Annotated in this window: 57 protein-coding genes and 1 pseudogene (2 of these 58 running past the window's edge); 35 read left to right on the top strand and 23 right to left on the bottom strand. The window is 66.5% G+C overall.

The window, feature by feature from the left end; translation table 11 throughout:
- Positions 1-85, bottom strand: partial view of an SDR family NAD(P)-dependent oxidoreductase gene (locus BST47_RS15795; protein ID WP_083126448.1) — the start only. It extends 620 nt beyond the left edge of the window; only the first 85 of its 705 coding nucleotides appear in the window; it begins with the start codon at positions 83-85; the stop codon falls past the left edge of the window.
- A gap of 113 nt (positions 86-198) precedes the next feature.
- Between BST47_RS15795 and BST47_RS15790 the strand changes: the two genes are divergently transcribed.
- A complete protein-coding gene (locus BST47_RS15790) occupies positions 199-1,131 on the top strand; it encodes a LysR family transcriptional regulator (protein ID WP_083126447.1) in 933 nt (310 codons plus the stop codon).
- A gap of 31 nt (positions 1,132-1,162) precedes the next feature.
- Here the strand turns inward: BST47_RS15790 and BST47_RS15785 are convergent, their stop codons facing one another.
- Together BST47_RS15785 and BST47_RS15780 are read right to left on the bottom strand one after the other, a co-directional pair.
- Entirely contained in the window at positions 1,163-2,953 is a 1,791-nt protein-coding gene (locus BST47_RS15785; RefSeq protein ID WP_083126446.1) for a thiamine pyrophosphate-requiring protein, read from the bottom strand.
- Between the two features lie 58 nt (positions 2,954-3,011).
- Complete coding sequence (locus BST47_RS15780) at positions 3,012-4,043, bottom strand: fused (3R)-hydroxyacyl-ACP dehydratase subunits HadA/HadB (RefSeq protein ID WP_083126445.1); 1,032 nt, start codon at positions 4,041-4,043, stop codon at positions 3,012-3,014.
- Positions 4,044-4,163: 120 nt separating this feature from the next.
- Between BST47_RS15780 and BST47_RS15775 the strand changes: the two genes are divergently transcribed.
- The gene (locus tag BST47_RS15775; RefSeq protein ID WP_165799797.1) at positions 4,164-5,357 is read left to right on the top strand and encodes a phytanoyl-CoA dioxygenase family protein; all 1,194 of its coding nucleotides are present in this window, start codon (positions 4,164-4,166) and stop codon (positions 5,355-5,357) included.
- Positions 5,358-5,366: 9 nt separating this feature from the next.
- Here the strand turns inward: BST47_RS15775 and BST47_RS15770 are convergent, their stop codons facing one another.
- The 3 genes from BST47_RS15770 to BST47_RS30715 all read right to left on the bottom strand — a co-directional run bounded on the left by BST47_RS15770 (position 5,367) and on the right by BST47_RS30715 (position 6,851).
- Entirely contained in the window at positions 5,367-5,981 is a 615-nt protein-coding gene (locus BST47_RS15770) for a TenA family protein (protein ID WP_083126443.1), read from the bottom strand.
- Positions 5,978-6,535 carry a TenA family protein gene (locus tag BST47_RS15765; protein ID WP_083126442.1) on the bottom strand — a complete coding sequence of 186 codons (558 nt, stop codon included), beginning with the start codon at positions 6,533-6,535 and terminating at the stop codon, positions 5,978-5,980. Before BST47_RS15765 ends, BST47_RS15770 begins: the two co-directional genes overlap by 4 nt.
- Positions 6,536-6,707: 172 nt before the next feature.
- Positions 6,708-6,851 (bottom strand): hypothetical protein, encoded by a 144-nt coding sequence (locus tag BST47_RS30715; RefSeq protein ID WP_165799796.1) that lies wholly within the window; start codon positions 6,849-6,851, stop codon positions 6,708-6,710.
- 45 nt (positions 6,852-6,896) lie between these two features.
- On the opposite strand from BST47_RS30715, the gene BST47_RS15760 reads away from it, so the two are divergent.
- Together BST47_RS15760 and BST47_RS15755 are read left to right on the top strand one after the other, a co-directional pair.
- Entirely contained in the window at positions 6,897-8,027 is a 1,131-nt protein-coding gene (locus tag BST47_RS15760; protein ID WP_083126441.1) for a ferredoxin reductase, read from the top strand.
- Positions 8,028-8,044: 17 nt separating this feature from the next.
- Positions 8,045-9,283 carry a fatty acid desaturase family protein gene (locus tag BST47_RS15755; protein ID WP_083126440.1) on the top strand — a complete coding sequence of 413 codons (1,239 nt, stop codon included), beginning with the start codon at positions 8,045-8,047 and terminating at the stop codon, positions 9,281-9,283.
- Here BST47_RS15755 and cynS read toward each other — a convergent pair.
- Together cynS and BST47_RS15745 are read right to left on the bottom strand one after the other, a co-directional pair.
- On the bottom strand, positions 9,280-9,735 hold the full coding sequence (gene cynS, locus BST47_RS15750) for a cyanase (protein ID WP_083126439.1): 456 nt from the start codon (positions 9,733-9,735) through the stop codon (positions 9,280-9,282). The genes BST47_RS15755 and cynS overlap by 4 nt on opposite strands.
- Positions 9,732-10,586, bottom strand: coding sequence for a formate/nitrite transporter family protein (locus BST47_RS15745; RefSeq protein ID WP_083126438.1), 855 nt, complete (start codon positions 10,584-10,586; stop codon positions 9,732-9,734). Before BST47_RS15745 ends, cynS begins: the two co-directional genes overlap by 4 nt.
- Positions 10,587-10,791: 205 nt before the next feature.
- Between BST47_RS15745 and BST47_RS15740 the strand changes: the two genes are divergently transcribed.
- Complete coding sequence (locus tag BST47_RS15740) at positions 10,792-11,988, top strand: metallophosphoesterase (RefSeq protein ID WP_083126437.1); 1,197 nt, start codon at positions 10,792-10,794, stop codon at positions 11,986-11,988.
- A 26-nt stretch (positions 11,989-12,014) separates the two neighbouring features.
- Here BST47_RS15740 and BST47_RS15735 read toward each other — a convergent pair whose 3' ends face one another.
- Positions 12,015-12,788 (bottom strand): enoyl-CoA hydratase/isomerase family protein, encoded by a 774-nt coding sequence (locus tag BST47_RS15735; protein ID WP_083126436.1) that lies wholly within the window; start codon positions 12,786-12,788, stop codon positions 12,015-12,017.
- A 35-nt stretch (positions 12,789-12,823) separates the two neighbouring features.
- On the opposite strand from BST47_RS15735, the gene BST47_RS15730 reads away from it, so the two are divergent.
- Both BST47_RS15730 and BST47_RS15725 read left to right on the top strand, forming a co-directional pair.
- Entirely contained in the window at positions 12,824-14,293 is a 1,470-nt protein-coding gene (locus BST47_RS15730) for an amidase (protein ID WP_083126435.1), read from the top strand.
- Complete coding sequence (locus BST47_RS15725) at positions 14,266-14,892, top strand: COG4315 family predicted lipoprotein (RefSeq protein WP_083126434.1); 627 nt, start codon at positions 14,266-14,268, stop codon at positions 14,890-14,892. Before BST47_RS15730 ends, BST47_RS15725 begins: the two co-directional genes overlap by 28 nt.
- A 4-nt stretch (positions 14,893-14,896) precedes the next feature.
- Here the strand turns inward: BST47_RS15725 and BST47_RS15720 are convergent, their stop codons facing one another.
- Positions 14,897-15,322: a pyridoxamine 5'-phosphate oxidase family protein gene (locus BST47_RS15720; protein WP_083126433.1), complete on the bottom strand. Its 426-nt coding sequence runs from the start codon at positions 15,320-15,322 to the stop codon at positions 14,897-14,899.
- Positions 15,323-15,490: 168 nt separating this feature from the next.
- Between BST47_RS15720 and BST47_RS15715 the strand changes: the two genes are divergently transcribed.
- The 8 genes from BST47_RS15715 (at position 15,491) to BST47_RS15680 (ending at position 21,708) form a co-directional block, all read left to right on the top strand.
- Positions 15,491-16,342 carry an acyl-CoA thioesterase gene (locus BST47_RS15715; RefSeq protein ID WP_234809725.1) on the top strand — a complete coding sequence of 284 codons (852 nt, stop codon included), beginning with the start codon at positions 15,491-15,493 and terminating at the stop codon, positions 16,340-16,342.
- A 31-nt stretch (positions 16,343-16,373) separates the two neighbouring features.
- Positions 16,374-16,739 (top strand): nuclear transport factor 2 family protein, encoded by a 366-nt coding sequence (locus tag BST47_RS15710; protein WP_083126431.1) that lies wholly within the window; start codon positions 16,374-16,376, stop codon positions 16,737-16,739.
- 63 nt (positions 16,740-16,802) lie between these two features.
- Positions 16,803-17,804, top strand: a complete 1,002-nt coding sequence (locus BST47_RS15705; protein ID WP_083126430.1) for an AAA family ATPase — start codon at positions 16,803-16,805, stop codon at positions 17,802-17,804.
- A gap of 3 nt (positions 17,805-17,807) precedes the next feature.
- Positions 17,808-18,680 carry a DUF58 domain-containing protein gene (locus BST47_RS15700; RefSeq protein ID WP_083126429.1) on the top strand — a complete coding sequence of 291 codons (873 nt, stop codon included), beginning with the start codon at positions 17,808-17,810 and terminating at the stop codon, positions 18,678-18,680.
- Entirely contained in the window at positions 18,670-19,143 is a 474-nt protein-coding gene (locus tag BST47_RS15695; protein WP_083126428.1) for a hypothetical protein, read from the top strand. Before BST47_RS15700 ends, BST47_RS15695 begins: the two co-directional genes overlap by 11 nt.
- Complete coding sequence (locus BST47_RS15690; RefSeq protein WP_083126427.1) at positions 19,134-20,099, top strand: hypothetical protein; 966 nt, start codon at positions 19,134-19,136, stop codon at positions 20,097-20,099. The genes BST47_RS15695 and BST47_RS15690 overlap by 10 nt, the downstream gene beginning before the upstream one ends.
- Complete coding sequence (locus BST47_RS15685) at positions 20,096-21,028, top strand: vWA domain-containing protein (RefSeq protein WP_083126544.1); 933 nt, start codon at positions 20,096-20,098, stop codon at positions 21,026-21,028. The genes BST47_RS15690 and BST47_RS15685 overlap by 4 nt, the downstream gene beginning before the upstream one ends.
- Positions 21,025-21,708 carry a hypothetical protein gene (locus tag BST47_RS15680; RefSeq protein ID WP_107528977.1) on the top strand — a complete coding sequence of 228 codons (684 nt, stop codon included), beginning with the start codon at positions 21,025-21,027 and terminating at the stop codon, positions 21,706-21,708. Before BST47_RS15685 ends, BST47_RS15680 begins: the two co-directional genes overlap by 4 nt.
- A gap of 4 nt (positions 21,709-21,712) precedes the next feature.
- Here the strand turns inward: BST47_RS15680 and BST47_RS15675 are convergent, their stop codons facing one another.
- Positions 21,713-21,988: a hypothetical protein gene (locus BST47_RS15675; protein ID WP_083126542.1), complete on the bottom strand. Its 276-nt coding sequence runs from the start codon at positions 21,986-21,988 to the stop codon at positions 21,713-21,715.
- Between the two features lie 140 nt (positions 21,989-22,128).
- Between BST47_RS15675 and BST47_RS15670 the strand changes: the two genes are divergently transcribed.
- Positions 22,129-22,968: an SDR family oxidoreductase gene (locus BST47_RS15670; protein ID WP_083126426.1), complete on the top strand. Its 840-nt coding sequence runs from the start codon at positions 22,129-22,131 to the stop codon at positions 22,966-22,968.
- Positions 22,969-22,980: 12 nt separating this feature from the next.
- Here the strand turns inward: BST47_RS15670 and BST47_RS15665 are convergent.
- A pseudogene (locus BST47_RS15665) lies at positions 22,981-23,812 on the bottom strand (LLM class F420-dependent oxidoreductase).
- A gap of 118 nt (positions 23,813-23,930) precedes the next feature.
- Here BST47_RS15665 and BST47_RS15660 point away from each other — a divergent pair.
- Positions 23,931-24,584 carry a class I SAM-dependent methyltransferase gene (locus tag BST47_RS15660; protein ID WP_083126425.1) on the top strand — a complete coding sequence of 218 codons (654 nt, stop codon included), beginning with the start codon at positions 23,931-23,933 and terminating at the stop codon, positions 24,582-24,584.
- On the opposite strand, the gene BST47_RS15655 is transcribed toward BST47_RS15660, so the two are convergent.
- Positions 24,563-25,243, bottom strand: a complete 681-nt coding sequence (locus BST47_RS15655) for a helix-turn-helix domain-containing protein (RefSeq protein WP_083126424.1) — start codon at positions 25,241-25,243, stop codon at positions 24,563-24,565. The genes BST47_RS15660 and BST47_RS15655 overlap by 22 nt on opposite strands.
- Positions 25,244-25,284: 41 nt before the next feature.
- Positions 25,285-26,061: a glycoside hydrolase family 16 protein gene (locus tag BST47_RS15650; RefSeq protein ID WP_083126541.1), complete on the bottom strand. Its 777-nt coding sequence runs from the start codon at positions 26,059-26,061 to the stop codon at positions 25,285-25,287.
- Positions 26,062-26,168: 107 nt separating this feature from the next.
- Here BST47_RS15650 and BST47_RS15645 point away from each other — a divergent pair, with 107 nt between their 5' ends.
- The 3 genes from BST47_RS15645 to BST47_RS15635 all read left to right on the top strand — a co-directional run bounded on the left by BST47_RS15645 (position 26,169) and on the right by BST47_RS15635 (position 29,486).
- The gene (locus BST47_RS15645; RefSeq protein WP_083126423.1) at positions 26,169-27,536 is read left to right on the top strand and encodes an MFS transporter; all 1,368 of its coding nucleotides are present in this window, start codon (positions 26,169-26,171) and stop codon (positions 27,534-27,536) included.
- Positions 27,533-28,129 (top strand): HD family phosphohydrolase, encoded by a 597-nt coding sequence (locus BST47_RS15640; RefSeq protein ID WP_083126540.1) that lies wholly within the window; start codon positions 27,533-27,535, stop codon positions 28,127-28,129. The genes BST47_RS15645 and BST47_RS15640 overlap by 4 nt, the downstream gene beginning before the upstream one ends.
- Positions 28,130-28,193: 64 nt before the next feature.
- Positions 28,194-29,486: an HNH endonuclease signature motif containing protein gene (locus BST47_RS15635; protein ID WP_083126422.1), complete on the top strand. Its 1,293-nt coding sequence runs from the start codon at positions 28,194-28,196 to the stop codon at positions 29,484-29,486.
- 133 nt (positions 29,487-29,619) lie between these two features.
- On the opposite strand, the gene BST47_RS15630 is transcribed toward BST47_RS15635, so the two are convergent.
- From BST47_RS15630 to BST47_RS15615, 4 genes are read right to left on the bottom strand one after another with little or no spacing between them, the layout of a single operon-like run.
- Positions 29,620-32,121 carry a DEAD/DEAH box helicase gene (locus BST47_RS15630; RefSeq protein ID WP_083126421.1) on the bottom strand — a complete coding sequence of 834 codons (2,502 nt, stop codon included), beginning with the start codon at positions 32,119-32,121 and terminating at the stop codon, positions 29,620-29,622.
- Positions 32,122-32,152: 31 nt separating this feature from the next.
- Complete coding sequence (locus BST47_RS15625; protein ID WP_083126539.1) at positions 32,153-32,956, bottom strand: class I SAM-dependent methyltransferase; 804 nt, start codon at positions 32,954-32,956, stop codon at positions 32,153-32,155.
- Positions 32,957-32,998: 42 nt separating this feature from the next.
- Positions 32,999-34,252, bottom strand: coding sequence for an MFS transporter (locus BST47_RS15620; RefSeq protein ID WP_083126420.1), 1,254 nt, complete (start codon positions 34,250-34,252; stop codon positions 32,999-33,001).
- On the bottom strand, positions 34,249-34,713 hold the full coding sequence (locus BST47_RS15615; RefSeq protein ID WP_083126419.1) for a MarR family winged helix-turn-helix transcriptional regulator: 465 nt from the start codon (positions 34,711-34,713) through the stop codon (positions 34,249-34,251). The genes BST47_RS15620 and BST47_RS15615 overlap by 4 nt, the downstream gene beginning before the upstream one ends.
- A gap of 29 nt (positions 34,714-34,742) precedes the next feature.
- Here BST47_RS15615 and BST47_RS15610 point away from each other — a divergent pair, with 29 nt between their 5' ends.
- On the top strand, positions 34,743-35,462 hold the full coding sequence (locus BST47_RS15610) for an NUDIX hydrolase (protein ID WP_083126418.1): 720 nt from the start codon (positions 34,743-34,745) through the stop codon (positions 35,460-35,462).
- A gap of 2 nt (positions 35,463-35,464) precedes the next feature.
- On the opposite strand, the gene helR is transcribed toward BST47_RS15610, so the two are convergent.
- The gene (gene helR, locus BST47_RS15605; protein WP_207568616.1) at positions 35,465-37,633 is read right to left on the bottom strand and encodes an RNA polymerase recycling motor ATPase HelR; all 2,169 of its coding nucleotides are present in this window, start codon (positions 37,631-37,633) and stop codon (positions 35,465-35,467) included.
- An 88-nt stretch (positions 37,634-37,721) separates the two neighbouring features.
- On the opposite strand from helR, the gene BST47_RS15600 reads away from it, so the two are divergent.
- From BST47_RS15600 to BST47_RS15570, 7 genes are all read left to right on the top strand, one after another.
- Positions 37,722-38,906 carry a metallophosphoesterase gene (locus tag BST47_RS15600; protein WP_083126417.1) on the top strand — a complete coding sequence of 395 codons (1,185 nt, stop codon included), beginning with the start codon at positions 37,722-37,724 and terminating at the stop codon, positions 38,904-38,906.
- A 67-nt stretch (positions 38,907-38,973) separates the two neighbouring features.
- The gene (locus BST47_RS15595) at positions 38,974-39,930 is read left to right on the top strand and encodes an oxygenase MpaB family protein (protein WP_083126416.1); all 957 of its coding nucleotides are present in this window, start codon (positions 38,974-38,976) and stop codon (positions 39,928-39,930) included.
- A gap of 13 nt (positions 39,931-39,943) precedes the next feature.
- Positions 39,944-40,525: a TetR/AcrR family transcriptional regulator gene (locus BST47_RS15590; RefSeq protein ID WP_083126415.1), complete on the top strand. Its 582-nt coding sequence runs from the start codon at positions 39,944-39,946 to the stop codon at positions 40,523-40,525.
- Between the two features lie 72 nt (positions 40,526-40,597).
- Positions 40,598-41,353, top strand: a complete 756-nt coding sequence (locus tag BST47_RS15585; RefSeq protein ID WP_083126414.1) for an SDR family oxidoreductase — start codon at positions 40,598-40,600, stop codon at positions 41,351-41,353.
- Positions 41,354-41,355: 2 nt separating this feature from the next.
- The gene (locus BST47_RS15580; protein ID WP_083126413.1) at positions 41,356-42,021 is read left to right on the top strand and encodes a nitroreductase; all 666 of its coding nucleotides are present in this window, start codon (positions 41,356-41,358) and stop codon (positions 42,019-42,021) included.
- Between the two features lie 86 nt (positions 42,022-42,107).
- Positions 42,108-42,560 (top strand): carboxymuconolactone decarboxylase family protein, encoded by a 453-nt coding sequence (locus BST47_RS15575; RefSeq protein WP_083126412.1) that lies wholly within the window; start codon positions 42,108-42,110, stop codon positions 42,558-42,560.
- A 113-nt stretch (positions 42,561-42,673) separates the two neighbouring features.
- Positions 42,674-43,282 carry a sigma-70 family RNA polymerase sigma factor gene (locus BST47_RS15570; RefSeq protein ID WP_083126411.1) on the top strand — a complete coding sequence of 203 codons (609 nt, stop codon included), beginning with the start codon at positions 42,674-42,676 and terminating at the stop codon, positions 43,280-43,282.
- Position 43,283: 1 nt separating this feature from the next.
- On the opposite strand, the gene BST47_RS15565 is transcribed toward BST47_RS15570, so the two are convergent.
- On the bottom strand, positions 43,284-44,759 hold the full coding sequence (locus tag BST47_RS15565; RefSeq protein ID WP_083126410.1) for a protein adenylyltransferase SelO: 1,476 nt from the start codon (positions 44,757-44,759) through the stop codon (positions 43,284-43,286).
- 122 nt (positions 44,760-44,881) lie between these two features.
- Here BST47_RS15565 and BST47_RS15560 point away from each other — a divergent pair, with 122 nt between their 5' ends.
- From BST47_RS15560 to BST47_RS15540, 5 genes are read left to right on the top strand one after another with little or no spacing between them, the layout of a single operon-like run.
- Entirely contained in the window at positions 44,882-45,772 is an 891-nt protein-coding gene (locus BST47_RS15560) for a mycobacterial-type methylenetetrahydrofolate reductase (RefSeq protein ID WP_083126409.1), read from the top strand.
- 3 nt (positions 45,773-45,775) lie between these two features.
- Positions 45,776-49,672, top strand: a complete 3,897-nt coding sequence (hrpA, locus tag BST47_RS15555; protein ID WP_083126408.1) for an ATP-dependent RNA helicase HrpA — start codon at positions 45,776-45,778, stop codon at positions 49,670-49,672.
- Between the two features lie 18 nt (positions 49,673-49,690).
- Complete coding sequence (locus BST47_RS15550) at positions 49,691-50,485, top strand: glutaminyl-peptide cyclotransferase (protein ID WP_083126407.1); 795 nt, start codon at positions 49,691-49,693, stop codon at positions 50,483-50,485.
- A 29-nt stretch (positions 50,486-50,514) separates the two neighbouring features.
- Positions 50,515-50,937, top strand: coding sequence for a PPOX class F420-dependent oxidoreductase (locus BST47_RS15545; RefSeq protein WP_083126406.1), 423 nt, complete (start codon positions 50,515-50,517; stop codon positions 50,935-50,937).
- Positions 50,938-50,980: 43 nt separating this feature from the next.
- Positions 50,981-52,099 carry an FAD-dependent oxidoreductase gene (locus BST47_RS15540; protein WP_083126405.1) on the top strand — a complete coding sequence of 373 codons (1,119 nt, stop codon included), beginning with the start codon at positions 50,981-50,983 and terminating at the stop codon, positions 52,097-52,099.
- Here BST47_RS15540 and lipE read toward each other — a convergent pair whose 3' ends face one another.
- The 3 genes from lipE to BST47_RS15525 all read right to left on the bottom strand — a co-directional run bounded on the left by lipE (position 52,100) and on the right by BST47_RS15525 (position 54,442).
- A complete protein-coding gene (lipE, locus tag BST47_RS15535; protein ID WP_083126404.1) occupies positions 52,100-53,335 on the bottom strand; it encodes a lipase LipE in 1,236 nt (411 codons plus the stop codon).
- Entirely contained in the window at positions 53,332-53,940 is a 609-nt protein-coding gene (locus BST47_RS15530; protein WP_083126403.1) for an Rv1352/Rv1906c domain-containing protein, read from the bottom strand. The genes lipE and BST47_RS15530 overlap by 4 nt, the downstream gene beginning before the upstream one ends.
- Positions 53,941-54,043: 103 nt before the next feature.
- The gene (locus tag BST47_RS15525) at positions 54,044-54,442 is read right to left on the bottom strand and encodes a heme-binding protein (protein WP_083126402.1); all 399 of its coding nucleotides are present in this window, start codon (positions 54,440-54,442) and stop codon (positions 54,044-54,046) included.
- 539 nt (positions 54,443-54,981) lie between these two features.
- On the opposite strand from BST47_RS15525, the gene BST47_RS15520 reads away from it, so the two are divergent.
- Positions 54,982-55,389 (top strand): VOC family protein, encoded by a 408-nt coding sequence (locus tag BST47_RS15520; protein WP_083126401.1) that lies wholly within the window; start codon positions 54,982-54,984, stop codon positions 55,387-55,389.
- A 2-nt stretch (positions 55,390-55,391) separates the two neighbouring features.
- Positions 55,392-56,042, top strand: partial view of a rhomboid family intramembrane serine protease gene (locus BST47_RS15515; RefSeq protein ID WP_083126400.1) — the 5' portion only. Its footprint extends 183 nt past the window's final position; only the first 651 of its 834 coding nucleotides appear in the window; the start codon lies at positions 55,392-55,394; the stop codon falls past the right edge of the window.

The raw sequence follows: 56,042 nt of genomic DNA, 5'->3' as shown, positions 1-56,042 counted from the left end.
CCAGTTTCCGGTAGCCCTGAACCAGTCCGGCGCCGATCCCCTGGGAGGCGCCGGTGATGACGGCCACCCGTGTCGAAGTGTTCATCGCTGTTCCTTTCCTTGTCATGTCGGCTCAACATGCCGAGATTGGGTGGCGATGCCAGGCGGACGAGACCAATCACCTCCCTGCTGGGAGGCTGGGGCTATTAGGCTGACCCGATGGAGCTGCGGCAGCTGCGCTACTTCGTCGCCGTCGCCGAGGAACTGAACTTTGGCCGGGCGGCCGGCCGTCTGCGCATCGCGGGTCCGTCGCTGTCTCAACAGATCAAGGCCCTGGAAAAAGATCTCAAGGTGACCCTCTTCGAAAGGGACCGGAGATCGGTCGTTCTCACACCGGCGGGCGCGGCATTGCTTCCGGATGCGCGGGCGTTGGTCAGCGATGCCGACGAATTGCGCAGGCGAGCAATGGGTCTCGGAGTGTCGCAGCCCGTCCGCGTCGGCTACGTGAACTGGTGCCCGGTCGACTGGGCGCAGCGTGCGGCAGGAGTGGCCGAGCTGCGGGTGGACACCTGGGTGATGCCGTCGCACGCCCAGGCGGCACGGGTCGCGGAGGGCAGCCTCGACCTCGCGATCTGTTGGGTCCAGAACAGCGACCTCGAAAAGCTGTCGCTCGACGCGCGACTCCTCGGGGTCGACCGGCTCTATGCGCTCGCCGCCGGTTCCGACGAGTCGCCCGTCGAAGCCGGTGACACCGTGGTGCTCGTCGACTCCGATGCCGCCAGCTGGTCGTCGTGGAATCGCTATGGAGAACAGTTCGCCTCCGCGACCGGCGCCCGTGTCATGCGCACCGACGACGGCGGCGTCACCGGGCCGACGCTCTTCGAGCATGTGCGAGGGTTGCGCCGCGCCGTCCTGAACAATCCCAAAGGCCAGGACGAAACACTGCCAAAAGATCTGGTGCGTCGACCGGTGGTTAACCCGTCACCGTTGTGGACGTGGTCACTGGTGTGGCGGCGGGGTGAGGACAATCCCGCGATTCACGCACTGATCGACGAATTCACCAGGGGCGTTGGCGACTTCGGACTCGGTGACGCATCCGTGTGGTTGCCTGCCGACGATCCGCATCAGGCCCTCGACGAGAGCAGCGGCTGACACCACCACCGCGAACACCGCGAGCCAGTGATCAGCCTCGGTGCGGCACGAACTCCTGTGCCTTGGTTTTCAGACCCTGGGCCATCAGATGCCATCGCGCCGGGTCACCCTTGAGGATCGACTCGACGAGGTCCCTGGCCTGTTCGTAGGTGGCGTGGGGCGGAATGGGAGGCATCTCGGGATCGCAACGGATGTCGAGAACAGTCGGTTCGTCCGCTGCCAACGCTTCATCCCATGCTGGACCGATCGCGTCGTCGGTGTCGACCGCGATGGCTTTCAGCCCCATGCTGCGGGCCACGTCGGCGTAGGACAGATCAGGAAGTGACTGTGACTCTTCGAATTTCGGCGCACCGCCCATGGCGCGCAACTCCCACGTGACCTGGTTGAGGTCGTTGTTGTGGAAGACGCAGACGATCAGGCGCTGATCCGACCACAGTTCGCGATACCGCCGAATCGTCAACAGTTCGGCCAGCCCGTTCATCTGCATCGCGCCGTCGCCGACCATCGCGATCACCGGTCGATCCGGATGGGCGAACTTGGCGCCGATCGCGTACGGCACTCCGGGGCCCATGGTGGCCAGCGTGCCGGACAGCGAACCGCGCATACCGTCGCGGAACTTCAGGCAGCGCGCATACCAGTTCGTCGACGAACCCGAATCGGCGGTGACGATGGCGTTCGACGGCAGGCGCTCGGACAGCTCCCACGCGATGCGCATCGGATTCGTCGGTTTGGCAGACAGATTCGCCTGCCGCTGCACGGTTTCCCACCACCGCGACACGTTCTTCTCGATCGTCTCGCGCCACGAGCGGTCCTCTGTGCGGGCGAGCAACGGAACCAGCTTGTCCAGTGCGGTCGCGGCATCCGCGACGATATTCAACTCGGTGGGGTAGCGCATGCCGATCAAAGAGCCATCGATGTCGATCTGTACCGCCCTGGCCTGCCCGTACTCCGGCAGGAACTGGCTGTAGGGGAAGTTGGAGCCGACGATGAGGAGAGTGTCGCAGTCCCGCATCATTTCATAGCTCGGTCGGGTGCCCAGCAGACCGATGGATCCGGTCACATACGGCAGGTCGTCGGGCAGAACATCCTTGCCCAGAAGGGCTTTGGCGACACCGGCACCGGTGAGCTCGGCAACCTGACGAACCTGCGCCGCGGCCGCGCGGGCCCCCTGCCCGATGAGGATGGCAACCTTGTTGCCCGAATTGATGATGTCGGCGGCCTGGCGAATCTGCTCGTCGGTCGGCGCCAGTGCGGGATGGGCGTACCCCGGATCGCTCGACGGCACGTGTTTGAACGCGTGTCCGGGAGCTTCGTACGGTTCTTCCTGGAGGTCGGAGGGGATGATCAGCGCCGTGGGCGCCCGGCGGGTCAGTGCGGTGCGGATTGCTCGGTCCAGCGCGTTCGGCAGTTGGCTCGCGACGTTGACCTCGACCAGATAGTCGCTGGCGACGTCCTTGAAGACCGCCTGCAGGTCGACCTCCTGCTGATAACTGCCGCCCATGGCGCTGCGTGCGGTCTGGCCGACGATCGCCACCACCGGGACGTGGTCGAGTTTGGCGTCGTACAGGCCGTTGAGCAGGTGGATCGCTCCAGGACCGGAGGTTGCCATGCAAATCCCCACCCGCCCAGAGAATTTCGCGTATCCCGTCGCCTCGAATGCGGCCATCTCCTCGTGCCGGGCCTGAACGAAACGCGGGTTGTTGTCGGCCCGCCCGAAGGCGGCGACGAGGCCGTTGATCCCGTCCCCCGGATAGGCGAACACCTGCTCGACGCCCCATTCGCGCAGCCGCTTCAGTACGAAATCCGAGACTTCCTCAGCCATGTGCGGCGCTTACCCGACGCGATCCGGGCGAAACGTGGGAAGACGCTGTGAACGCCGATCAGCGGAAGCGGACGTCCATGGTCGCCATACCGAAGATCTTTTTACCGTCCGACTTCGCCGCAACGATCACCACACCACTGCGCGTCGCCGGATCCAACGACTTGACGCGTCCGCTGAATTCGATGTCGGTACCCCCGGTGGCCGACACGACGGCCGGCGCAGACAGCCGAACCGTGTAGCGCGTCACCGCGCCGGGATCTCCCGACCACGCGGAATGGAAGCCGGCACCCAAACCCATGGTCAGCATTCCGTGGGCGATCACGTCGGGCAGGCCGGCCAGCTTCGCGATGGTCTCGTCCCAGTGGATCGGATTGGCGTCGCCCGCCACGCCGGCATAGTTCACCAAGTCACCGCGTGACAGCCGGGTGTGATGCACCGGCAGCTGGTCGCCGACCTTCACGTCGTCGAACGACGGCGTTCCCGGCGTGCGGGTGAAGCCTCCGTCGGCGATCCGGATCTCGCCCTCGGGGCGCAGCTCTTTCTCGTACTCGCCATCCGCACTGGGGATGTCCAGGATGTTCATGTCGTGCATCATCGCGTTCTGCACAGCCGTCTTGACGCCCACGTCGATGTCCTCGGCGGTGACCCCGACGACGGTGGTGTGCAGCGTGTGCACGCGCTCGCCTGCGGTATCGGTGAACGTGTTGGTGACGGTGATGAAATCCCGGCCCGCCGTCCTGCGCACCGACGTCAGCTCGACGTCAATGGTCAATTCGTCACCGGCCACGATCGGGCGGTGTTGCTCGAAGACCTCTTCGGTCTGCAGGTACGTGTCGTATCCGACGACGATCGACTCGAACATGCGTCGGTTGCACTTCATACCGGGGGTCGACGTGAACGTCACCGGCGCGACGACATCCGAATAACCAAGCTCAGCGGCGGCGGCGACGTCCCAGTGCGCGGGGTGATAGTCCTGCACCGCGCGGGCGTATTCGCGGACCTTCTCGCGGCCCACCAGGTAGGTGCCGTCCATCTGGTAGTAGTGGCCGACCCGCGCTTCCATGGGCGACGTGTCTGCTGGTGCAGTCATGAATCAGCTCAACTCTTCCGTCGGCTGGTTCGGAGCCGACCACAGCACACTAACGCGCGGGCACTCTGATCCCGGAATCCTGCGATGGCGCCCCGCGATCTGCCTAAGCTGATCACGCACATGACTGTCGACAGGCGAATCAGGGTCGACGGCGAGCCCGCATCCATCGCGCCCGCCGAATTCCTCGACGTCACGCTGCCCCGCCTGTTCGCCGCGGCGACAGATCGGCTGGGTCCGTCGCTGCAGGAGATGCAGCCCCGGCCACTCACCGTCACCGTCGAGGGGCAATCCTGGACGCTGCGCGCCGACGATGCTCGCGTCGCCGTCACACGGGGTCCTGGCACCGGCTCCGCCATCCGGGTCGACGCCGGACAGTTTGATGCACTCGTCGCCGACAAAGTCACGCCGATGGGCTGGTTGGCCAGCGGCTCCCTCGATATGACGGGGCACCTCTCCGACATCCTGAATTGGTGGCTCCTGGTCCGGGCCACACTCGACGGCACGACACCCCATCGCACCGGCGCGATCGAATTCGAGGATCGCGACGGCGGACCGCTCGACCTCAGCCGTTCGTTCACTGCCGCCGATTCCGCCGACGACATGGCGTGGTTCCTCGAACAAGCCGGCTTCCTCCACGTCAAGGGTCTGTATCGCGAAGACGAGATGGCCGCCGTGTCTACCGAAATGGACGTCGCGGCAACGCGTTACGCCGATGGTGACGGCCGGTCATGGTGGGCTGGCCTCGAGGACGGATCCCGTGCGCTGGTGCGGATGCAGCGGTTCGACAAGGAATCCCCGCTCGCCGCCGAACTGGTCGCCGACGAACGCCTGACCCGCATCGCCGCGTTGACGGGCGACGGCCACGTCGCCAGCGGTTGGGACGGCAACCGACTCGAAGCGCTCTTCAAACCGATCGGCGTCGTCCAAGGGATTTCGGACATCCCGTGGCACAAGGACTGCTCGCTCGGCAGGCACAGCTACGACTGCTGCGGACTCACCGTCGGCATCTCGGTCACCGGCGCCGACGCGATGTCGGGTCAGCTCCGCGTCGTCGCCGGTTCACATCGAGCCCTCGTCTGGCCCGCGCCCAGCCTGCAACCAGGCCTCGATCTTCCGGTGGTCAACCTCGCGACCGAGACCGGCGACGTCACCGTGCACTGTTCGTGCACGTTGCACATGGCTGCGCCGCCGGTGCAGCGCGAACGACGCGTGATGTACACCAGCTTCAGCCTGCCCTCGCTCGGCGGCGCCGACGCCGACCGCAAGGAGCTGCGCAGGATGGCCGACGCGGCACCGTTGAACACCAGCCAGTAGCAATGGATTTCAGCGTGACAGTGCCGACTCGAAGAAGGCCACCTCGAGGGTCATCGCGCGCCGGTAGGCCTGCCTGACGGCGGCGTGGTCGTCGGCGTGCTGGTCGAGGAGCCCTTCCAGTTGGGACGCCAAGCTCTCGAAGCCGGGATCGGAATAGGTCTGCACCCATTCCGCGTACGGTCCCGCCACCTCCGCATCCAACGACGTCCCCAGCCAGGCGTAGAGGCGCATGCATGGCGTCATCGCCGAAAGCGTCACGCCCAGTCCGCCCGTCGCGGCGCTGGCGAGCAGAAAGTCGGTGTACGCCAGCGTCGCGGGCGACGGTTCGACGCCGGCCATGTCGATGCCCCAGCGCGCGGCGTACGAGTTGTGCAGGCCCAACTCGTCGGCTACTCCGGAGATCAAGCCGGCCAAGGCGATAAGCGTGGGGGTATCGGTGCTGCGAGCCAGCGCCAAAGCGTAGGCGCGTGCGAAGGATTCGAGGAAGAACGCATCCTGCGCGACGTAACCCGCGAAGACCTCGCGATCCAGCGAGCCGTCGCCCAGTCCGCGGACGAACGGATGCGCCAGCGCGGCAGCGGCCAGATCGCCGTTGGCGGACCACAGCTGATTGGAGAGGCTCATGCCAGTGCCATATCCCAGAACGCCACCTCACGCGTCAGCACCTCGGCGACCACATCTTCGGCGCCCTCGGGGGTTGCCAGTTCCCCGAGCGCGTCCACGTATGCGGTGAAGCCGGGCGCGGTCCAATGCTCCACGAATTCACGAAGGGGTGAAGTGCTCGAGATCGCCGACGACCACGCGAGTAGGTACACCCGCTCGATGACCCAGAGCGCCGTCAGCGCCGCGTCAACAGGCATCGTGTCGAGTCGCTGCAGCAGTTCGCGATAGGCGGCCGTCGCCGCCAGCGCGGGCTGCTCCAGGTCGACGCCCCGCTCGGCCGACTTCGACTCGAACCAATCCAGCTCGTCGACCAGGGCCACACATCCCCCCGCGAGCACCCCCTGAGCCGGGCGCGGCGCCCGCGCGAGCAGCCGCGCCTGAAAGGTGAGCAGGTCGGCGACAAACAGTGCATCCTGCGCCAGCCACCGGTCGAAGTCCGCGTCGCCGATGGTGCCGTCGCGCACCGCGTCGAGGAACGGATGCCGGGTCGCGGCGGTCCAGAGGGCATCGAGCACGCCCGAAAGACTAGTCCAGAGTCGAGAAGTGTTACGCCCAGGCAACGCGTGCGAATCGGATGCGGGAATGCCTGACGAATGAACAACAGTGATGCCGAATCAGCCGCCGAAACGATCATGCGAGGGATGGGGCGCCGACGGTTCAGGCGGTGGCCGCATTGAGCGCAGGAGGTCAACGATGCAGCAATTCAGGGATTTCGGCGCGGTAGCGGCGCTGTTGGGCAGGGTTGCAGATGGCGGCGCTGTCGACGCGTTCTGGGGCCAACGTCTCGCCATGATGTGTGAACATCCGGGCGGCGGGGTACCGGGTGTACATGTGTTCACTGAATGGACAGTTCCGCTCGGCCGGAGGTGACGACAGATGCCCCTGACCACACGCCGAATCGCGCGGTGGGCCGTCAAACCGGCAAAAAACGTCGAAACCGCGGTCACTCCGAAAGTGAATGTTCTGCGCGGCCTCGCCGCTCGCGCCACCACACCGTTGCTTCCGGACGACTACCTCAAATTGCTCAATCCGCTGTGGACGGCTCGCGAGCTTCGGGGTGAGGTCGTCGACGTGCGCAGGGAAACACAGGACTCTGCGACCGTCACGATAAAACCGGGGTGGGGCTTCACCGCCGAGTACCGCCCTGGGCAATACGTGGGCATCGGCTTGCGCGTCGACGGGCGGTGGCACTGGCGCTCGTACTCGTTGACGTCGGTTCCGCTCAGGGATTCCAAGCACATCACGATCACGGTAAAGGCCACCCCCGAGGGTTTCTTGTCTTCGCATCTGGTCAACGGCGTCGAACCCGGCACGATCGTGCGGCTGGCGAAACCCAAAGGTGACTTCGCACTGCCAAACCCGCCACCGGAAAAGGTTCTCTTCATCAGTGCCGGAAGCGGCATCACGCCGGTGATGGCGATGTTGCGGACCCTGACCGCGCGCGGACAGTCCCCGGACATCGTGCACGTGCACTCCGCGCCCACGGCGGACGACGTGATCTTCCACGACGAGCTGCGGATGCTGGAGGACGACCATGCGAGCTACCGGCTGCAACTGCAGCTGACCGAGACCGATGGGCACCTCGAGTTCGAGGACATCGGTGATGTAGTTCCCGATTGGGCGGAGCGGCCGACCTGGGCCTGCGGGCCCGCCCAGATGCTTGATGACATCGAGAAAGTGTGGGACGCCGCCGACCGCGCCGAGCACCTCCACATCGAGAGGTTCACGATCGCGCGCACCGATAAGGGTGGCGAAGGCGGCACCGTCACATTCGCCATCTCTGACAAGAGTCTCGAGATCGACGGTGCCACATCGCTTCTGGAGGCGGGGGAGAAGGTGGGCATTCAAATGCCCTTCGGTTGCCGTATGGGTATCTGTCAAACCTGTGTGCTGCCACTGGAGTCGGGCCATGTGCGTGATTTCCGCTCCGGCGAGGAGCACGGCGCAGGCGACCGAATCAACACCTGCGTCTCCACCGCATCCGGCGACTGCACGCTCAAGATCTAGACAGAGAGGGAGGGATCATGGCCATCACCGACATCAAGGAGTACGCGCACCTCACACCCGAGGACGTCGAGGCGCTCGCCGATGAACTCGACGCCATCCGCGCCGACATCGAGGACTCGAGGGGTGAACGCGATGCGCGCTATATCCGACGGGCCATCCAGCTGCAACGCAGCCTGGCCGCGGGCGGGCGCGTCGCGTTGTTCGCGAGTCACAACAGGGCGGCCCGCCTCGCGGGAATCGGCATGCTGGCGGCCGCCAAGATCATCGAGAATATGGAGCTGGGGCACAACATCATCCATGGCCAGTGGGATTGGATGAACGATCCGGAGATTCACTCGACCGAGTGGGAGTGGGATACCACTTCCCCAAGCGTGCACTGGAAGAAGTCCCACAACTTCATTCACCACAAGTACACGAACGTCGTCGGCCTCGACGACGACATCGGCTACGGAATCATGCGCCTGACCCGCGACCAACGATGGGAGCGGTGGATGATCGGCAATCCGATCTACAACATTTTGCTCGGCACCCTTTTCGAGTGGGGGGTGGCCGCCCACGGCTTGGAGACCACGAAGTACCGCAAAGGTGAGAAGTCCATCGCAGAGGTGCGCAAAGATCTGCGGGTTATCGGCAAGAAGGTCGGCAAACAGGTGGGCAAGGACTACATCGTCTTTCCGGCCTTGGCGGGGCGCAACTGGAAATCGACGCTGAAGGCCAACGCGATTGCCAATCTGATCCGAAATTACTGGGCGTACGCAGTCATCTTCTGCGGCCACTTTCCCGATGGTGCGGAAAAGTTCACACAGCAAGAGTTTGACAACGAGACCAACGGGGAGTGGTATCTGCGGCAAATGTTGGCCTCGGCCAATTTTCACGCAGGTCCTGTAATGGCGTTCATGAGCGGAAATCTCTGTTATCAGATCGAGCATCACTTGTTTCCCGACCTTCCAAGCAACCGGTACGCTGAGATCGCCGAGCGGGTCAGGGCGCTTTGCGAGAAGTACGATCTGCCTTACACCACGGGATCGCTTCCCCGCCAATACTTTCAGTCGTTCTGGACGATTCTGAAACTGGCACTCCCCGACAAGTTGCTCAGGGCGTCATCCGACGACGCCCCGGAAACCCACTCGGAGCTGAAGTTCCGGATCCGCAACGGGATCCGCGAGAGCTTCGGGGTCGACCCGTCTACGGGAAGACGCCGTGGTTTGCGTACTGCGGTACGTGAGCTCGAGACGGGGGCGATGGCCACCAGTTAGCCGTCGGCCGCCGTCCACGCGTAGGGCAGGAATTTCCCGTCGAACGTAACCACAACACGGTCTCCCTCAGGATGGGCCTTGCGCTGAACCTCGAGACTGAAGTTGATGGCGCTCATGATCCCGTCGCCGAACTGTTCGTGGATGAGTTCCTTGATGGCGCCGCCGTACACCTGAAGGGCCTCATGGAAACGGTAGATCGTCGGATCGGTGGGCACCGCGGCGGGCGACCCGCCGCGCATCGGAACCTCCGCCAAGATCGGTACCGCTGACTCGTCCAAACCGAGCAGCTGGACGAGTACCTTGCCGGCTTCGGCCGGAATCGGGTGCTGGCCTTGCAGCGCCGAAATCGTCCACACCACCGGTTTGTCGATGGCCTCGGCGAGCTGCTGCCAGGTCAACGCCCTGGCGATTCGCGCGGCGCTGATCTGCTCAGTGATCTCAGCGCGGTTCATGCGTTGGCCTCGGCGGGCAGCTTGAAGTCGGTGGGATCGGCGGGACGGTTCCACTCGATGCCGGTGCGGGCGTGCGTCGCATAGAGCGTGAGCCCGACAAAGGCCAGTCCGCCGACAAGATTGCCCACGACTGTCGGGATCTCATTCCAAATGAAGTAGTCCGCGACGGAGAAGTCGCCACCGAGCATCAGCCCGGACGGGAACAGGAACATGTTCACCACCGAGTGCTCGAAGCCCATGTAGAAAAACAGCATGATGGGCATCCACATGGTGATTACCTTGCCCGTCACCGAAGTTGACATCATCGCTGCGACGACGCCGGTGGAGACCATCCAGTTGCAGAGCACGCCTCGGATGAAAAGGGTCAGCATCCCGGCGGCACCGTGGTCGGCGTATCCGACGGTGCGGCTGGTGCCGATCTCCCCGAGCTTCTGGCCGACCTCGTTCGGATCCACCGTGAATGCGTAGGTCACGGTGATGGCGATCATCAGCGCCACGGTCAGCGCTCCAAGGAAATTGCCGACGAAGACCAGGCCCCAATTGCGCAGAATCGACCGGATTGTGACGCCACGCCGTTTGTCGAGTAACGCCAGCGGAACCAGCGTGAAGACTCCGGTGAGCAAGTCGAAGCCCATCAAATACAGCAGACAGAAGCCCACCGGAAACAGCACTGCTCCGACAAGGGCGTTGCCCGTCTGCACGGTGATCGTGACCGCGAACGCGGCGGCCAAGGCGAGGATGGCACCGGCCATATAGGCGCGGATGACGGTGTCCCGGGTGGACATGAACACCTTGGTTTCACCGGCGTCGATCATCTTCGTTACGAATTGAGGGGGTTCCACGTAGGACACTTCGTCGCTTCTTCCGTCGTTGACGTTCGTTGAGCACCCGGTCGTCGATGGCCTGGCGGGAGTGGATGTCGACGCTAGGGTTCCCGCGCGCCGTGTCATCGATGTGAACCGATGAAAGGATCACGTCACGTTCTTTTCACCGTCACCGTCTCCGGATTGTGAGGCGGACGGCGAGCCCGCAAATCCATCGGTAACGTCGTCGGTGATGACGGACAATCCCGCTGAGGTAGTCGAAACGATCGACGACCCGCCACGGCGGTCACGCAAGCTCGGCCGGCTGGCGGTGGTTTCGACCATCGTGTTGCTGCTGTTCGCCGTGCCGTGGTGGACGCTGCTGGGGGCGGGGACGACGTGGCCTCCCGCCGTCTTCGTGGCTGGCACGCTGCTGCTCGTCACCGCCGCCGGCGCACTGCCGACGCTGATGGTGCTCGGCCACGGCCGCCGGCATTCCGACCGGGCTGCCGTCGCAGGCGATGCGCTGCTGGGTGCGGCGTGGGTGCTGTTCGTGTGGTCCGTGCTGGGCCAGGTGGCGGGCCTGCTGCTGCTCGCCGGGGGAGTCGGGGATCCGGCACGGTCGAGGTGGGTCGCGGGCGGTGTACTCGTCGCAACGGTGGTCCTGCTGGCGTGGGGCTACGCCGAGGCGATGCGAGTGCCTCGGGTGCGAGAGGTGGACGTTGCCATCGCGCGGCTGGGCGCAGGTCTGGACGGACTACGTGTCGCGCTGATCACCGACACCCACTACGGGCCGATCGACCGGGGGCGCTGGTCGGCTGCCGTGGTCGCGCGGGTCAATGAACTCGGCGCCGACGTCGTATGCCACGTCGGTGACATCGCCGACGGAACCGTCGAGCTACGCGAAAACCAGGCGAGCCCGCTGGCGGCGGTGGACGCCGCCTCGGCGCGGGTCTATGTCACCGGCAACCATGAGTACTTCAGCGAGGCGCAGGGCTGGCTGGACTACATGGAGCGCATCGGGTGGGACGCGTTGCACAATCGGCACATCGTCGTCGAAGGCGGTGGTGATCACCTGGTCGTCGCCGGGGTGGACGACGCCACCGCGAAAGCCTCCGGTGTCGACGGGCACGGCGCAAATCTGGATGCCGCATTGGCGGGGGCCGACCCGACGCTGCCGGTCCTCCTTCTCGCCCATCAACCCAAGCAGGTCGGGCGCGCCGCGCGTGCGGGCGTCGACCTGCAGGTGTCGGGACACACCCATGGCGGCCAGATCTGGCCGTTCAACTACCTTGTCCGACTGGATCAACCGGTGGTGCAGGGCCTGAGTCGGCACGGTGAGCGGACACAGCTGTACACGAGTCGCGGGACGGGTTTCTGGGGTCCGCCGTTTCGGGTATTCGCGCCGAGTGAGATCACCCTGCTGACGCTGCACGCCACTGCGGCCTGATCAGCGGCCCCGCCGCTTTTGCATGATCAGCGGCCCCGCCACTGTGGCCTTCGTTTCTGCTGCCACGCCCGAATCCCCTCGGCGACATCCTCGGTCGCAGCGGCGACCTTGCGCATCGTCTCGCCGAAGCGGACCGACTCGATCCACCCCATGTTCGCGGTGCGCCACGCCACCTCCTTGGTGGCGCGCTGCGCCAGCGGCGCGGCCTTCGTCAGCGTCTGCGCCCAGGCTCGTGCCTGTGCCTGCAACTCGTCGGGCTCGACCAGCTTCCACACCAGGCCGACTTCTTTGGCACGCTCGGCCGACATCGGCGCACCCGTCAGCAGCAACTCCATGGCATCGGCCCAGCGCAGCCGCTCAGGCAGGCGGATCGCGCCGACGATGGTGGGCGTTCCCAGCGTCACCTCGGGGAACGAGAACGTGGCCGTCGTCGAGGCGATGACGAAGTCGCAGAACAGAATTCCGGTCACCCCGTAACCGACGCATGGGCCGTTGACGGCCGCGATGGTCGGCTTGAACAGTTCCATCCCGCTCTCGAATGAGTTGATCGTCGGCTTCTCCCAGAACGTGCCGCCGAAGGTGCCCACCGATCCCTCGCCGTCCTTGAGGTCGCCGCCGGCGCAGAACACGCTGCCGTTGGCGGTCAGGATGCCCACCCACGCGTCCTCGTCATCGCGGAACCGGTCCCAGGCGGCGTTCAGTTCTTGGCGCAGCGCACCGTTGATGGCGTTGCGTGCTTCCGGGCGGTTGAGCGTGATCGTGGCGATGTGATCGTCCAACTCGTAGGTGACGAGGCTCATGGCTGCACGATAACCACGCGACATACGGTCAGAGAATGAACTTCGAGGAGTACCGGACGTATGACGCCACCGGGCTGGCGAAACTGGTCGCCGACAAGCAGGTGTCCGCGGCCGAACTGCTGGCGCTGGCGCGGGAGCGGGCCGCGGCGGTGAACCCGCGGATCAACGCGATCGTGCGCGACGTGCCCGCTGCGCCGACCGCGGATCTCACCGGGCCGTTCGCCGGCGTCCCGTTTCTGATCAAGGACCTCGGGCAGGACTACGCCGGTCTGCCGACCTCGGCTGGTTCACGCGCGCTGATGTCCGTGCCCGCCGCCGAGCACGCCACCGTCGTCCAACGCTGGATCGACGCGGGCCTGGTGATCTTCGGTAAGACCAACACCCCCGAGTTCGGCGCGAAGGGGATCACCGAACCGGCCGCGTGGGGGCCCACCAGCAATCCGTGGGATCTGCAGCGCTCGCCGGGTGGCTCGTCGGGCGGGGCGGCGGCCGCGGTGGCGGCGGGCATCGTGCCGTGTGCCGGTGCGAGCGACGGCGGCGGATCGATCCGGATCCCGGCCGCGTGCTGCGGGCTCGTCGGATTGAAGCCTGGCCGAGGTCTGACGCCGTTCGGTCCGGCGACGGGCGAGGCCATGCACGGCGCGGCGGTGCAGGGCGTCGTCTCGCGCACCGTGCGCGACACCGCCGCGATGCTCGACGTGATCCTCGGCGGCGAACCGGGCGGACCTTTCGTGCCCGGATTGCCGGATTCGCCCCTCGCGTCGAATGTCGGCGCGGAGCCTCCGAAGCTGCGCGTCGGTGTGCGGGTGCCGTGTGCCATCACGCCGTCGCCGCATCCCGAGGCGTACGCGGCCGTCGAGGCCACCGTCGCCGCGTTGACCGCGCTGGGCCACCACGTCGAGGAGCTGCCTGAGGCGCCCTTCGACGATGCCGCGCTCGCCAGGGAGTTCCTGCTCGCGTGGTTCGTCAACACCGCGTGGGAACTCGCCGAGGCCAAACGCGTGTCGGGCGCGGGCGACGACGCGTTCGAGCGCGACACCCTGATCCTGGCGGCCATCGGCCGTGCGACCAGCAGCGTGGACTATGTCGATGCGGTCCAGAAGCGCCACGAACACACCCGCCGGCTGACGACCTTCTTCGAGTCGTACGACCTGCTGATGACGCCCTCGCTGGCGACCCCGCCCCCGAAGACCGGCGAATTCGACCTCCCGGCCGCGCTGCAGAAGGGTGCCGACCTGCTGCTCAAGACCCGCACCGCCAGCATGCTGCGGTTCACCGGAATCGTCGACGACATGGTGGACAAGAATCTCGGCTGGGTGCCGTACACGCAGCTGGCGAACATCACCGGGCGACCCGCGATCTCGCTGCCGCTGCACTGGACCGCGGCCGGTCTGCCGCTGGGTGTTCAGTTCGTCGCCCCGCTGGCGGGTGAGGCGCTGCTCATCCGGTTGGCGAGCCAACTCGAGCAGGCGCTGCCGTGGGCGCAGCGCATCGCACCGGTTTAGTGGCCTGCGCCACGCCGGGTTTCAGCGACGTCGCAGGCGGAAACGGAATCACCATGCATCCGCTTCCGCTAGTGCTGGTCAGCGCCGCGGCGTTGACGGCGTGCTCGGCCTTCGCCAACCAGGCCGCCACTGAGTCCTCGACGGCCGGCGAGACCCCGAGCACGGTGGCCGCACCGAGAACCGACGCGACCGCTACACCGACTCCGATCCCATCGACCGACCAGATCCCGCCGATCGGCGACGTCTCGCTGGAGATCGACGACAGGGGCGACCTCGGCCAGATCATCGTCGACGGCTCGGGCCGCACCGTGTACGCGTTCACAACGGACCCGCTGAACAACCCCACCTGCTACGACGCCTGCGCGGACACGTGGCTGCCGATGCTCGCCAAAGGCAACCCGGCGGGCGGCATCGGCATCGACGTCGCTGCCGCGTCGACCACCCCGCGTCGCGACGGAACCAACCAGGTGACCTACAAGGGCCACCCGCTGTACCGCTACGCCGGCGACCAGAACGACCGGGACGCCGGTGGGCAGGGCCTGGACCTGTTCGGCGGCGAATGGCACGTGCTGACCAAGGACGGGCAGCCGCTCGCCTGACGGGTCAGTACGTGTAGCGGCTGACCCGCTCCGGATGGATGACGAACCGAACCTGATCCTCGGCCAGGATCTCGGCGAGGTCCTTCGCCCGCACCGGGTCGCCGAGATCCCAGTAGCGTTGCGCCAGCCGGGCGGCCAGGTCGCGTCCTCCGTCGGTCTCCACGGTGGCGCGGCCGGCGACAGACACCCATCGCTCGCGTTCACCAACGGGGGCGGCGACAACGATCGAGGCGCGTGGGTCGTCGCGCACCCGCCGTACCTTCAAAGTGTCTGGCCCCGTGAACAATTGGATCGTCCCCTCGGCGGTGGCCTCGAACCACACCGGTCGGGGCTGCGGCGGAACCGGGCCTTTGGCGACGGATAGAAAGCCGTGCAGCGGGCGCCGCAGAAACTCGAGGTCCTCGGCGGTCAGCGACGCGTCAGAACTCATTCCTGCGTGGACTCGTCGTTTTCGTCAGCCTCCGTCGGCAGCGCCGCCGCTCCCGGAGTGGCGGGCGTGGTGAGGACCTCGTCGGTTTCGTTCTCAGGCTCCGGAGATGTCATGACGGACCCTTACCCGCGATCCGACCGGCGAAAACGGCTGCGGCATGATGCGCAGGTGACCTACCGACCGCCGACCCTGGCCGACGTTGTCGCCACGCTTGAAGTCGAACGGGTCGACGAACACCACTTCCTCGCGACGCAGCTCGATAATCCGGCTCACCACATCGTCGGTGGTCACATAGCGGGTCAGGCGCTCATGGCGGCGAGCCGCACCGCTCCCGGCCGAACCCCGCACAGCGTGCACGTCTACTACATCCGGGCCGGCGACGCACGTTCGCCCGTCGACATCCACGTCGACGTGGCGCGTGACGGCGGCGCGCTGTCGACCCGCCAGATCACGGCGCGCCAGAACGGACAGATCCTGCTGGAAGCGCTCGCGTCGTTCAGCGAGCCGATCGAATCACTCGACTATCACCAGCCGATGCCCGACGTCGCCGACCCTGAATCGCTGCCACCCATTCAGGAGCAGCTGGCGGACTACGCCGACGAGCTGGGCGGCCATTGGGTCCGGCCGCATCCGTTCGATCTGCGCTACGTCGACGCCCCACCGCGGCTGGCGATCGAGTTGCCTGAGCTGCCACCGCGTATGCGAATGTGGTGGCGGCCCAACGGTTCTGTGCCCGCCGATCCGGTGCTGGGCAGCTGTCTGTTGACGTACCTGTCGGGTACCACGATGGTCGAGGTGGCGCTTACCCAGCGGCGGCAGACGCCACTGAGTGCCTTCAACGCGCTCATCGACCATGCGTTGTGGTTTCACCGGCCGGTCGACCTGTCGGATTGGGTGCTGTCCGACCAGTTTTCGCCGAGCGGTGTCGCGGGCCGGGGACTGTCGACGTCGACGATGTACAACCGCGCGGGACAACTGGTCTGCATCGCGACCCAGGAGCTGTACTTCGGCAGGAAATGACCCGCGATCAGCAAGCACGTAGGCTGACCCGATGTCTGACCCGATCGAAACCCTGATGCTGGCCAACCTGCTCGCGGTGTTCAACGAACGCGACGAGAAAACGCGGCGCCCCGCGATCGAGCGCACCTACGCACCGGACGTCCGATGGACCGATGCCGAGGGGGTGTCCACCGGACATGACGCTTTGGAAGCGAAATGCGTTGCGCTACAGAACCAATTGGGAGACCAACAGTTTGCGGCGGCCGGCCCGGTGCACGTGCTGCCCGACTTCGGATATCTGGCCTGGAACCTCGTCGACCCGACCACCGGACAAACCGGCATGTCCGGCTTCGATGCCGCCGTGATCAAGGACGGCAGGATTGCCGAGCTCTACACGGTGCTGATTCCGCCGTCCTAGCAAGCATGAGATGGCGGTGGCTGGGTACCCCTAGCGGGACTTGTTGCATTACGAAAGGTACCTATGACCGCGCCACCACCGCGGCTTGACCAGCGCGATCTCGCCGACGCCGAACACGTCGTCGCGGCGGTGTCCTCGGCCTTCTCGGCCAAGGTGGTCGGCCAGCACGACCTGCGGGAATCGTTGCTGATCACACTGCTGGCCGGCGGGCATCTGCTGATCGAGAGCGTGCCCGGCCTGGCCAAGACCACCGCCGCCCGCGTCATCGCCGAGTCGATCCAGGGTGGGTTCCGGCGTATCCAGTGCACGCCCGACCTGCTGCCCAGTGACATCATCGGCACCCAGATCTACGAGGCGGCCACCAACTCCTTCGCCACCCAACTGGGCCCCGTGCACGCCAACATCGTCCTGCTCGACGAGATCAACCGATCCAGCGCGAAGACCCAGAGCGCGATGCTCGAGGCGATGGAAGAACGCCAGACCACCATCGCCGGTGTGGAATACCTGATCCCCGAACCATTTCTGGTGATCGCCACCCAGAACCCGGTCGAACAGGAAGGCACCTACCCACTCTCGGAGGCGCAGACCGATCGATTCATGTTGAAGGAACTCATCCGGTATCCCTCCGTCGACGACGAGGTCGAGGTTGTGTCGCGGATGGACGCCGGCCTGTACGAGAAGAACTACCGAACGCCTCCGGTCGTCGGGATCGACGACATCCGGCGTGTGCAGGCCCTCGTCCGCACCGTGTACATGGACCGTGACCTGATCGCCTACGCGAGCCGGCTCGTGAACGTGACGCGGGAGCCGGAGCAGTATCTGTCGGCGCACATCGCCCGGTTGATCGAATACGGAGCGAGCCCCAGAGCGACGATCGCGTTCTGCCGTACCGCGCGCGCCCTCGCCGTGGTCCGCGGCCGCACCCACGTCGTGCCCGATGACGTCGCCGCGTTGGCGCACCGAGTCCTACGCCACCGCCTGATCCTCGGCTTCGAGGCGGCCAGCCTGCAGATCACACCCGACGTAGTGGTCGACGCGGTGCTGGCAGCGGTGCGGGTGCCGTGAGGCATGGGCAAGCATCTCGACCGTGCCAAGCAGTTCTTCGGGCGTGATACGACCGGACTCTTGGACGGTGGACGGTACGCACTGGTGCACACCCGCAGCCTCGAATTCGACGACCTGCGACCCTATGTGCCGGGCGACGACGTCCGCGATATCGATTGGAAGGCCACCGCACGGTCGGGCCACGTCCTGATCAAACGCTTCGTCTCCGAGAAGCACCACAAGATTCTCGTGGTCGCCGACGCCGGCCGAAACAGCGTCGCCCAGGCGCCATCCGGCGAACGTAAGCGTGACATCGCAGCCCATGTCATTGGTGCCATCGGGCTGATCACGCTGCGCCGATCCGACGAGATCGGCATGGTGTTCGGCGACGTTCGTGGATGCGTCGACATCCGACTGCGACGCGGTGAGACGCACATCGAGAGCATGCTGCACCGGTTTCATCATCACACCAGGACCGGACCAGCGCCCAGCAACGTTGTGACACAGCTGAATTGGGTGGCGAAGCACTATCGGCACCCGTTGTTGATCTTCGTCGTATCCGACGAGCCGGAGATCAGCGACGGTCTCGGCGAGACACTGACCCGACTGACGGCGCGACATGACGTGCTGTGGGCCATGGTCGCCGACATGGCGGCGGTCGGGTCCGTCGACGACGAGGACGACGGTTACGACGTTGCCGGCGGTCGGGTCGTCATGGGCGGCGCCGTGCTCGGACCGGAAGTCGTCGACGCGTACCGCAAAGCCGAATTCGCACGACGGGAACACCTTTCGGCTTTCCTGACGATGCACGGCGTGTCACACGCGAGATTCACCGGCAGTACGCGCATCAGGGCCGGACTGACAGCGATGACCGGAGCGTTCGCCCGTGTCAGATGAGCTGGTCCGGTTCATCAGCGGACCCACGCCCTATTCGTCGTGGTGGTTGTGGCTGGCGATCCTCTTGTCGTTGGTCCTGATCGGCTGGTACGCCGCGGTGTTCGTGTTCACGATGCCGGGGCGTCGGTTGCGCAGCCTGCCCGTCATCGGAACGGCGCGCAGTGAGCTGGTCAAACGACGGTCCGCCCAAGCCGTGCGCGCCATCGCTGAGCGCTATCGCGGGGGTGAACTGGCGTCGGCCCCCGCGGCTGCGGCGGTCAGCCGGGAGCTGCGGGCGTTTCTGCACGCGGCCACCGGTGTGCGTGCTGAATACATGCAAGTCGAAGCCATCGCTGCTGGCGAGTTGGCCGTGGCAGCACCGGTTTTGGCGGATCTGATCGACGCTCAGTTCAACGCCGATTCGAGCGTGGACGTCGCATTCGTGAGTGACTCCGCCGAGGAGTTGATCCGCACATGGAGCTGACGTGGTGGGTCGTGGCGATCGCCGGATGTCTCGGATTGGCGAGCTGTATCGCGGCGGTGCTGTTGCAGCCGATGCGTGCCGAGCGGCGACGGCTACGTCTGCTGGCGAACGTCGACCGGCTGACCGGCCTGCCGGAGTATCGACGCGCGGCGCGGCTGCGCACGCTGTCGGCCGTCGTCGCCATCACTCTGCTGACGGTGATCTTCGGAGCGGCTGTGGTCGCTGCCGCCCGCCCGATTGGATTGCCCTCGGCTGCAAGGCAATCCCAGGAAGCCCAGCCCGAGGACATCATGCTGTGCATGGGCGGTCCGCCGAGCGACCCCGAGGTCCGGGCAACGCTGCGGCACTTCGCGACCGAAGTCGGGAACTTCAGTACGCAGCGTATCGGGTTGACCACCGCCGACCGGCGAATCGTGCCGATGACGCGCGACTATCAGTACGCGGCAGGCCGATTCAATGCGTACGCCGGCGGCTCGGACGATGCCGGTACGTGGGCTCCCGCCCTGGACTACGTGAACTACGCCGGCGGTGTCGAGGATGTGTTGGCGATGTGTCTGACGGGCTTTCCGTCGGTTGACCAGTCGAATGCACCGCGGCGTTCGCTCATCTACGTCGGACCCGGGTCGCTACGCACCCCCGGTGACTCCCGCCCCGCGCTGTTCACCCCCGACGGGGTCCGCGATCTGGCGCGGGAAGCCGACGTGCAGGTCAATCTTCTGTTCACCGAGACGGACAACGGAGCGCTGGACGCACTGGCCCGCGAGAGCGGGGGCCGCTCGTTCCCGGTGAACTCCGATGCGAACGCCGACCTGGCCGAGATCAGGGATCACCCTCCGCCGTCGACTGAGTCCCAGAATGCTGCCGTCAGCGCTGTCGAAACGCCCGACATACCACTGGTATTGGCGCTGACGGCGCTCATCGCGCTGGTGCTGTGGCCGCTGGTGGTGCGACGATGACGCTGCATCCGGTCCTGCCGGCACTGCTCTTGGTCGCCATGGCGGTGCTGCTGATCGTCGCGCAGATTCTCACGTTGCGGCGGTGGCGAGCCTCCGGGCGCAACCGAACGGCGCTATGGCGGTGGCTCCTCATCAGCGCCGCGGCGCTGCTTCTCGTCTTGGCAGCGAGTCGTGTGGTGATCCTCGCCGACGACGAGAGCACGACGCGCAGCGCGGGAGATCTGGAACCGAGCGTGTTCCTCGTCGTCGACCGATCACCGGACATGGCGGTTCGCGACCTCGACGGCCGAGCCCGGATGGACGTCGCGCGCGACGACCTCGAGGTCTTGGTCGACCGCTATCCACGCGTACGCTTCGCGGTCATCGGGTTCGCGTCGGCTCCGTCGCTGGACTGGCCGCTGTCGGCTGATACCTGGAGCCTGCGGCCGGTCCTGGACACCTTGGTCCCGTATGCGTCGGGGCCCGACACCGCCACCCAGACCAACGCCGGGGCGGCGGGCACCGTGTTGCGGTACCAGTTGATCAGCGCGGTTCAGCAATATCCGCGGGCCAAGACGCTCGTCTTCTATCTGGGCGCGGGCGCACCTGAGTCAGAGCTCCCGCCAAGGGAATTCGCGCCGCCTGCGGGATCGGTCGACGGCGGCGCTGTGCTCGGCTACGGCACTTCCGCAGACGAGGCCACGCTACGGGGCGTCGCCGATCAACTCGGTGTTCCCTACGTCGCGCGGCCCGATGCCGCACCTCTGTCCGCCGAGCTGCCGGACGGCGCAACGGATGCGCCGACGACCGCCGTCGCCTCAATCGAAACAGGCACCGAGACGTACTGGTTGCCGGCCGTCGGCGCCGCGATCCTCATCCTGATCGAGCTCTACCTCGTGCTGCGCGACCTCCGGCGCAACCGAGTCGTCAGCGTGGAGATGGCCACGTGAGCTGGTGGCGAAGCGGCTCCGCGCGGCTGCGGCTGCGGCGGCGATTGCTGGTGTTCTCCGCACCGATCGCGCTGCTTTTCGTCGTGGTGATCGTCAAGTCGGTGTCGGTGGTGATCGCGGGGGAGTCGGCCGTCACGGCGTTCACCGAGCGGGACAACGCAGGGTTACGCCGGGCGGTCGACTCGCTGACCGTGCTCAATGTCATCGAACCGGCCAAGGCGTATTTTGCCGCAGGCAGCCTCGCGGTGCTCGACAACAGGCTGGAGGAGGCGGACCGCCAGTTCAGCGAAAGTCTGTCGCGCACCCAGACCGGTGAATCCTGTTCGGTGCGAGTCAATCTCGAACTCGTCCGTGAGACGTTGGGCGACCGGGCGGCTGCCGTGCTCGACGGCCGCACCGCGGCCGCGTACTTCATCGGTGCGCGAACCGTGGTTCAGAAAGCTCCGCAGGGGTGCTTCGCGGGCAACACCGATCCGGATCCGCAACGGCAGGCGTTACGCAACGAGGCACTGCCCCGTCTGAATCAGAAGATCGGCGCCGCCGAGGTGGCACCACCGCCGCCAATGACGTCTGGCGGCGCCCAGGCGGAGGACGATTCACAATTGCGCCTCGAGCCCGGAACCCCGACGGAGCGCTTGCAGCAGATACTTCGCGACGCCGCGGAGCGCGACGGGGGGTGAGTGGTTAGCCGCCGCCGGTGACGATGTTCGACGACAGCGTGAGCATCTGGCCGTTCTTGCACACGCCCCAGCGGCCGCCCCAGCCGGACGTCCATACCACGGGCTCGCCAAGCCAGACCTGGGTCGGCTTCGGCGGGGCGTGGGGTGGCGGTATCTCGCCCTGGGGAATGGAGCACGGAGGCGGCTGGGCAATCGCGAGCCCGGCACCAAAGCCGAGGCTCGCCGCAGCGAGCCCGCCTGCGAAGGAAATCGCGGCGACAGTGGTCTTGATCGAAGGCATCTGCATCACTCCAACATCGCGACTCATCCGGCTAATTAGTAGACGTAACCACCTTACGTGATGGCTAAACGCGTCGCGTTACTCTGTGACACCCGACCACGGGAATGTAACGCCGTCGCACGCGGTATACGGTTCGGAACATGACTCGAGTCTCGGTGATCACAGGCGGTGCGGGCGGCATGGGGCTGGCCACGGCGAAGATCGTCGGGCGCGACCACACCGTCGTGCTCTGCGACGTCCGGAAGGAGCGCCTCGACGCCGCGGCGAAAGCGCTGAAGGATCTCGGCGTCACGACCACCGCCGTCAACGGCGACGTCACCGACCGCGCGGCGGTGGCCGAGCTATTCGAAACGGCAACCAGCCTCGGGACGCTCGCATCTGTCATACACACGGCGGGAGTCAGCCCGAGCATGGGCGACGTCGACTACGTCATGCGCACCAACGCCCTGGGCACGGTCAACGTCAACGAGGTGTTCTACGAGGCGGCGGCCGAGGGCGCGGCGATCGTCAACGTCGCGTCGATGGCGGCCCACATGCTGCCCGACGAGTTGATTCCGGCCGCGCAGTTTCCGACCGCCACGACCGATGAGGCCGCGTTCATGACCGCGATGCTGGCGGCCTGCGACATCGCCGGGGACGAGGCGCGATCCGGCATCGCCTACGCGATCAGCAAGAGCTTCGTCCGCTGGTACAGCACCGCGCAGTGCGAGCGGTTCAACGGCAAGGGCCTGCGCATCGTGTCGGTGTCGCCAGGGTCCATCGACACCGAGATGGGCAGGCTCGAGGAGCAGGCCGGCGCTGGGGCGATGGTCGCCGACGCCGCGGTCCCGCGCTGGGGCAAGCCGGAGGAGATGGGCGCGCTGCTCGCGTTCTGCGCGAGCGACGCCGCCGGCTATCTCACGGGCACCGACATCCTCAACGACGGCGGAGTGATCGCCTCGATGCAGGAGCGCGCCAGGGTCGCCGCCCAAAACGGTTGAGCCGCAAGACCGTCAGCTGCGGTACTGCGCGACCTTCTCGGCCAACTCGTCGAGAATCCGCATTGACTCTGCACGCGGCTTGGTGGGCAGCAGCAGTCCGACCTGTCCGAACCCGAGCTCTTCCACCGCGCGCCAGTAGTCGGGATCGGCGGGTGTACCGAACTGGGACAACGGCACATCGTGGCCGGCGCCGTCGCGCAGTTGTCCGACGCGCTTGGCCAGGTGCTCCACCGGGAGCGGGTTGGAGATCCAGCCCGCTTCATGCCGGATCACGCGTTTGACGGTGGCATCGGAATCGCCACCGATGTAGATCGGCGGATGCGGCTTCCTGGACCGGCTTGGGGCGCAGGTAGGACGAATCGAAGTCGACGTACTTGCCGTGGTACTCGGCGGGCTCGTTGGTCCACAGCGTCGTGATGGCCTCGATCCGTTCGTCGAGCAGCGCCCCGCGCGTCTTCGGATCCGTGCCGTGGTGCCGCAGCTCCTCGATGTTCCAGCCCGCGCCGACCCCGAACACGAACCGACCGCCGGAGATCAGGTCGATGCTCGCGGCTTCCTTCGCGGTGATGATCGGATCGCGCTGAATGAGCAGAGCAATCCCGGTGACCAGCTCGATTCTGGAGGTCACGGCCGCGGCGGCGGCCAGCGTCACGAACGGGTCGAGCGTCCGGTAATAGATCGACGGCAGCTCGCCGCCCATCGGATACGCCGACTCCCGGCTCGCCGGAATATGCGTGTGCTCGGCGATGACGAGCGAGTCGAAACCGCGCTCCTCGATGGCCTGCGCGAGCGACACGGGGTCGATGCCATCGTCGGTCACGAATGTGGAGATCCCGAATTTCATGAAGCACTCCCGTCGTCTCAGTGCTCAAGGCCGCTACTACGCCGAGTATTCCCCGTCGGCAACCGGGACAAGCGTTTTGTTCAAGACCGGGCAGTGAGCGGCCATCGACACTGTGCACATGAGCGAACAGACCTTCACGCCGGCCGCCGGGCGCTTCGCCCCGACGCGGTTCTACGACCCCGTCGTCGCACTGACACGTGAACGACTGTGGCGGTCGCTGGCCGCGATGTACGTCGCGCCACGGCCTGGCGGTGTCATCGCCGACGTAGGTTGCGGCACTGGGTCGTTGGCCGTGCTGCTCGGTCGGGTGGAACCGCACGCACAGATCATCGGGCTGGACCCCGACCGCGAAGTGCTTGCCCTGGCACGCAACAAGGCCGAAGCGGCCGGAATCACGGTGGACTGGCGCGTGAGCATGGGCGACGCGCTGGTGGACGCGGTTGGCGCGAACACGGTGGACACGGTGGTATCCAGCCTGGTGCTCCACCAGTGCCCGCTCCCGATGAAGCGGGCCGTGCTCGCGTCGATACACGAGGTGTTGAAGCCCGGCGGGAAAGTGGTGATCGCCGACTTCGGCCTGCAGCGTACGGCGCTGATGCGCATGGCATTCCGCATTGTTCAGCTCGCCGACGGAAAAGAGGACACCCAGCCGAACGCCGACGGCGTACTGCCGAAACTGTTGTCCGAGTGCGGTTTCAAAGGCATCCGCGAGGCGGAGGTCGTACCGACGGTGAGCGGTTCGATCTCCGTCTATGTCGCAGGCAAGGCCTGACTTCGCACAATGGGAAGCAGGCCTGCGGGCGTGAGTCCCATCATCTCGCGCATCTGGCGGGTGAGATGGGCCTGGTCCGCGAAGCCCGCCTCGGTCGCCGCGTCAGCCAATGACCGACCCTGTTGCAGCGCCTCGGCGGCACGTCGCAGCCGCGTCCACACCCGCCCGCGGGCCAACGGCATTCCCAACTGCTGTCGCGCGAGCGCGCGTAGCCGCTGTGGTGAGAGGCCGATCTGCGTCGCCAGATCGGGTAGCGCAATGTCGCTGCCCGCCAGGGCATTCAGTGCGCGGACCAGCCGCGGATCCAGGTCGTCGGATCCGCGGTTACCCGCCGGACGGACGTCGTCCTCGCTCAGGTTCTGCAGTTCGGATGCCGCGCAGATGCCGTTGCCGTAGCGCTCACGCAGCCCGTCGGCGAACGCGCAGTGTGGTTCGACGAAGTAGGTGAGTACGTCCGCTGTCGCGAGCAGACAGTGCCGCTGCATGGGCGAGACCACGAGCGCGGCACCACGGTGGGTGACGTCGGCTCCGTCCACCACGCCGACGTCGTGGCGCATCCCGATCATGATCTGGAATGCGGCGTGACGATGCAGGGTTCCAGCGGTCGTCGGGCCTCGGTACACCGCGTAACCCTCGCCGATAGCGAAGCGAGGAATCACGCTGACGCGCAATGGTTTTCCGGATGGACTTCCGGTCCGGCTTACCAGACCCTGACCCAGTCGACGAGCATCTCCGCGGGGTAGGTGCCGCCGCTGGGATCCCCGCCGCCGGACCCGGCGACGGCGAGACCCAAGATCGGGAACAGCGTGTATCCGGGCGTGTTGAACTGGTAATTGGGCAAGCTGTCGGGCGTGACGGTGAAGTACGGTGCCGCACCGGGGGTGTGGTCCAGCCAGAAGCTGATGCCCGATTCCGTCCACTGTGCCCGCCATCGGTGCCACGCGCTGTCCGGTGCGATGGTGTGGCTGACGTGCTCACCGCCGTTGAGGTTGGCGTGGACGGTGGTCCCGGGAGCCCAGCTGCCGTTGCCGTACCACTCGATGATGTCGACTTCGCCGCCGTTCTGCGGACTGTTGTTGGCCAGGTACCAGGCCGGCCAGCATCCCGGGGTCAGGCAGTCGAACTTGACCCTGGCCTCCCAGGTGGTGTTGATGGGCCCGCGGTACCTGCCGAACAGTTTGCCGCTGTAATACGTGTCGCCGTCCTTGGCCGCACGGAGCACGAGATTGGAGTTGCCGTCGACAAAGAGGTTGCGCCGGTCGTCGCGGTACTGGCCGACGTTCTCAGGCAACTCCCAGAAGGTGGGGTCCTCCATGGTCTCGCGTTCGTACGCGGGCTCCCATTTCGAGAAGTCAGGGGCAGAACCGGCCTCTCCGTCGAAATTGTCCTCGAAGAGGTACTTGGCGGCTGGCGGGTCAGCGTGTGCGGCGGGCACGGACACGGTGGCCGCAAGCGCGCCGATGCCGGCGATCTGCATGACGCGGCGACGATTCAGTTCAGGAACCACAGGAATAGGTAAGCGCTTATGCCGCCGAAGCGCAAACCCCTTCCGATCTTGACGGCCGTCGGGCTAGCGTCCCCGGCATGAGTACGGTGTCCACCCAGACCGGCCCGACACGCACCCCCACCAGCACTCGAAGGGCAGTTCTCAACACCATCAAGGGCTCGGCGGGCAACCTCGTCGAGTGGTATGACGTCTACGTCTACACGGTGTTCGCGTCCTATTTCGAGGCCCAGTTCTTCGACAAGGCCGACACCAACTCGACGGTGTACATCTACGCCATCTTTGCGGTGACGTTCGTGATGCGCCCGGTGGGATCGTGGTTCTTCGGCCGCTTCGCCGACCGTCGCGGCCGCAAGGCAGCACTGATGTTCAGCATCACCGTGACGTCGATGTGCTCGTTCGTCGTGGCGATCATGCCGACGCGCGAGAGCATCGGGTACTGGGCGGCGGTGATTTTGGTGCTGGCCCGGCTGGTGCAGGGGTTCGCGACCGGCGGTGAGTACGGGACGTCGGCGACCTACATGTCGGAGGCGGCGACTGCCAACCGGCGCGGCTTCCTGTCGTCGTTCCAGTACGTGACCCTCGTCGGTGGGCATGTGCTGGCGCAGTTCACCTTGCTGATCGCGTTGCAGTTCCTCGACGACGATGCGATGCACGACTGGGGTTGGCGCATCGGATTCTTCATCGGTGGCATTGCGGCGTTGGTGGTGCTGTGGATCCGCCGCTCGATGGACGAATCCCTGAGTGACACGCACCTTGAGGCCATCCGCGAGGGCAAGGATCGTGACGCCGGCTCGCTGAAGACGTTGTTCACCACGCATTGGCGACCGTTGCTGCTCGTCTTTCTCATCACCGCGGGCGGGACGGTCGCGTTTTATACGTACAGCGTCAATGCGCCTGCAATCGTCAAGTCCACCTTCGGATCTGACCGCGCGTTGACGGCGACGTGGGTCAACCTGCTTGGTCTGATTTTCCTGATGCTGTTGCAGCCGCTCGGTGGACTGCTCAGCGACCGGGTCGGGCGTAAACCCCTGCTTATCTTCTTCGGGGTGTCCGGCGTCATCTACACCTACTTCTTGCTGACGTTCCTGCCGGATACGACGTCGGCGGTCATGGCGTTCCTCATCCTGGCCGTCGGCTACATCATCATCACCGGTTACACGTCGGTGAACGCGATCGTGAAGGCCGAGCTTTTCCCCGCCGAGATCCGTGCGCTGGGAGTGGGTTTGGGCTACGCGCTGGCGAACTCCGCGTTCGGGGGAACGGCGCCGATGTTGTACCAGGCGTCCAAACCCGATCACACCACCTTGTTCATCATCTACGTGACGGTGATCATCGGCGTGAGCCTGTTGGTTTACATCTTCGGGCTGAAGAACAAGAGCGAGACGGTGCTGGATCGCGAGCAGGGCAGCGCGTGGGCGGTGCCGCCAGCGGTGACTCACAAGTGACGACGCCGCAGATTCTCCACAACTCAGCCCTGGCTGAGGAGATCCTCGAGTCGCATCGCCATTTCGCGCATGGTGATGACGCCGGTTACGACAGTTACAGGGCGCATGTGTACCGCGTGATCAACTTCGCGCGTGCGCTCACGCCGGACAATCGTGACCGCGACGACAAGCTGGCCATCGCGTCAGCTTTCCACGACCTGGCGGCATTCGACACGATCGATTACCTCGTCCCGTCGATCGAGGCGCAGGACGCGTGGCTGAAGGAGACCGGCCGCGAAAGCTGGTCAGATGAGTTGGCGCTCATCGTTGCCGAGCATCATCGGCTGTTCGGCTATGGATCCAACCGTCCCCACGCGGCACTGGTGGAGGCGGTCCGTCGGGCCGACCTCGTCGAGGTCAGCCAGGGCCGGATCCGGTTCGGCCTCCCGCGTCCCTACGTCGACGATGTGCGCGCGGCCTTCGACGCCGACGAGTTCTTCAATCGAGTAGTGCCCTCTGGGGCTGTGCGTGCAATCCGGAAGCTGCAGCAGCCCGGGTTCCTACGACCTCGCAACGCATTGGTCCGTTCAGGCCACAAGGGAATCGACCGGTAGCCTGACACAGGCGTTAATAGCTTGCAGTGCAATACTTGTCGGATCCCCCTGCTTTGATGGGGTCATGTCCCCGATCGCAGCATCCGATGTGGCGATCGTGCGTCCCAAAGACCGCCTGGAGGTGTTGTTCGGCGAGCTCGGCGAGTTGATGGGTCAGCGCAACGCCATTGATGCGCGCATCGTCGACATCGTCGCGGAGATCGATCGCGGCAATATGTTGGGTATCACCGGGTGCCGCTCGATCTCCGCGCTGGTGGCGTGGAAGACCGGTTCAACGAGCGCCAACGCCAACACCATCGCCGCGATCACGCACCGGTTGGCCGAGTTTCCGCGCTGCGCCCAAGGGATGCGCGAGGGCCGACTGTCGTTGGATCAGGTCGGGACCATCGCCAAGAAGGCCGCCGACGGATCTGATGAGCACTACGCCGCGCTGGCCGAAGTGGCCACCGTCAGCCAGCTCAACACCGCCCTCAAACTCGAACCACCCCTGCCATCAGAACCCGACCCCTACAGCGAACCCGACCCCGACCCGGCACCCACACCCGAGCCTGAACTGCCGCCCGAGCTGACCAAGACCCACAGCGACGACCAGTACACCTACTGGAAGCTCAAACTTTCGCACCTTGACGCCGCGACGTTCGACGCTGCTGTTGCCTCACATCTGGATGCCGCGATCGCCCAGTACAAACGCGACCACGACGACAACAGCCTCAAGCCACAGCACCGCCCGCCGTTTCCCACCAAGGGTGCGGCGTTCATGAGTCTGGTCGAATCCGGCGCCGACGCTGACGCGGCGCGCCGCCCGCATAGCCAGCGCACGACCGTCGTGGTGCACCTCGATGTCAAAGAGCAGATCGCCGCGCTGCACCTGGGGCCGCTGCTGTCGCCGTGCGACCGTCAATACCTGACCTGTGATGCGACGTGTGAGGTGTGGTTCGAACGCGACGGTCAACCCCTCGGCGCCGGGCGCACCACCCGCACGATCGGCCGGCGGCTGCGCCGCGCGCTGGAATACCGCCACCCCATGTGTGCGGTGCCGGGTTGTTCGGCCACCCGTGGTCTGCACGCTCACCACATTCGACACTGGGAAGACGGCGGGCCCACCGAGATGGACAACCTCGTCCTGGTCTGCCCGTACCACCACCGCGCGCATCACCGCGGCGAGATCACCATCACCGGACCCGCACCCACCATCACCGTCACCGACAGCGACGGGCAGACGCTGACCTCCACATCGCTTGCCCGACCACCGAACAGACCCCCACCCGACGTACCGCCCTGCCCCGGGCCTACCGGCGAACGCGCCCAATGGTGGTGGTACGACCCCTTCGAACCCCAACCACCACAAACCAACTAGGTGTGGTCCGCTGAATCCGCATGGCCTCCGGCTCGGCCATCGAGCACGGCAACGTCCACGGGTACCGAGCGAAGTCGGGATCCAACCACCGCAACAAGCGGCACCTCACCCTGACACTGCGCCGAGCGGATCCCTAGTCCATCCGCCCCGCGTCGATCACGCGAAGAACGGCGGCGCCCTCCTCGTCGGACGCCTCCAGGTCCACCTCCGCCGAGAAGCCCCAATCGTGGTCGCCTGCAGGGTCGTCGAGGATCTGCCGCACCCGCCACACGGCGGGCTCACGATCGACGATCAACAGCGCGGGACCGCGCGCGTCAGCTCCGGTGAAGACCTCGTCGTGCTCGCCGAAGTACTCATCGCCCACGTCCTGCCAGCGGTCCGACGTCCATCCCGAGCCGGAGTCCAACTCGCCGAGCTCATCCCACCGCCGCCGCGCGAACAACTCGACCCGTCGGAACAGCGCATTGCGCACCATCGCGGTGAACGCCCGCTCGTTCCCCGTCAGCGGGCGCGGCCGGGCCGGCACCGCGACCATCGCCTCCAGCGGCTGGTCGGGGTTGGTGAGCTCCTCCCATTCGTCCAGCAGACTCGAATCGACTTGGCGTACAAGCTCGCCGAGCCACTCGACGATGTCGGTGAGCTCCTCGGTCCGCGCCGAAGCAGGCACACCCGACCGCAGCGCCTTGAACGCATCCGACAGGTAGCGCAGTACCGCGCCCTCCGCGCGGGTCAGTCCGTACACGCTGACGTACTCACGGAACGTGAACGCCCGCTCCCACATCTCGCGCACGACGGACTTCGGCGACAGCTGACCATCGGCGGCCCACGGGTTGGTCCGCAGATACACCTCGAAGGTGTACCCGAGCAGTTCCTCCAGCGGCCGCGGATAGGTGACGTCGTCGAGCAGTTCCATCCGCTCGTCGTACTCGATGCCCTCGGCCTTCATCGCCGCGATGGCCTCACCCCGTGCCTTCTTCAACTGGGCGGCCATGATCTGACGCGGGTCCTCCAGCGTCGCCTCGATGACCGAAACCACATCCAGTGCATATGTTTCCGACTCCGCATCGAGCACTTCGACCGCCGCCAGCGCGAACGTCGACAGCGGCTGGTTCAATGCGAAGTCCGGAGGCAGATCCACGGTCAGCCGGTAGCGACGCCCATCGGCCTCCGGTTCGTCGAGCCGCTCCACGACACCCGCCTGCAGCAGCGACCGGGCGATACCCACCGCCTCGCGGATGTGCCGCAGCTGACGCTTGCGCGGTTCGTGGTTCTCGGTGAGCAACCTGCGCATCGCGGCGAACGGGTCACCTGGGCGATCGACGACATCGAGGATCATCGCCGTCGACACCCGCATGTTGCTGGTAAGCGGCTCGGGGGTGGCGTCCACCAACTTCGCCATCGTCTTCTCGCTCCACGGCACCATGCCCTCGGGCACCTTGCGGCGCACCAGCTTTCGCCGCTTCTTCGGATCGTCGGCCACCTTCGCGAACTGTTTGAGGTTCTCCACCTCATGGTCGGGTGCCTGGACGACGACGGTGCCCGCGGTGTCGTAGCCCGCCCGTCCGGCCCGCCCCGCGATCTGATGAAACTCGCGGGCGTTGAGCAGACGCGTGCGGGTACCGTCGTACTTCGACAACGCGGAGAACACCACGGTCCGGATCGGGACGTTTATCCCGACACCGAGAGTGTCTGTGCCGCAGATGACTTTGAGCAGGCCGGCCTGTGCCAGCTGCTCGACAAGGCGTCGGTACTTGGGCAGCATCCCGGCGTGGTGTACGCCGATTCCGTGCCGGACCAACCGCGACAAAGTGGTCCCGAACGCGGACGAGAACCGAAAGCCGCCGATCAATTCGGCGATCGCCTTCTTCTCCTCCTTGGTGCACACGTTGACGCTCATCAGTGCCTGTGCGCGCTCCAGCGCCGATGCCTGGGTGAAATGCACGACGTAGATCGGCGCCTGCTTCGTCTGCAGGAGGTCGCCGATCGTCTCGTGCATCGGCGTGGTGGCGTAGTAGTGGTGCAGCGGGACCGGCCGGACCGCGTTGGCCACCAGCGCCGTCGGCCTGCCGGTGCGCCGGGTCAGATCCTCGCGTAGGAACGTGACATCGCCGAGTGTGGCTGACATCAGCAGGAATTGGGCCTTCGGCAACTCGAGCAGCGGAACCTGCCAGGCCCAACCCCGGTCGGGGTCGCCGTAGAAGTGGAACTCGTCCATCACCACCAAGCCGATGTCGGCAGAAGCGCCTTCGCGCAAGGAGATGTTGGCCAGCACTTCCGCGGTGCAGGTGATGATCGGTGCGCCCGCGTTGACGGCCGCATCGCCGGTGAGCATGCCGACGTTCTCCGCACCGAACACGTCGCACAGCGCGAAGAACTTCTCGCTCACCAACGCCTTGATCGGCGCGGTGTAGTAGCTGCGACGCGTTGCCGCCAGCGCCGCGTACAGCGCGCCCGTCGCCACCAATGACTTGCCCGAACCGGTCGGCGTTGCGAGCACGACGTTCGCGCCGCTGACCAATTCGATCAGCGCTTCCTCCTGTGCGGGGTAGAGCACGGTGCCTTGCGCCTCGGCCCACGCCGCGAACGTGGTGAACAGCTCGTCGGGGTCGTCGAGGCGCGGGGCAGTCAGGATCATCTCGAGGACCAGCCTGCCCTACGGCTGTCGGTCAGCCGAATTCGAGCAGCGTGTAGGCGCCGCGGTGCTGTTTGGTCGGCTTCCACTGCCAGAAGGCCGGGAACAACTTCTCGAACACGAAGCCTCGCCCCTTGGGCATCGGCAGGTCGTGGACGGCTTGGATACCCGGCACCGTGTTGGCCAGATCGGCCAGCTGATTGGGCGACAGGCTGAACGGCATCGGGGGGACGCGATAGCGGCGTGACGAGCGCATGCCCTTCGGCGCCAGGCGCTTCACCATCACCGGCGGGAGATCGAAGATCATCTGACCGCCGGGAAAGCGGCGGGCGCACTCGGTGATCAGGGACATGGCCTCGGCCGGTTGCAGATACATCAGCAGGCCCTCGGCGGTGATGAAGACACCGTTGCTCGAGTCCACGGTGTCCATCCAGGTGTAGTCCAGCGCGGACTGCGCAAGGGTGGTGATCCGCTCAGACGCCGGCAGCAGCCGCCGACGGAGGTCGATGATCGGCTGGAAATCGACTGTGATCCAACGGAATCCGTAGTCAGGTAAGGCACTGCTGAGGCGCCAGAAACTCGTCTGCAGGCCTTCGGCGAGGGCGACCACGGTGGCGTTCGGATGTCGAGAAAGGTAGCGCGTCGCGGCTCGGTCGAACGCGAGAGACCGCAGAGCCATCTCCTGACCCTTGCGTCGACCGAACTTGTCGAAGTCGAAGTCGATCGCATCGACGAGCCGGATCGCCATCGGGTCGTCGATGATGGCGTCCGGATGGCGGGCTTGAAATGCCCTACCGTTCAGCGTCAGCAGTGCCGTCTCCGAGACTCCGGTGAGCATGCTGGCGTCGGCGCGGTCGCCGGATATGGGTGCCACGCGGCATCAAGCCCGGACGGGCAGCGGGCCGGCGATGTTCGAGGGTCGGCACCACAGCGCCACCAGCAGGCACAGCACGGCGGCGACGGCGAACGCCGCGTGCACGCTGAACGCGTCGGCGGTTCCGCCGAGCAGCGCGGCGGCGAGCGGTCGTGATCCCAGGAAGCCGACGAGCCAGAGCGCCATGATCCGGCCACGCAACTCCTCGGGGGCGCGCTCCTGCACCACGGTGCTCAGCCCGGTCATCGCCCAGCCGAAGCCCAGACCCGCCAGCGCGAACCCGCCGATCGCGAGCGCAGGTTCCGTCGCGGCCACGAGCACGGCGCAGCCCGCACCCAGCCCCGCCAATCCGATCGCCGACACGTTCGCCGACGCCATCCGGCCGCCCATGATCGCCAGCACCGCCATCCCCAGTGCCGCGCCGATACCGAAGCTCGCCGACAGCACCCCGATCAGACGTGCGTCGCCGCCCAGTTCGTCGGCCATCGATGGGGCCAGCGTGATCGACGAGTCGGATGCGAAGCCGACCGCACCCACGGCGATCAACGCCAGCAGCAGCGGGCGGTCGCGCCACACGTATTTGAGGGCGACCCGGACGCGGTAGTCCGTGCCGTCCACCCGCACTGGCGGGGCCGGAAACCGCACGACGAGTAGGCAGACCGCAAACACCAGGTGTAGAGCGGCGCTGACGCCGAAGCCGGCCGCCGCCCCCAGATGCGCAGCGAGATAGGCGCCGGAGGCGGGACCGAGGATGCGTCCGATCGTCATGGGAATGCTGTTGAGCGCCATGGCTGTTGAGAGCTCACCGTCGCGAATCAGATCCGGCACGATCGACTGCATCGCCGGACCGCCGACGACGAACCCGAAGCCGACCAGCAGGGTCCCGAGGAGAACGGGGGCGGCCGCGGACATGCCCTGTTGGGAGGGCTCGACGAACAGCCATGCTGCGGTGAAACCGGAACCGGCGACACACAGCACCCGGCCGAGCAGGATCTGCCGAGCGGGGTTTCCGGTGTCGGCCCATTTGCCGCTGGTCGGGCTGAGGATCAGTTGCGGCGCGAACTGGACGACGCCGACGAGACCCACCATGAGTGCGGATCGCGTCGCGTCGTACATCACGATCGCCGCGACGATGCCGTGCGTCCACACGGCGACGACCGAGATCATCTTGCCCCAGAACAGCGCGCCGAAGACCGGGTCGAACATCAGCCGCAGCGCGCTGCGGGGCCCGGTCGGGGCGGTGGTGGTTTCCGCGGTCATCGGACCGCCGAGCTTTCGAAGCGTTCGGTCAGTCGCTCCAACAGGGCGACGAGGGTGTCGACGTCGGCGTCGGGCCAGTCCGCAATGGTCTCGGCGACCAGCTCGCGTCGCCGCTCGGTCACCGTCGCCAGCGCGTTGCGGCCGAGTTCGGTGAGCACCAGCACGCAGCGGCGTTGGTCGTCGGTGGCGAACGCCTTTGTCAGCAGTCCGGCGGCGACGACGGCGCCGACAGTCCGGCTGGCGGTCGAATGCTCGACGGCCATGTACTCGGCGACGTCGCTGACCGAGGCCCCATCGCCGGAGTTCTCGACGGCCCGCAGCACGCGCAGCGTCGACACGTTCGCGACCGGATCTCCCTCGAGGAGCCGCCGACGCCAACTCGGCCGCTGACGTGCGACATGAAGGCGTGTCAGCAGCTCGTCGAGATGGTCGTATCGCGAATGCGCCACGCATATATGCATAGCACATACATATTTACTATGGTCGAGCGGTGACCGTGACCTACGACGACGCGCTCCACGACCAGGTGCGGGCCCGACTTGCGGGCCATGAGCGCCGCGCCGTGACCGATCCGACCAAGCGGCACGCCGCCGTCGCCGTGGTCCTTGTCGACTCCGAGCTCGGCGAGGACCGGGTGGATCCGGCGCCCGTCGACGAGTGGATCGGGGGCCGGCCGATGCCCGAAGAGGGTCTCGACGGCCGCATGGTCGACGTCTCCGGCGGCGCCGCGTTTCTGCTCTGCCGAAGGACGTCGCGGCTGAGGTCACACCCGGCCCAGTGGGCGCTGCCCGGTGGCCGCCTGGACCCCGGCGAGGATGCCGTCGACGCGGCGTTACGCGAGCTGGACGAGGAGGTCGGTGTCACGCTGCCCCACTCGTCGGTGCTGGGTCTGCTCGACGACTATCCGACGCGATCCGGTTACGTGATCACCCCCGTGGTCATCTGGGGTGGCGGCCGGCTGGACCTGCGTCCCGCACCCGACGAGGTCGTGGCCGTTTACCGCGTCGGGCTGCATCAGTTGCAGCGCGACGATTCGCCGCGGTTCATCACCATCCCCGAGAGTCCGCGCCCCGTCGTGCAGATTCCGTTGGGCAACGACCTGATCCACGCACCCACCGGCGCGGTCCTGCTGCAGCTGCGCTGGCTCTGCCTCGAGGGCCGCACCGATCCGGTCGACGACCTCGAACAACCCGTGTTCGCCTGGAAATAGCGTCAGGCGAGTCCGCTCAGCGCCGTCGGCAGCGCCGCGCGGTGCAGCACACCGAGCCGCTGGGTGGCTCGGGTCAGCGCGACATACAGCTCGGCCGCGCCGCGCGGTCCCGCGGCGAGGATCCGGTCCGGGTCGACCACCAGCACGGCGTCGAACTCCAGACCCTTGGTCTCCGACGGCGGTACCGCACCGGGTACATCCGGTGGCCCGATCACGATGCTGGTGCCCTCCCGCTGCGCTTCGTCGTCGACGAATTCCTGTATGGCGTTGGCTAATTCGTCATCGGATACCTGTCGCGACCACGGCAGCACTCCGGATGCGCGGACCGAGTCCGGTGGCCGGATGTCGGGCGCGAACTCCGCGAGCAGCGCGGCGGCGACGGCCATGATCTCTGCGGGTGTGCGGTAGTTGACCGAAAGGGAACGGTAGACCCACCGGCCGGGCACATACGTCTCGAGCATCGTGTCCCACGCCGTCGCGCCGGCCGCCGATCGTCGCTGGGCCAGATCGCCGACCACGGTGAACGACCGGTTCGGACAGCGCCGCATCAGCACCCGCCAGTCCATCGCGGACAGTTCCTGCGCCTCGTCGACCACGACGTGCCCGTAGGTCCAATCTCGGTCTGCGGCAGCGCGTTCGGTGAGGTCGCGGGTGTCGCGTTCAGTGAAGCGTTCCGCCAGATCCTCGGCGTAGAGCAGATCCTGGGCGAGCAGATGGTCCTCGTCGTCCATCAGATCCTCGCGGCTGATCATGTTGTCCAGCACGCCGGCCGCGAACGCGGTCTCCGCTTTCCGTTCCCGCTCGGCGGCGTCGTCGGCCACCGTGTCACGGCCCAGCAGGTCGACGAGTTCGTCGAGCAGCGGTACATCAGAGACGGTCCACGCGTTTCCATCGACGCGATACAGCACCTCGTCGGCCTGTGCGGCGCGCAGCCGTTCGCGCGAGGAGTACAACTCGGCCAGCAGGGTCTGCGGTGTCAGGATCGGCCAGAGCTCATCGAGCGCGGCGGTGAACACTTTGTGGTCTGCAAGCTCATCGATCAGCGTCGTCCGGAGTTGTTCCCACGCATTGCGGTCGTCGCGGGTCAGCCAGCCCTTGCCGATGCGCGCGATGGCGCGCTCGGTGAGGACGTAGGTGATGATCTCCGTGAATACGTGGCGAGCGTCGTTGTGTGGCTTGCCGCTCGCGCGGGCCTCCTCGCGGGCCCACTCCGCGGTGTCGGCGTCGATGCGCACCGTGACGTCCGCCAGCTCGATCGGCAGCGGATCCTTCGGTAGCCGTTGCCGATTCGCGACAGCGGCGGCCAGCACGTCGAGCATCTTCAAGGAGCCCTTGGCCCGCGCGACCTCGTCGGCGTCCTCGGCGGTGACGCGCATTCCGGGGACGAGACCGCCGACTGTCATGAACACGACGTCGGACTCGCCAAGCGAGGGGAGCACGCGGCCGATGTGGTCGAGGAACGCCGGGTTGGGACCGATGACGAGGACACCGTGGCGTTCCATCCGCTTGCGCTGGGTGTAGAGCAGGTACGCGACGCGGTGCAGCGCCACCACGGTCTTGCCGGTGCCCGGTCCGCCCTCGATCACCATCACGCCGAGATGATCGCTTCGGATGATCTCGTCCTGTTCGGCCTGGATCGTGGCGACGATGTCGCGCATACCGTCGCCGCGCGGTGCGTTGACCGCGGCCAGCAGCGCGGCATCCCCACGTTCGTCACCGGTGGGACGGCCGAGCACCTCGTCGGTGAAGTCGACGAGCCGCCGGCCGCGGGTGTGGAACTGGCGGCGCAGGCGCATCTCCTCGGGGCTGGCGGCGGTCGCGATGTAGAAAGCGCGAGCCGCGGGCGCCCGCCAGTCGAGCAGCAGCGGCTCCTTGTCCTCGTCGAGAATGCCGATGCGGCCGATGTACGAAACTTCGCCGGTGACGCTGTCGAGCCGGCCGAAGCACAGACCGCTGTCGGCAACCTGGAGGCGAGCGGCCTGTTTGGCCAGCGCTCGCACTTCGACGTCGCGTGCCACGAGCGTGCCGCCGTCCATGCGGTCCACCGGGGCTCCGAGCGCGTCGCTGTACTTGCCCTTCACTCGCGCGCGTTCGGCGTCCAGCCGCGCGTACAACCCGTCGACGTAGGTCTGCTCGTAGCGCAGCTCGTCGTCATAGTCCTGCTTGGACACATGCCCCCAAAAAGTCGTCAGCTGACCCAAGTTCTACGCGAGCCTCTCTGAGCAGGCGCAATGCAGCTTATGCCTAAGCTGGCGGCCAATGTTCATCGTGGTGCTCAGCGCGGTCCTGGCGCTCATGAACGTCTACGTGTGGATGCGTTTCGTCAAGGCCACCACGCGGCCCGGCCGCACCCGACGGACCCTGACGGCGGTGCTCGTCGGGCTGGGGGTGCTGCTGCTGGCGGCGCTCGTCGTGCCGCGGTTCACCGATGTCTCCAAGGCCGGCTGGTACGCCTGGCCGGGCTACCTGTGGTTCGGGGTGCTCGTCTACCTGTTCCTGACGTTGCTCGCCCTCGAGCCGGTGCGGCTGGCGTTGCGCGGCTGGGCCAAGCGACAACGGCAAGCACCAACCGCACCCGAAGACCCTGCCGAGCCTGATCGCCACGCGCTGAACCGCCGGATGTTCCTCGCGCGAGCGAGTGCGGTCGCCGCCGGGGCGGCGTCGGTCGGCCTGGTCGGCGTCGGCACGGCCACCGCGCTGGGACCGCCCGACCTGCTGCGGGTTCCGGTGCGACTGCGGCGGTTGGATCCCGCGTTGGGCGGGTTCCGCATCGCGTTGGTGTCCGATATCCATCTCGGGCCGCTGGTGGGGCGGGCGCACACCGAGCGCCTCGTCGACATCATCAACGCCGCGGAGGTCGACCTGGTCGCGATCGTCGGGGATCTGGTGGACGGCACCGTCGCCGAACTCGGGCCCGCCGCCGAACCGTTTCAGGATCTGGCCGCACCGGAGGGGACGTTCTTCGTCACCGGCAACCACGAGTACTTCGTCGAGGACACCGACGAATGGCTGAACGAGCTGGAGCGGTTCGGGGTCCGGTCGCTGCGCAACGAGAACACCGCGATCCGCCGCGGCGGCGCCGCCTTCGACCTCGCCGGCATCAACGACATCGCGGGCGAGCAACGCGACGATCCGCCCGACTTCGACCGCGCCCTGGCCGGCGTCGACGACTCACGACCGACGATCCTGCTCGCGCACCAACCGGTCATGGTGTCCGAGGCCGCCGCCCGCGGAGTCGACCTGCAACTGTCCGGGCACACCCACGGCGGGCAGATGTGGCCTTTTCACTATGTGGTCGAAATGGTGCAGCCGTCACTGGCAGGCCTGTCGGCCGTGGACGACACCCAGTTGTACGTCACCCGCGGGGCGGGGTTCTGGGGACCGCCCGTCCGGATCGGCGCGCCGCCCGACATCACGGTGCTGACGTTGGAAGGCGAGTCCTAACACCCGGTCATTGACATGTTGACACAAATAGCTAGTCTTTGTGTCAACCGATACATCGGAGGGCGCCATGACCGCAGCTGCCGAGACTTCCGCCACGTACGACACCGGATCGGTACGGCCCAAAGTTCTGGTCGAGTTCCGTAAGCACAGCGGGAGCACGCTCGGGGGCTTCTTCGGCGCTGCCGCATTCGACGAGGTTGCCCTGGTGCCGGTGGCGGCGGCGGTCGACAAGACCGGGCGTTTTGCCGCCAACTTCGCCGATCGCGGTGTGCGCAGCGGATTTTCGGCACTGCTCGCCATCTGGGGTGACGCCACCGACAAGGTCGCCGAGGCCGAACGGCTCAAAACGATGCATCGCGAGGTGCGAGGTAAGGGCACCGGGAATTTCGCCGACGTGCGCTACAGCGCGCTCGACCCCAAACTGTGGAACTGGATCGCGGTCAGCGGAATGTTCGTGGTGCTCAACTCCTTCACGCCGTGTACCGGAATCGTGCTGTCCGACGCCGAACGTGAACTTGCCTACGCCCAACTGCTCGACGCCTTCTCGGCGCTCGAGTTGCCCGGCAAGAACTCGAAGTTGCCCGCGACCTATGCCGAGGCTGAGGAATACTACGAGTCGATGGTGCGGGATGAACTGCAGGCCAACGCATTCCTGCAAAAGGTCACGCTCGATCTGACCCGGCTGCCCCTGCCGACCCTGGTGCTCCCCGCGCCGCTGCGCCGGCTTCTGACACCGCCGTGGCTGGTGCTGCGACCGGTCGCGGGCCACGTGCTCAAGGTGTGTTCCTTCGGCATCCTGCATCCGGGGATCCGCGACCTGACCGGCTTCCGGTGGGAGTCGCGCCATGACCTCGAGTTCGCGTTGTACACCCGTGTGCTGCAACTGGCGTGGCGGGTACTCCCCGACAAGCTGCTGCTGATCCCATTGGCGCGCAATCGAATCGAGTACGAGAAACTGGTCCATGTGCATCGGTCGGTTGCGCTGAATTCGTTCGCGCCGCCGACCGGCTGCCCCGTTCGCTGACTAGGCTGACCGGATGCGCCGCACCAACGCCAGCCCCACCGAGCAGGAGGCTGCGATTCTGAAGGCCGCCGCCGAGGAGGTGGCGCTCGTCGGTGTCGGCCGGCTGAGCATGGAAGTCATCGCTCGGCAAGCGGGTGTCAGCCGCAGCACGCTGTACCGGCGCTTCCCCAGCCGGGAGGCGTTGGTCACCGAACTGGGCAGGCAGACCTTCGATTTCGCGATGGCGCGGCTGCAGACCGTGGCGATCGACAGCGGACCCGCCGAAGCCGCGGTTGCGGCATTCCGCGAAGGGGTCCGGCTACTCACCGGTGAACCGGTGATGCGCCGCTTCCTGCAGTTGGACGGCGACTTCACCGCGGTGACGGGAATGTTCGACGAGGCGAGAGCCTTCCTGAGCAGTGCGGCCACCTCGATGGCCAAGGCGCTGCGCACGGCGGGCGCGACGATGCCGGACGACGACCTGCTCGCCGTTTCCGAACTGCACATCCGGTTGGCCGTCTCGCTGGTTCAGGTCAGCACCGGAGTGCTCGACGTGACCGACGACGATGCGGTCGCCCGTTACGCCAGAACCCACCTCGCGCCGCTCGTGCGCTGAGCCATCTGTCACAGAATCCACGCCTGGGCGGTCATACCTGGCGACAGGAACGACCCAACAGGAAGGCGCATCATGAGAATCGTCGTCATCGGAGGCACCGGATTCGTCGGCTCCAAGCTGGTGCACACGCTGGAGGAGCACGGTCACGACGCCGTCGCCGCCGCCCCGTCGACCGGTGTGAACACACTCACCGGTGAGGGTCTGGCAGCGGTCCTCACGGGCGCCGACGTCGTCGTCGACGTCTCGAACTCACCGACGCTCGATGACGCGGCCCTGGAGTTCTTCCGCGCGGCGACCACCAACCTGCTCACCGCAGAGAAGGCCGCCGGGGTGAGGCATCACGTCGCGCTGTCGGTGGTCGGCACCGATCGGTTAGCCCCGCAGAGCGGGTACTTCCAGGCAAAGCTGTTGCAGGAGAAGCTCATCAGCGAGGGCCCCACCCCGTTCTCCATCGTCCGCGCGACGCAGTTCTTCGAGTTCATCAAGACGCTCGCCGACTCCGCAACCGAAGGTGACGTGGTGCGGGTGCCGCCCGCCCTGTTCCAGCCGATGGCCGGCGTCGACGTCGGCGAGGGTGTCGCGATCACCGCGGTCAACGAGCCGGTGAACGGCATCGTCGAAATCGGTGGGCCGGAGGCATTCCCGCTTTCCGACGCCATCAGCACCTCGCTGACCGCACGCGGCGACAGCCGCACGGTCATCGCCGACCCCGAGGCGCGCTATTGGGGCATCGCCCTCGAAGAACGCACCCTGATCCCCGCTGACCGGGCCACGCTGTTCGACACCCGGTTGCAGGAGTGGATTCTCGAAGCGGCCGCGAAGGCCTAGCGATGGACGTCTACGAGGCGGTCAAGACTCGGCGGGCGGTGCGCGGCTTCACCGACCAGGCCGTCGAGCGTGAGGTGATCGAACGCGTGCTGTCGGCGGCCGCGAGATCGCCATCCGGATCGAACATCCAGCCGTGGAACATCTACGTGGTGACCGGAGAGCCGCTGGCGCAGCTCAAGAAGGTCGCCACCGAGCGGGTGGCCGCAGGCGACCCCTGGGACGAGCGCGAGTACGTGATGTATCCGCCCCAATTGAAGTCGCCGTACGGGGAGCGTCGGGCGGCGTTCGGCAGGGACCGCTACACCGCACTCGGCGTCGCGCGCGATGACTGGGAGGCGCGGGCGCGGGCCGCGATTGGGAACTGGGAGTGCTTCGGCGCTCCGGTGGCGCTGTTCTGCTACATCGACCGCGATCTCGGGATGCCGCAATGGTCCGACCTCGGCATGTATCTGCAGACCGTGATGCTGCTGCTGCGCGCCGAAGGGTTGCACAGCTGCCCGCAGATGGCGTGGTCGCAAGTGCGCAAGTCGGTCGACGCGGTGACCCAGCCGCCGCCGGAACTCATGCTGTTCTGCGGAATGTCGATCGGGTACGAGGACCCGTCGGTCGATTTCGTCGACAACGGGCGGGCGTCGCTGGACGACACGGTGACGTTCATCGAGGGTTAGGCGCAAGGCCTTCGTGAAGCCGGCCAGCCGAAGACTACGGATTTTCCAGGGTCCGTTTTCGCGCTCCGGTTGCCAGGCTGGATGTCATGACTCAACGAATCAATTACGCAGAAGTTGCTCCCCGTGGTGTGAAAGTGCTTGCCGGCACACATGCCTACGTCAGTCAGTCAGGTCTTGCCCCGGAACTGTTGACCGCGGTGAACCTGAGGGTCTCGCTGATCAACGGCTGCGCCTACTGCATCGATTTGCATTCCCGCGAGTTGCGCGAACTCGGGGTTTCCAGCGAGAAGATCGCGCTGGTGCCGGTGTGGCACGAGGCGGGACACCTGTTCGACGAACGCGAGAAGGCTGCCCTGGCCTGGGCGGAGACGGTGACCCGTGTGTCGACGACGGGTGTACCCGACAGCGACTACGAAGCCGTCTCGGCGCATTTCGGCGACAAGGAACTGGTGGACTTGACGATCGCGATCAGTCTGATGAATGCCTACAACCGGCTGGCAATCAGCTTCCGCAACGTGCCCGCCGGTGCGGCGGGGTAGGGCCCGCACTACGGACTACGGGTTCGTCGACTACGGGTTTGCAAGGGTCCGCTACGGAGTCCCAGGCGCGAGGGTCATTAGCAGAGTCCAAGCCGTGCACCTGGAGGGTCATCATGAAGGTAGTCACCACCACGCCCGAGTCAGACACCGATCTCGCCGCACGCTTCACCACCGAAGTCCAGCCGTTGCACGACATGCTGTCCCGGGGCGCGCGCCGGCTGGCCCGCTCCGACGCCGATGCCGAGGATCTGCTGCAGGACACCCTGTTACACGCGTACGCGGGGTTCGACACCTTCGCGGGCGGAACCAACTTCAAGGCCTGGCTGTTCCGGATCCTGTACAACCGCTGGGTCAGCGGGTACCGGTACAAGCAGCGCCGGCCCTTTGAGATCTGCATCGACGACGTGACCGAGGGCCAGGTGTTTGACGGGGTCCGGCGGCTGGCCGAGGCTCCGCGATCTGCCGAGGCGCAGTTCCTGGATGCGTTGCCGGACAACGACATCAAGGCGGCTCTGGCGACGTTGCCCGAGGGATCCCGCACGGCGATCTACTATGCCGACGTCCTGGACTACACCTACGCCGAGACTGCGGTGCTGATGGAGGTGCCGATCGGAACGGTCATGTCCAGGGTGTCGCGCGCCAGGAAGCGGCTGCGCTTCGCACTTGCCCACCTGGCCGTCGACGGTCGCGACGACGCAGCGCTGGAACCCGACATCGCGTAGGTCACGTCCCGCAGAAGGTTCGGTACTTACCGAAGTCCTCGGGTGCGGGTTCGGCGTAGCGCTCCAGGCCGGCACGTTCGTCGTACGGTGCGCTCACCGCCTCCAGGAGGCGCTCCATCGGAGTGAGGTCGCCGTCGGTCGCCGCAGCCAGCGCCTCCTCGACGAGGTGATTGCGCGGAATGTAGATCGGGTTGACCCGATCCATCAGCTCGGCGTCCGGGTTCAACGCTCGCCACCGCGTGAGCCATTCGTCAAATCCGGCGAGGTTCATGAACATGCCGCGCGCCGGCTCGGTGTCGCCGCGGGCCGCTTGGCCGAGGTTGCGGAAGAACGAGGTGAAGTCGACGTGGCTTTCCGCGAGTAGCGCGAGTACGTCGTTCATCAACGGCGTCGCGACCTCTTCATCCGAGCCGTCGTTCAGCCCGAGCTTGGCGCGCATCCCGGTCGCCAGCGCCGCCTGGAGTTGCGCCCCGAAGCCGGTGAGGCTCTCCTGGGCGAGTTCCACCGCCCGGTTCTGATCGGTGTCGATCAGCGGCAGCAGCGTCTCGGCGAACCGGGCAAGGTTCCATCCCGCGATCGACGGCTGATTTCCGTAGGCGTAGCGGCCCCAGGAGTCGATCGAGCTGAACACCGCCTCTGGGTCGTAGGCCTCCATGAACGCGCACGGCCCGTAGTCGATGGTCTCGCCGGAGATCGTCATGTTGTCCGTGTTCATCACGCCGTGCACGAAGCCGACGAGCATCCACTGCACGATCAGCGCCGCTTGGGCTGCGCCCACGGCACCGAACAGCGCGAGGTAGGGATTGTCGGCGTTGGCCGCATCCGGATAGTGACGGGCGATGGCGTAGTCGGCCAATCGTCGCAGCAGGCCTTCGTCACCGCCGGCCGCCACGTACTGGAAGGTGCCTACGCGCAGGTGGCTGCTCGCGACGCGGGCCAGCACCGCGCCGGGCAGCGGGGTCTCGCGTTGCACCGAGCGACCCGTCGCGACCACCGCCAGCGAACGGGTGGTCGGGATACCGAGGGCGTGCATCCCCTCGCTGATGAGGTATTCGCGCAGCATCGGTCCGACCGCCGCGAGACCGTCTCCACCCCGGGCGAACGGCGTTCTGCCCGAACCTTTGAGGTGGAGGTCGCGGTAGCCGCCGTCGACGGCGGCGAGTTCGCCCAGCAATAGTGCGCGGCCGTCGCCGAGGCGGGGAACATAGCCGCCGAACTGATGTCCGGAGTAGGCCTGGGCCACCGGCGCGGCGCTGTCGGGGACCAGGTTGCCGGTGAGGAACCGCACCCCGTCGGGGCCCCGCAGCCAGCGGGCGTCAAGGCCGAGCTGGGTGGCCAGCTGCTCGTTGAGAACGAGTAGACGAGGCTCGGGGGCGGCTTCGGCCTGCCAGCGGACGGCCAGCTCGGGCAACTCGCGCGCGAAACGGTCGGCCAGCGCGATCGGCGTATCGGAGCCCGTGTCGGGTGCAACGCTCACGCCACCAGCCTACGGACGGTGACAGGCCCGGTCTGTAAGGTGAGGTCCCCGGCAAATGCGTGCGGTCATCGGGGACCCGCCGCGCCGAGGGACGTTGGAGATTTCGATCAGGGAGCAGTTCGGTGACGCTGAATACCATCGCGCTCGAGCTCGTCCCGCCAAACGTCGAAAACGGGCATGAGCGGGCGCTCGAGGAAGCGCAGAAGGTGCTGAGGTGCGCTGAGGAGACCGGCCTGCAGGGCCGGATCCGGCACGTGATGATTCCCGGAATGATCGAAGAGGACGATGACCGGCCGATCGAGATGAAGCCGAAGATGGACGTCCTCGACTTCTGGAACGAGATCAGGCCCGAGCTGAGCGCGATGAACGGCCTGTGCACCCAGGTGACCGCGTTCCTGGACAAAGCGTCGTTGCGTCAGCGGCTGACCAAGCTGAGTTCGGCGGGATTCGACGGCATCGCCTTCGTCGGTGTGCCGCGCACCATGAACGACGGCGAAGGGTCCGGCGTTGCGCCGACGGACGCCCTGTCGATCTACGACGACCTGGTGCCCAACCGCGGTGTCATCCTGATCCCGACCCGCGAGGGCGAACACGGTCGCTTCAACTTCAAGTGCGATCAGGGCGCGACGTACGGCATGACCCAGCTGCTGTACTCCGACGCGATCGTCGGGTTCCTGCGCAACTTCGCGAAGGAGACCGACCATCGGCCCGAGATCCTGCTGTCGTTCGGCTTCGTCCCGAAGGTGGAGACCAACGTCGGCCTCATCAACTGGTTGATCCAGGACCAGGGCAACGCCGCCGTCGCCGCCGAACAGGAGTTCGTCAAGCAGCTGGCCGCCACCGAGCCGTCGGCGAAGCGGGTGCTGATGGTCGATCTGTACAAGCGGGTGGTCGACGGGGTCGGCGAGCTGGGGTTCCCGATCAGCGTGCACTTCGAGGCGACCTACGGGGTGTCCACGCCGGCGTTTCAGACGTTCGCCGAGATGCTCGCCTACTGGTCACCCGACTCCTGATCCATGTCTGAGCTGTCAGCCGCTGAGCTTCGCCAGCGCCTCGACGGCCTGACGATCCGCGACGCGGCACGCCTTGGCAGGCGTCTCAAGAACCTTCGCGGCGCCGGGCCCGACAAACTGCGGCCGATCGCCGACCAGGTCGCCGCGGGCGAAGGTCTGATCGCGACCCGGCTGGCCGCGGTGCCTGCGATCACCTATCCCGACCTTCCGGTCAGCGAGCGCCGCGACGAGATCGCCAAGGCGATCACCGACCACCAGGTCGTCATCGTCGCCGGGGAGACGGGCTCGGGGAAGACGACGCAGCTGCCGAAGATCTGCCTCGAACTCGGCCGCGGCATCCGAGGCACGATCGGCCACACGCAACCGCGCCGCCTCGCCGCGCGCACGGTCGGACAACGCATCGCCGACGAGTTGGGCACCGCGCTGGGTGATGCCGTCGGTTACACCGTGCGGTTCACCGATCAGGCCAGCGACCGCACCCTGGTGAAGCTGATGACAGACGGCATCCTGCTTGCCGAGATCCAGCGCGATCGCCGACTTCTGCGCTACGACACGCTCATCCTCGACGAGGCGCACGAGCGCAGCCTCAACATCGACTTTCTGCTCGGCTATCTGCGTGAGCTCCTGCCGCGACGGCCTGACCTCAAGGTGATCGTCACCTCCGCGACGATCGAGCCGGAGCGCTTCGCCGCGCACTTCGGCGGAGCGCCTATTGTCGAGGTGTCGGGTCGGACGTATCCGGTCGAGATCCGGTACCGGCCGCTCGAAGTGCCCGTTCTGGTCGACGATTCCGATGATCCCGACGATCCCGACCACGAGGTGGTGCGCACCGAATTGCGCGACCAGACCGAGGCCATCGTCCACGCCGTCGACGAACTGTCCGCCGAACCGCCAGGCGACGTCCTGGTGTTCCTTTCCGGTGAGCGTGAGATCCGCGACACCGCAGAGGCTTTACGTCCTCTGAAGAACACCGAGGTGCTGCCGCTCTACGCCCGCCTGCCCACCGCCGAACAGCAGCGGGTCTTCCAGACAAGCCGGAGCGGACGCCGAATCGTGTTGGCCACCAACGTCGCCGAGACATCGCTGACGGTGCCCGGTATCCGCTACGTCGTCGACCCCGGCACCGCCCGCATCTCGCGGTACAGCCGCCGGACCAAGGTGCAACGGTTGCCGATCGAGCCGATCTCGCAGGCGTCCGCCGCCCAACGCGCGGGCCGCTCGGGCCGTACCGCGCCCGGTGTGTGCATCCGCCTCTATTCCGAAGACGACTTCGAATCGCGGCCGCGCTACACCGACCCGGAGATCCTGCGCACCAATCTCGCCGCGGTCATCCTGCAGATGGCGGCGCTGAATCTCGGTGATATAGAGACGTTTCCGTTCCTCGATCCGCCCGATCGCCGCAGCATTCGCGACGGCGTCGTGCTGCTGCAGGAACTCGGTGCCTTCGATGCCAACGGCGTCATCACCGATATCGGGCGGCGGTTGGCGCAGTTGCCCGTCGACCCGCGCCTGGGGCGAATGATCCTGCAGGCCGACGAGGAAGACTGCGTGCGCGAAATTCTCGTGCTCGCCGCGGCGCTCGCGATCCCCGATCCGCGTGAGCGGCCGGCCGACCGCGAAGAGGCGGCACGTCAGAAGCACGCCAGGTTCGCCGATGAGAACTCCGATTTCATCTCCTATCTGAACCTGTGGCGCTATCTCGGTGAGCAGCGAAAGGAACGTTCGGGCAATGCGTTTCGACGGATGTGCCGCGAAGAGTTCCTGCACTATCTGCGGATCCGCGAATGGCAGGACCTGAGGGGGCAGCTGCGCAGCATCGCCAGGGACCTCGGCATCAGGGAGTCCGACGATCCCGAACCTGCTGACCCCGCGCGGGTGCACGCGGCGCTGCTGGCCGGTCTGCTGTCGCATATCGGATTGCGCGAGGGCGAGTCTCGCGATTTTCAGGGTGCACGCAACGTCAAGTTCGTCCTCGCTCCCGGTTCGGTGCTGACGAAGCGTCCGCCACGGTGGATCGTCGTCGCCGACCTCGTCGAGACCAGCCGGCTGTACGGCCGAATCGCAGCACGGATCCAGCCGGAGACCATCGAAAAGGTCGGTACGAATCTCCTTATACGCACTTACAGTGAGCCGCACTGGGACGCACAGCGCGGCGCCGTGATGGCCTACGAACGCGTGACGCTGTTCGGACTGCCGCTGGTGCCACGTCGGCGGGTCGGCTACGCGACGGTGGAGCCTGAGGTCGCCCGTGAACTGTTCATCCGCCATGCCCTGGTCGAGGGCGACTGGCAGACACGGCACCACTTTTTCCGCGATAATGCGCGGCTGCGCGAGGAATTGGAGGAACTCGAGGAGAAGGCGCGCAGGCGCGACCTGCTGGTCGGCGACGACGAGGTCTATGCGTTCTACGACGCACGTGTGCCCGCAAACGCCGTGTCGGCGAAGCACTTCGACGCGTGGTGGAAAAAACAGCGGCACAAGACACCTGAGCTGCTCACGCTGACCCGCGACGACCTGCTGCGCAAGGATGACGCGGCCGCAGAGGGGCCGGACACCTGGCAGGCCGACGAGCTGTCGCTGCCGCTGACGTATCGATTCGAACCGGGCGCCGAGGACGACGGGGTGACCGTGCACGTGCCCGTCGAGGTGCTGGCGCGGCTCGGCGGTGACGAATTCAGCTGGCAGGTGCCGGCCTTGCGCGAGGAGCTCATCACCGCACTGATCAAGTCACTGCCAAAGGACCTGCGCCGCAACTTCGTTCCCGCACCGGACACCGCGCGCGCCGTGCTCGCCTCGATCGAACCGGACGGCGAACCGATTCTGCAGGCCCTGCAGCGTGAACTGCACCGGCTGACTCGAGTGCTCGTGCCGATCGACGCGTTCGACCTCGACAAGCTGCCGCCGCACCTTCGGGTCACGTTCGCCGTCGAGTCCGACGGCAAGGAGGTCGCGCGCGGCAAGGACCTCGAGACCCTGCAGACCCAGCTGGCCGCGCCGATTCGCCGTGCCGTCGCCGAAGCGGTTGCAGGAGAGCTGGAACGGACCGGACTGCGCACGTGGCCCGACGATCTCGACGAGCTACCCCGCACCGTCGAACGCGCCAGCGGCGGGCACGCCGTGCGCGGCTTCCCCGCCCTGGTCGACGCCGGAGCCGCGGTCGACATCCGCGTGTTCCCGACCGAAGCCGAGCAGGCGGCGGCGATGGTGCCGGGTATCCGAAGGCTGCTGCGACTGGCCGTGCCCTCGCCGGTGAAGAACCTCGAGCGCCAACTGGATCCACGCGCCCGGCTGGCACTTGGCGCGAACCCCGACGGATCGCTCGCGGCGCTGCTCGACGACTGCGCCGACGCGGCGACCGACCGGCTTGCGCCGGCACCGGTGTGGACCCGCGCCGAGTTCACTGCGCTGCGCGACCGCGTCGCCGATCAACTGGTACCCACCACGCAGGCGATCCTCGGCCAGGTCGAGAAGGTGCTCGCCGCGGCCCACGACGTCGACCTCGCGCTGCCCGCCGCGCCGCCGCCGACGCAGGCCGACGCGATCGCCGACATTCGCGATCAGCTCGCCAGGCTCATGCCGAAGGGCTTCGTCACCGCCACCGGGGCCACGCGGCTCATCGACCTCACCCGCTATCTGACCGCCATCAACCGGCGACTCGAGCGGCTGCCGCACGCCGTCGGCGCGGACCGCGAACGGATGCAGCGCGTGCACGATGTCCAGGACGCACTCGACGACCTGATTGGTGCGCTGTCGCCGACCCGCGCGGGCGCCGACGACATTGGTGACATCGCCCGGCAGATCGAGGAGCTGCGGGTCAGCCTGTGGGCACAGCAGCTCGGCACCCCGCGGCCGGTCAGCGAGAAGCGGATCTACCGGGCGATCGACGCCGTCACACCGTGAGGACGGGTATCTATAGGTATGCGCAACAGCATCATCTGGGCTGCCGTGGTGAGCGTGCTGGTCGCCGGCTGCGGAGGCGGACCGACACCCGGCGAGACCACCACGGCGAAGGGTCCGGTGCCGACGATCAAGCCCGAGGTGCTCGCCGAGATGCCCCACGACACGACCGCCTGGACTCAGGGCTTGGAGTTCGACGGTCCCAGGCTCTACGAGGGCACGGGTGTCGCGGGCGCCTCGCAGGTGCGCGAACTCGACCCGGAAACGGGGGCGGTCCTGCGCGCTGCCGCGGCGCCCAACAACTACTACGGCGAGGGCATCACCGTCGTCGGCGACCGGATCTGGGAACTCACCTGGCAGAACAAGGTGGCCGTCGAGTGGGACAAGAACACCATGACCCCGCTGCGCGAGGTACCGGTCAACGGCGAGGGCTGGGGGCTATGTGCCGACGGGGATCGACTGGTCCGCAGCGACGGGTCAGACCGGCTGTTCTTCCATGATCCGGAGACGTTCGCCGAGACGGGTTCGGTTGCGGTCACGCGCGACGGCGACCCGCTGACAAACCTCAATGAGCTCGAATGCGTCGATGGTCAGGTGTGGGCCAACGTCTGGACGTCCGACACGATCGTGCGGATCGACCCCGGGAGCGGCGAGGTGAACACCGTCGTGGATGCCAGTGAGCTGGCAGGAAACGCAGGCCGCGACCGTCAGAAGGTGTTGAACGGCATTGCCCACATTGACGGCGACGAATACCTGATCACCGGCAAGTACTGGCCGAAGATGTACCGGGTCCGCATCGACGCCCCATCGGAATAGTCGCCGCGCCGGATCGGGTTGCGCCACACATGACCTTTGACCCCCGCACGCTGCTCGCCGAGAGCCGACTCGGAGTACTGGCCACGATCAAGGCCAACGGCCTCCCGCAGCTGTCCCCGGTGACACCGTTCTACGACCGCGACGCCGACGTCATCTACGTGTCGATGACCGAGGGTCGCGCCAAGACCGCCAATCTGCGCCGGGATCCGCGCGCCGCGATCGAGGTCACGAGTTCCGACGGCTGGGCCTGGGCCACCGCCGAGGGATCGGTGACGCTGACCGGGCCCGGCGCCGACCCGAACGGCCCCGAGGTGCAGGCGCTCGTCGACTACTACCGCAATGCCGCCGGAGAGCATCCGGACTGGGAGGAGTACCGGTCGGTGATGGTGTCCGACCGCCGGGTCCTGATGACGATGAGCGTGGAGCGCGTCTACGGCGAAAAGCTCCGCTGACGCCCTGTCGCACGGAAATACCTAGCCCGGCTATGGTGACCGGATGCGACGCGTGGTCATCGCCGGCCTCGGCGACAGCGGAGTGCTGACCGCGATCAAACTTGCCAAGCACGCCGAGGTCGTCGGCATTTCGTCCAAGCCGGGCCTGGTCAGCGGGCAGGAGCTGGGTTGGCGGCTGTCCCGGCCCGCAGAGTGGGCACGGCATAACTGGATCCCGTTCGACCGGTTCCGCGGTCTCGACCGGGTGCGCACCGTCCAGGGGACGCTCACCGGCGTCGACCTCGATGCGGGCAAGGTCTTTCTGAACCGTCCCGACGGTATCGCCGCCGCCGAACCGTATGACGCGCTGGTGATCTCGACGGGAGTCTCGAACGGTTTCTGGCGTAGGCCCGATCTGCAGACAGCCGATGAGATCGTCGGCGGGCTGCGCTCCGCACACGACCGCATGGCCGCGGCCGAATCGGTGATCGTCATCGGCGGCGGTGCGGCCGCGGTGAGCAGTGCGTACAACGTGGCCAGAACGTGGCCGGGAAAGTCGGTCGCGCTGTACTTCCCCGGCGAGCGGGCGCTGGAACACCACCACGACCGGGCTTGGGAGCAGGTGCGCAAGAGGCTGGTCGAGGCCGGGGTGCAGTTGCATTCCGGCCACCGCGCGGTCATTCCCGAGGGCTTCGAGTTCGACGACATCACGAGTGCACCAGTCGAATTCAGCACCGGACAACCGTCTGCATCCGCGGACGCCGTGCTGTGGGCGATCGGCCGGGTTCGGCCCAACACGGACTGGCTGCCCGCGGAGTTGCTCGACGAGCACGGGTTCGTTCGTGTCACCCCTGAGCTCCGGGTGCCCGGTCACCGCGGCGTGTTCGCCATCGGCGACGTCGCCGCCACTGATCCCCTGCGGAGTTCGGCGCGCAACCGCGCCGATGGTCTGCTCGCGCGAAACATCATGGCCGAGTTCGCCGATCAGCCGCTGCGCTCGTTCCATCCTGCGAGCAGGCGGTGGGGTTCGATCCTCGGTATCCAGTCCGACGGCCTCGAGGTGTTTGCGCCGAACGGAAAGCCGTTCCGGTTCCCCGCATGGTCGTTCGAGCGGATCCTGATGTCGTTGATTGTGCGGCGCGGGATCTACCGCGGGGTGCGGGACAACCAGCCCACCGTCTGATCAGCCGCGCGGCAGTTCGAAGGCGATGAGGTCCATCAGCGCCGGGTATCGGTTGGCCTCCCGATGCGCACCGGGCTTGCCGCTGCTGATGAGACCAGCTGCCAGCCGGCGTTCGGGATCGGCCCACACCGCGATATTGCTCAGGCCGAGGTTGCCGAAGGCGGCGGGCGCGTTGCGGCCGAACGGACCGAACCTGTTGGAGCCCAACAGGTATCCGGTTCCCCAGCGTGCCGGCACCAGACCGGTTGCGACATCTGGGCGTAGCCGCCTGCACTCCGTTGTCGCGGCTTTGAGGGTCTCCGGCCGCAGCACCCGCACTCCATCGAGTTCGCCGCCGCGGCGCAGGATCTCGGCGAACCTCGATAGCTCGTTGGCCGTCGACACGGTATTGGAGGACGGCAGCACGCTGGTGAGATAGCGCTCTGAGTTGGAGAACGGGATGATCTTGTGTATCGATCCGCCGACGGCGAGCTTGAACACCCTTTCCATTGGTGCGGGCATGGGTTTCCCGGTGGCGTGGCTGGGTGCCACCAGCGGAACATCCTGGGGTGCAACGCCGTAATTGGTCCAGCGGAACCCGAGTGGGTCGAGGATTTCGGTGGCGAGGATCTCGCGGATGTTCCTGCCGGTGGCAGCCGAGACGATCTCGCGCACCAGCGGACCCCAGGTGAGCCCGTGGTAGATGTGCACGAGCCCGGGCCGGTGCAGCGGTTTCAGCGCGCCGAGCTGTTCGCGGGTGTAGGCGCTGTCGTCTATGCGCTTGAGGTCTACGCGTGGTCCTCGGTAGATCGGAACACCCGCGCTGTGCGTCATCACGTGCCGGATGGTGGTGCGGTCCTTGCCGTGGCTGGTGTAGGTCGGCAGGTAGTCGCAGACGCGGTCGTCGAGCGCGAACTCGCCGCGCTCCACCAGCATGTGCACGACAGTCGTCGTCATGGCCTTCGCCGCCGAGTACGCGCAGAACGGCGTATCCGTCGTGACGGGAACCTTTTCGGCGTCGGGTGGGTCCGACGGCCCGTTTCCCCAGCCGTGCCCGATGGCGCGGTTCAGTACGACTTTGCCGTTGTGCCGCAGACACAGCTGGATCGCGGGGTGCATGCCCGCTTGATACCAGTACCGTGCCGCCGCCCAGATCCGTTCGATCGATGCCGGGTCGACGTCCGAGTGGTCTTCGTCGCCGATCGCGGTGACGGCGTCGAGGTCCGCCGGTACGCGGATTCGGCCGTCGGCGGTCACCCCGGTCCGGGCGCCGCGCCCGTCCCGGGTATGTGCTCGGTCGGAGTCTCTGTTACGGGTGCCTCTGCAGCCGGTGCCTCTGCAGCCGGTGGCGATCCGGCTGCGGGCGGACCCGACCGGCCGCCGTTCATGATGCCGGACCCGATGAGCGGGGCGAGTTGACTCAGCAGGTCGCCGGGGCCGGCCTGTCGCGGCAGGGGGGCGTTGGGGGTCAGTGCCCAGGTCTGGCAGTCGTTGGTCGTGAACGTCGAGTCGTTCGCGAGGATCTGCACCACCGCCGGCTTCTTGGTGAGCGCGTTGTCGAGTAGTTCGTCGCCGGCGGCACGCTTCCAGTAGCACGCCGTGCCGTTGGGACTTGGGCCCGCCGACGAGTAGACGCCCGGCACGATGTCTGATCCGACCGCGTAGGTGCCGTCGGCGTCGATGGTGGTCTTCGGGCCGGGCGGGGCCGCCTCCGCGGAAGGCTGCCCATCCGGTGCGGGCGTTTCGGACGGGGCGGGCGCCGGAGCCGGCTCCGTGCTGGGTTGCGCATTAGCGTAAGCAGCGGAAACGCCGGCGGCAACCAGCAGCGCCGCCGCGAGCGCTGAAGTTCTCGTCGGCCTCATAACAAGTCAGTCTAAGCGTGCGTCGAAATTGTTACTTCCGGCGCGAAAACCCGCCGCCACAGCGGGGCTGTGACGGCGGGTTTTCGTTACGCGATTGCTGGATTTAGCCGGCCATGAACTGGCTGTATGCCGATGCGAGGTCCGGCGGCAGCACCGCGACGTTGCACTGGCTCTGCTTGTCGCCGATCGGCGACAGGATTCCACGCAGGTCCTGGTACTCACCCGGGTTGGCGGTGAAGTAGGCGCGCAGAGTAGATGCGGCCTGGTCACGCGGCTGGCTGAACGCCGTTGTCACCGCCGCGTTGGCGCCCGGATGGCTGGCCAGGTACGCCTGTGCTGAACCCGTCGCGGAGCTGACGGTGCCCGACAGCTCGCTGGCGCTGCAACCGGCAGGAGTGGCCATGGCCGACGGTGCGGCGATGGTCGCCACCGCCAGGCCCCCGAGCAGCGAGCCCGCTGCACATGCGCCGACGATTCGAGCATTGATATCAGATAACTTCATATGCCTTTCTTCCTTTTATTGCGAATGGTCTCGGTGTCTCCCCCGTTCCCGAGATCCACGGTAGCGAAACAAATGATGCGTCATCTGACGGCTCTGTAGCACCTCTGCCTGCGCCGACAGCGTTACACCGCGAGGACGTGATTTATGCCGCAATTTCGGTGAAATTCGATAAGTCCGCGACCAGATGGCCGTACAGATCTTGAAATTCCTCAGGTTTCGGCGGGCATTCTTAATTGATCGTGATTTCGATAGAGACCGAATCGTTACGCGGTTGGGCAGTAGGTTCGTGCGCATGCCGGATGCAAGCGACGACGTGTGGGAAGTGATGGCCACGGCCAGGACGATTCGGCCCGCGGCTGAGCTGGGCCTCCTACGGAGGCGTGCCGGAGGATTGGATGATGGCCGGGTCGTCGGTTGGCCCAAGGGCGGCCACGGTCCGGTCCGGCGGCGACCGCTCGAAGCGGTCGTCAGCATCGATCACTGGGACCAGCCTCCAGCAGACCTGCTGGGGACAACACTTCTCGAGAAGCGAGGCGCACGTGAAACTGGATCTGCTCTCACCGGGCATCGAGGTCGGTCTGGTGACGACGAATCTCGAGGCGATGGTCGCCTTCTATGAGGGTTTCCTCGAGCTCGAATTCCAGGGTGAGATCGAGTTTCCCGGCGGTTCGCAGCGCCGCTACTCGCTGGGTGGCAGCGTCCTGAAGCTGGTGACGTTCACGACGCCGCCGCCGTTACCCGTGACGCCCGGTGGTGGGCGCGCGGCGGCCGGGGTCCGTTACTTCACGATCGGGGTCAAGGATCTGACCGGGCTGTCGAAGACGTTCGCCGAGTCGCCGTATGAGGTGGTGGAGTCGCTCACAGAGTTCGAGCCGGTCCCGGGCATGGGCTGGATGTTCGTCGCCGATCCCGATGGCAACTGGATCGAATTGTTCGGCACGCTGTAGGCATGACCACCCCGCCGCAGGCGCCAACCTGCTATCGGCATCCTGACCGCGCGACGTATGTGCGGTGCACCCGCTGCAACCGCTACATCTGCCCCGAGTGCATGCGCGACGCATCCGTCGGGCACCAGTGCGCCGAATGCGTCGGCGAGGGCGTCAGAAGCGTTCGGCAGACCCGCACTCAGTTCGGCGGTGTGCCGGTGAACACTCCGCTCGTCACGTATGTGCTGATCGGTATCAACGTCGTGATGTTCGTGCTGCAGACGATGTCGTCCGAACTGGAGCGCGCGCTGGTGCTGTTTGCGCCGGCGGTGGCCGACGGGGAGTGGTATCGGCTGTTGACGTCGGCGTTCCTGCACTACGGCCCGATGCACATCGTCTTCAACATGTGGGCGCTATATGTGATCGGACCGCCGCTGGAGATCGCGCTTGGCCGGTTACGGTTCAGTTCGCTCTACCTGATGAGCGCGCTCGGTGGGTCGGTCGTGGTGTATCTGCTGTCGACGCTCGGCGGCCAGACCGCAGGCGCTTCCGGTGCGGTCTTCGGCCTCTTCGGCGCCACGTTCGTGGTCGGCAGAAGGCTGAACATGGACACCCGATGGGTTATCGGGCTCATCGCGATCAACCTGGTCATCACCTTCGTGGTGCCGAACATC

It is taken from the genome of Mycolicibacterium tusciae (assembly GCF_002086795.1).
Classification (GTDB): domain Bacteria; phylum Actinomycetota; class Actinomycetes; order Mycobacteriales; family Mycobacteriaceae; genus Mycobacterium; species Mycobacterium tusciae.
This window is presented reverse-complemented; position numbering and strand designations above follow the sequence as displayed.

Bases quoted from the DNA above. Each gene is read 5' to 3' on its own strand.
- BST47_RS15525 (WP_083126402.1), bottom strand. From the start codon at position 54,442: ATGAAGTTATCTGATATCAATGCTCGAATCGTCGGCGCATGTGCAGCG.
- BST47_RS15620 (WP_083126420.1), bottom strand. From the start codon at position 34,252: ATGACCGCGGAAACCACCACCGCCCCGACCGGGCCCCGCAGCGCGCTG.
- BST47_RS15760 (WP_083126441.1), top strand. From the start codon at position 6,897: ATGCCCCTGACCACACGCCGAATCGCGCGGTGGGCCGTCAAACCGGCA.
- BST47_RS15720 (WP_083126433.1), bottom strand. From the start codon at position 15,322: ATGAGTTCTGACGCGTCGCTGACCGCCGAGGACCTCGAGTTTCTGCGG.
- BST47_RS15575 (WP_083126412.1), top strand. From the start codon at position 42,108: ATGACTCAACGAATCAATTACGCAGAAGTTGCTCCCCGTGGTGTGAAA.
- BST47_RS15650 (WP_083126541.1), bottom strand. From the start codon at position 26,061: ATGCAGATCGCCGGCATCGGCGCGCTTGCGGCCACCGTGTCCGTGCCC.
- BST47_RS15780 (WP_083126445.1), bottom strand. From the start codon at position 4,043: ATGACTGCACCAGCAGACACGTCGCCCATGGAAGCGCGGGTCGGCCAC.
- BST47_RS15540 (WP_083126405.1), top strand. From the start codon at position 50,981: ATGCGACGCGTGGTCATCGCCGGCCTCGGCGACAGCGGAGTGCTGACC.
- BST47_RS15580 (WP_083126413.1), top strand. From the start codon at position 41,356: ATGGACGTCTACGAGGCGGTCAAGACTCGGCGGGCGGTGCGCGGCTTC.
- BST47_RS15775 (WP_165799797.1), top strand. From the start codon at position 4,164: ATGACTGTCGACAGGCGAATCAGGGTCGACGGCGAGCCCGCATCCATC.
- BST47_RS15740 (WP_083126437.1), top strand. From the start codon at position 10,792: ATGACGGACAATCCCGCTGAGGTAGTCGAAACGATCGACGACCCGCCA.
- BST47_RS15675 (WP_083126542.1), bottom strand. From the start codon at position 21,988: ATGCCTTCGATCAAGACCACTGTCGCCGCGATTTCCTTCGCAGGCGGG.
- BST47_RS15790 (WP_083126447.1), top strand. From the start codon at position 199: ATGGAGCTGCGGCAGCTGCGCTACTTCGTCGCCGTCGCCGAGGAACTG.
- BST47_RS15690 (WP_083126427.1), top strand. From the start codon at position 19,134: ATGGAGCTGACGTGGTGGGTCGTGGCGATCGCCGGATGTCTCGGATTG.
- BST47_RS15670 (WP_083126426.1), top strand. From the start codon at position 22,129: ATGACTCGAGTCTCGGTGATCACAGGCGGTGCGGGCGGCATGGGGCTG.
- BST47_RS15625 (WP_083126539.1), bottom strand. From the start codon at position 32,956: ATGCTCACCGGAGTCTCGGAGACGGCACTGCTGACGCTGAACGGTAGG.
- BST47_RS15570 (WP_083126411.1), top strand. From the start codon at position 42,674: ATGAAGGTAGTCACCACCACGCCCGAGTCAGACACCGATCTCGCCGCA.
- BST47_RS15550 (WP_083126407.1), top strand. From the start codon at position 49,691: ATGCGCAACAGCATCATCTGGGCTGCCGTGGTGAGCGTGCTGGTCGCC.
- BST47_RS15785 (WP_083126446.1), bottom strand. From the start codon at position 2,953: ATGGCTGAGGAAGTCTCGGATTTCGTACTGAAGCGGCTGCGCGAATGG.
- BST47_RS15585 (WP_083126414.1), top strand. From the start codon at position 40,598: ATGAGAATCGTCGTCATCGGAGGCACCGGATTCGTCGGCTCCAAGCTG.
- BST47_RS15630 (WP_083126421.1), bottom strand. From the start codon at position 32,121: ATGATCCTGACTGCCCCGCGCCTCGACGACCCCGACGAGCTGTTCACC.
- BST47_RS15685 (WP_083126544.1), top strand. From the start codon at position 20,096: ATGACGCTGCATCCGGTCCTGCCGGCACTGCTCTTGGTCGCCATGGCG.
- BST47_RS15755 (WP_083126440.1), top strand. From the start codon at position 8,045: ATGGCCATCACCGACATCAAGGAGTACGCGCACCTCACACCCGAGGAC.
- BST47_RS15600 (WP_083126417.1), top strand. From the start codon at position 37,722: ATGTTCATCGTGGTGCTCAGCGCGGTCCTGGCGCTCATGAACGTCTAC.
- BST47_RS15705 (WP_083126430.1), top strand. From the start codon at position 16,803: ATGACCGCGCCACCACCGCGGCTTGACCAGCGCGATCTCGCCGACGCC.
- hrpA (WP_083126408.1), top strand. From the start codon at position 45,776: ATGTCTGAGCTGTCAGCCGCTGAGCTTCGCCAGCGCCTCGACGGCCTG.
- BST47_RS15700 (WP_083126429.1), top strand. From the start codon at position 17,808: ATGGGCAAGCATCTCGACCGTGCCAAGCAGTTCTTCGGGCGTGATACG.
- BST47_RS15730 (WP_083126435.1), top strand. From the start codon at position 12,824: ATGAACTTCGAGGAGTACCGGACGTATGACGCCACCGGGCTGGCGAAA.
- BST47_RS30715 (WP_165799796.1), bottom strand. From the start codon at position 6,851: ATGTACACCCGGTACCCCGCCGCCCGGATGTTCACACATCATGGCGAG.
- BST47_RS15635 (WP_083126422.1), top strand. From the start codon at position 28,194: ATGTCCCCGATCGCAGCATCCGATGTGGCGATCGTGCGTCCCAAAGAC.
- BST47_RS15735 (WP_083126436.1), bottom strand. From the start codon at position 12,788: ATGAGCCTCGTCACCTACGAGTTGGACGATCACATCGCCACGATCACG.
- BST47_RS15595 (WP_083126416.1), top strand. From the start codon at position 38,974: ATGACCGCAGCTGCCGAGACTTCCGCCACGTACGACACCGGATCGGTA.
- BST47_RS15615 (WP_083126419.1), bottom strand. From the start codon at position 34,713: ATGCATATATGCGTGGCGCATTCGCGATACGACCATCTCGACGAGCTG.
- BST47_RS15660 (WP_083126425.1), top strand. From the start codon at position 23,931: ATGAGCGAACAGACCTTCACGCCGGCCGCCGGGCGCTTCGCCCCGACG.
- BST47_RS15590 (WP_083126415.1), top strand. From the start codon at position 39,944: ATGCGCCGCACCAACGCCAGCCCCACCGAGCAGGAGGCTGCGATTCTG.
- BST47_RS15545 (WP_083126406.1), top strand. From the start codon at position 50,515: ATGACCTTTGACCCCCGCACGCTGCTCGCCGAGAGCCGACTCGGAGTA.
- BST47_RS15645 (WP_083126423.1), top strand. From the start codon at position 26,169: ATGAGTACGGTGTCCACCCAGACCGGCCCGACACGCACCCCCACCAGC.
- BST47_RS15710 (WP_083126431.1), top strand. From the start codon at position 16,374: ATGTCTGACCCGATCGAAACCCTGATGCTGGCCAACCTGCTCGCGGTG.
- BST47_RS15770 (WP_083126443.1), bottom strand. From the start codon at position 5,981: ATGAGCCTCTCCAATCAGCTGTGGTCCGCCAACGGCGATCTGGCCGCT.
- BST47_RS15530 (WP_083126403.1), bottom strand. From the start codon at position 53,940: ATGAGGCCGACGAGAACTTCAGCGCTCGCGGCGGCGCTGCTGGTTGCC.
- cynS (WP_083126439.1), bottom strand. From the start codon at position 9,735: ATGAACCGCGCTGAGATCACTGAGCAGATCAGCGCCGCGCGAATCGCC.